47 protein-coding genes and 9 pseudogenes (1 of these 56 running past the window's edge) are annotated in these 57,671 nt (G+C 40.9%); 48 read left to right on the top strand and 8 right to left on the bottom strand.

Annotated elements, in window-relative coordinates; translation table 11 throughout:
- The 9 genes and pseudogenes from JCM10991_RS02410 to tsaD all read left to right on the top strand — a co-directional run.
- Positions 1 to 314: the 3' portion of a cyclic-di-AMP receptor gene (locus tag JCM10991_RS02410; RefSeq protein WP_023859093.1), read on the top strand. 16 nt of this gene lie to the left of the window's left edge; only the last 314 of its 330 coding nucleotides appear in the window; its start codon lies off the left edge, out of view; its stop codon occupies positions 312 to 314.
- A gap of 11 nt (positions 315 to 325) precedes the next feature.
- The gene (holB, locus tag JCM10991_RS02405; protein WP_023859094.1) at positions 326 to 1,318 is read left to right on the top strand and encodes a DNA polymerase III subunit delta'; all 993 of its coding nucleotides are present in this window, start codon (positions 326 to 328) and stop codon (positions 1,316 to 1,318) included.
- A gap of 11 nt (positions 1,319 to 1,329) precedes the next feature.
- On the top strand, positions 1,330 to 1,662 hold the full coding sequence (locus tag JCM10991_RS02400; protein ID WP_025020445.1) for a DNA replication initiation control protein YabA: 333 nt from the start codon (positions 1,330 to 1,332) through the stop codon (positions 1,660 to 1,662).
- Entirely contained in the window at positions 1,662 to 2,552 is an 891-nt protein-coding gene (gene rsmI, locus JCM10991_RS02395) for a 16S rRNA (cytidine(1402)-2'-O)-methyltransferase (protein WP_023859096.1), read from the top strand. Before JCM10991_RS02400 ends, rsmI begins: the two co-directional genes overlap by 1 nt.
- Positions 2,552 to 3,280, top strand: coding sequence for an acyl-[acyl-carrier-protein] thioesterase (locus JCM10991_RS02390; RefSeq protein ID WP_025020444.1), 729 nt, complete (start codon positions 2,552 to 2,554; stop codon positions 3,278 to 3,280). The genes rsmI and JCM10991_RS02390 overlap by 1 nt, the downstream gene beginning before the upstream one ends.
- A gap of 106 nt (positions 3,281 to 3,386) precedes the next feature.
- Positions 3,387 to 3,970, top strand: a pseudogene (gene tsaB / locus JCM10991_RS16365) (tRNA (adenosine(37)-N6)-threonylcarbamoyltransferase complex dimerization subunit type 1 TsaB).
- Positions 3,964 to 4,113, top strand: coding sequence for a hypothetical protein (locus JCM10991_RS15615; RefSeq protein ID WP_225349902.1), 150 nt, complete (start codon positions 3,964 to 3,966; stop codon positions 4,111 to 4,113). The pseudogene tsaB and the gene JCM10991_RS15615 overlap by 7 nt, the downstream one beginning before the upstream one ends.
- A 186-nt stretch (positions 4,114 to 4,299) precedes the next feature.
- Positions 4,300 to 4,662, top strand: a pseudogene (gene rimI, locus JCM10991_RS12260) (ribosomal protein S18-alanine N-acetyltransferase); the annotation flags it as partial.
- A gap of 1 nt (position 4,663) precedes the next feature.
- Positions 4,664 to 5,701 (top strand): tRNA (adenosine(37)-N6)-threonylcarbamoyltransferase complex transferase subunit TsaD, encoded by a 1,038-nt coding sequence (gene tsaD / locus JCM10991_RS02375; RefSeq protein ID WP_023859100.1) that lies wholly within the window; start codon positions 4,664 to 4,666, stop codon positions 5,699 to 5,701.
- Between the two features lie 58 nt (positions 5,702 to 5,759).
- On the opposite strand, the pseudogene JCM10991_RS12255 reads toward tsaD, so the two are convergent.
- Positions 5,760 to 7,708 (bottom strand): annotated as a pseudogene (locus JCM10991_RS12255) (ABC-F family ATP-binding cassette domain-containing protein).
- Positions 7,709 to 7,903: 195 nt separating this feature from the next.
- Here JCM10991_RS12255 and JCM10991_RS02365 point away from each other — a divergent pair.
- On the top strand, positions 7,904 to 8,545 hold the full coding sequence (locus JCM10991_RS02365; protein WP_023859102.1) for a redox-sensing transcriptional repressor Rex: 642 nt from the start codon (positions 7,904 to 7,906) through the stop codon (positions 8,543 to 8,545).
- Between the two features lie 32 nt (positions 8,546 to 8,577).
- On the opposite strand, the gene JCM10991_RS12250 is transcribed toward JCM10991_RS02365, so the two are convergent.
- The gene (locus tag JCM10991_RS12250; RefSeq protein ID WP_051527934.1) at positions 8,578 to 9,066 is read right to left on the bottom strand and encodes a CPBP family intramembrane glutamic endopeptidase; all 489 of its coding nucleotides are present in this window, start codon (positions 9,064 to 9,066) and stop codon (positions 8,578 to 8,580) included.
- A gap of 316 nt (positions 9,067 to 9,382) precedes the next feature.
- Here JCM10991_RS12250 and groES point away from each other — a divergent pair, with 316 nt between their 5' ends.
- The 4 genes and pseudogenes from groES to JCM10991_RS02340 all read left to right on the top strand — a co-directional run bounded on the left by groES (position 9,383) and on the right by JCM10991_RS02340 (position 14,513).
- Positions 9,383 to 9,667 (top strand): co-chaperone GroES, encoded by a 285-nt coding sequence (groES, locus tag JCM10991_RS02355; protein WP_025020443.1) that lies wholly within the window; start codon positions 9,383 to 9,385, stop codon positions 9,665 to 9,667.
- Between the two features lie 17 nt (positions 9,668 to 9,684).
- Positions 9,685 to 11,306: pseudogene (gene groL, locus JCM10991_RS12245) on the top strand (chaperonin GroEL).
- Between the two features lie 141 nt (positions 11,307 to 11,447).
- Entirely contained in the window at positions 11,448 to 13,283 is a 1,836-nt protein-coding gene (gene kimA / locus JCM10991_RS02345; protein WP_025020442.1) for a potassium transporter KimA, read from the top strand.
- Positions 13,284 to 13,400: 117 nt separating this feature from the next.
- On the top strand, positions 13,401 to 14,513 hold the full coding sequence (locus JCM10991_RS02340; protein ID WP_025020441.1) for a glycosyltransferase family 4 protein: 1,113 nt from the start codon (positions 13,401 to 13,403) through the stop codon (positions 14,511 to 14,513).
- Positions 14,514 to 14,540: 27 nt separating this feature from the next.
- Here JCM10991_RS02340 and JCM10991_RS02335 read toward each other — a convergent pair whose 3' ends face one another.
- On the bottom strand, positions 14,541 to 15,173 hold the full coding sequence (locus JCM10991_RS02335) for a YigZ family protein (protein WP_025020440.1): 633 nt from the start codon (positions 15,171 to 15,173) through the stop codon (positions 14,541 to 14,543).
- A 53-nt stretch (positions 15,174 to 15,226) separates the two neighbouring features.
- Here JCM10991_RS02335 and JCM10991_RS02330 point away from each other — a divergent pair, with 53 nt between their 5' ends.
- The 19 genes and pseudogenes from JCM10991_RS02330 to whiA all read left to right on the top strand — a co-directional run bounded on the left by JCM10991_RS02330 (position 15,227) and on the right by whiA (position 36,825).
- Positions 15,227 to 16,531 carry an ATP-dependent helicase ComFA gene (locus JCM10991_RS02330; RefSeq protein WP_025020439.1) on the top strand — a complete coding sequence of 435 codons (1,305 nt, stop codon included), beginning with the start codon at positions 15,227 to 15,229 and terminating at the stop codon, positions 16,529 to 16,531.
- Between the two features lie 139 nt (positions 16,532 to 16,670).
- Positions 16,671 to 17,201 (top strand): ComF family protein, encoded by a 531-nt coding sequence (locus JCM10991_RS02325; protein ID WP_023859110.1) that lies wholly within the window; start codon positions 16,671 to 16,673, stop codon positions 17,199 to 17,201.
- Positions 17,202 to 17,347: 146 nt separating this feature from the next.
- Entirely contained in the window at positions 17,348 to 17,902 is a 555-nt protein-coding gene (gene hpf / locus JCM10991_RS02320; protein WP_023859111.1) for a ribosome hibernation-promoting factor, HPF/YfiA family, read from the top strand.
- A 182-nt stretch (positions 17,903 to 18,084) separates the two neighbouring features.
- A complete protein-coding gene (secA, locus tag JCM10991_RS02315; RefSeq protein WP_023859112.1) occupies positions 18,085 to 20,448 on the top strand; it encodes a preprotein translocase subunit SecA in 2,364 nt (787 codons plus the stop codon).
- A gap of 55 nt (positions 20,449 to 20,503) precedes the next feature.
- A protein-coding gene (prfB, locus tag JCM10991_RS02310) for a peptide chain release factor 2 (protein WP_225349901.1) occupies positions 20,504 to 21,611 on the top strand; the annotation gives its coding sequence in 2 pieces (ribosomal slippage) (positions 20,504 to 20,575 and positions 20,577 to 21,611; 1,107 coding nt in all).
- Positions 21,612 to 21,727: 116 nt separating this feature from the next.
- The gene (locus JCM10991_RS02305; protein WP_051527933.1) at positions 21,728 to 22,837 is read left to right on the top strand and encodes a PDZ domain-containing protein; all 1,110 of its coding nucleotides are present in this window, start codon (positions 21,728 to 21,730) and stop codon (positions 22,835 to 22,837) included.
- An 84-nt stretch (positions 22,838 to 22,921) separates the two neighbouring features.
- Positions 22,922 to 23,260, top strand: a complete 339-nt coding sequence (locus tag JCM10991_RS14285; protein WP_023859115.1) for a PspC domain-containing protein — start codon at positions 22,922 to 22,924, stop codon at positions 23,258 to 23,260.
- A 9-nt stretch (positions 23,261 to 23,269) separates the two neighbouring features.
- Positions 23,270 to 23,620: a phage holin family protein gene (locus JCM10991_RS02295; protein WP_023859116.1), complete on the top strand. Its 351-nt coding sequence runs from the start codon at positions 23,270 to 23,272 to the stop codon at positions 23,618 to 23,620.
- Positions 23,621 to 23,632: 12 nt separating this feature from the next.
- Positions 23,633 to 24,571: an HPr(Ser) kinase/phosphatase gene (gene hprK, locus JCM10991_RS02290; protein WP_023859117.1), complete on the top strand. Its 939-nt coding sequence runs from the start codon at positions 23,633 to 23,635 to the stop codon at positions 24,569 to 24,571.
- Positions 24,572 to 24,581: 10 nt separating this feature from the next.
- Positions 24,582 to 25,403: a prolipoprotein diacylglyceryl transferase gene (gene lgt / locus JCM10991_RS02285; RefSeq protein ID WP_152524897.1), complete on the top strand. Its 822-nt coding sequence runs from the start codon at positions 24,582 to 24,584 to the stop codon at positions 25,401 to 25,403.
- Between the two features lie 63 nt (positions 25,404 to 25,466).
- A complete protein-coding gene (gene trxB, locus JCM10991_RS02280) occupies positions 25,467 to 26,393 on the top strand; it encodes a thioredoxin-disulfide reductase (protein ID WP_023859119.1) in 927 nt (308 codons plus the stop codon).
- A 178-nt stretch (positions 26,394 to 26,571) separates the two neighbouring features.
- Positions 26,572 to 28,298: pseudogene (locus JCM10991_RS12235) on the top strand (phospho-sugar mutase).
- Between the two features lie 194 nt (positions 28,299 to 28,492).
- Positions 28,493 to 30,364: pseudogene (uvrB, locus tag JCM10991_RS12230) on the top strand (excinuclease ABC subunit UvrB); the annotation flags it as partial.
- A gap of 30 nt (positions 30,365 to 30,394) precedes the next feature.
- Positions 30,395 to 30,492 (top strand): annotated as a pseudogene (locus JCM10991_RS16565) (UvrB/UvrC motif-containing protein); the annotation flags it as partial.
- A 12-nt stretch (positions 30,493 to 30,504) separates the two neighbouring features.
- Positions 30,505 to 33,329: pseudogene (gene uvrA, locus JCM10991_RS12225) on the top strand (excinuclease ABC subunit UvrA).
- 43 nt (positions 33,330 to 33,372) lie between these two features.
- Positions 33,373 to 33,846 carry an S-ribosylhomocysteine lyase gene (locus tag JCM10991_RS02260; RefSeq protein ID WP_023859123.1) on the top strand — a complete coding sequence of 158 codons (474 nt, stop codon included), beginning with the start codon at positions 33,373 to 33,375 and terminating at the stop codon, positions 33,844 to 33,846.
- A gap of 139 nt (positions 33,847 to 33,985) precedes the next feature.
- A complete protein-coding gene (gene rapZ / locus JCM10991_RS02255; protein WP_023859124.1) occupies positions 33,986 to 34,876 on the top strand; it encodes an RNase adapter RapZ in 891 nt (296 codons plus the stop codon).
- Positions 34,873 to 35,865, top strand: coding sequence for a gluconeogenesis morphogenetic factor MgfK (mgfK, locus tag JCM10991_RS02250; RefSeq protein ID WP_023859125.1), 993 nt, complete (start codon positions 34,873 to 34,875; stop codon positions 35,863 to 35,865). The genes rapZ and mgfK overlap by 4 nt, the downstream gene beginning before the upstream one ends.
- 18 nt (positions 35,866 to 35,883) lie before the next feature.
- Positions 35,884 to 36,825 carry a DNA-binding protein WhiA gene (gene whiA / locus JCM10991_RS02245; RefSeq protein ID WP_023859126.1) on the top strand — a complete coding sequence of 314 codons (942 nt, stop codon included), beginning with the start codon at positions 35,884 to 35,886 and terminating at the stop codon, positions 36,823 to 36,825.
- Positions 36,826 to 36,875: 50 nt separating this feature from the next.
- On the opposite strand, the gene JCM10991_RS02240 is transcribed toward whiA, so the two are convergent.
- Positions 36,876 to 37,469 (bottom strand): ATP-dependent Clp protease proteolytic subunit, encoded by a 594-nt coding sequence (locus tag JCM10991_RS02240; RefSeq protein WP_023859127.1) that lies wholly within the window; start codon positions 37,467 to 37,469, stop codon positions 36,876 to 36,878.
- A gap of 195 nt (positions 37,470 to 37,664) precedes the next feature.
- Between JCM10991_RS02240 and rpoN the strand changes: the two genes are divergently transcribed.
- The 10 genes and pseudogenes from rpoN to smpB all read left to right on the top strand — a co-directional run bounded on the left by rpoN (position 37,665) and on the right by smpB (position 49,849).
- Positions 37,665 to 38,951: an RNA polymerase factor sigma-54 gene (gene rpoN / locus JCM10991_RS02235; protein ID WP_025020434.1), complete on the top strand. Its 1,287-nt coding sequence runs from the start codon at positions 37,665 to 37,667 to the stop codon at positions 38,949 to 38,951.
- A 290-nt stretch (positions 38,952 to 39,241) separates the two neighbouring features.
- A complete protein-coding gene (locus JCM10991_RS02230) occupies positions 39,242 to 40,270 on the top strand; it encodes a sugar-binding transcriptional regulator (protein ID WP_023859129.1) in 1,029 nt (342 codons plus the stop codon).
- Positions 40,271 to 40,330: 60 nt separating this feature from the next.
- A complete protein-coding gene (gene gap / locus JCM10991_RS02225; RefSeq protein WP_023859130.1) occupies positions 40,331 to 41,347 on the top strand; it encodes a type I glyceraldehyde-3-phosphate dehydrogenase in 1,017 nt (338 codons plus the stop codon).
- 100 nt (positions 41,348 to 41,447) lie between these two features.
- Positions 41,448 to 42,649: pseudogene (locus JCM10991_RS12220) on the top strand (phosphoglycerate kinase).
- A 90-nt stretch (positions 42,650 to 42,739) separates the two neighbouring features.
- Entirely contained in the window at positions 42,740 to 43,495 is a 756-nt protein-coding gene (gene tpiA, locus JCM10991_RS02215; protein ID WP_025020433.1) for a triose-phosphate isomerase, read from the top strand.
- A gap of 85 nt (positions 43,496 to 43,580) precedes the next feature.
- Positions 43,581 to 44,906: a phosphopyruvate hydratase gene (eno, locus tag JCM10991_RS02210; RefSeq protein WP_023859133.1), complete on the top strand. Its 1,326-nt coding sequence runs from the start codon at positions 43,581 to 43,583 to the stop codon at positions 44,904 to 44,906.
- A gap of 63 nt (positions 44,907 to 44,969) precedes the next feature.
- Positions 44,970 to 46,541: a ClC family H(+)/Cl(-) exchange transporter gene (locus JCM10991_RS02205; RefSeq protein ID WP_025020432.1), complete on the top strand. Its 1,572-nt coding sequence runs from the start codon at positions 44,970 to 44,972 to the stop codon at positions 46,539 to 46,541.
- A gap of 79 nt (positions 46,542 to 46,620) precedes the next feature.
- On the top strand, positions 46,621 to 46,857 hold the full coding sequence (gene secG / locus JCM10991_RS02200) for a preprotein translocase subunit SecG (protein ID WP_025020431.1): 237 nt from the start codon (positions 46,621 to 46,623) through the stop codon (positions 46,855 to 46,857).
- Positions 46,858 to 46,955: 98 nt separating this feature from the next.
- Positions 46,956 to 49,361 carry a ribonuclease R gene (rnr, locus tag JCM10991_RS02195; RefSeq protein ID WP_025020430.1) on the top strand — a complete coding sequence of 802 codons (2,406 nt, stop codon included), beginning with the start codon at positions 46,956 to 46,958 and terminating at the stop codon, positions 49,359 to 49,361.
- A 14-nt stretch (positions 49,362 to 49,375) separates the two neighbouring features.
- Entirely contained in the window at positions 49,376 to 49,849 is a 474-nt protein-coding gene (smpB, locus tag JCM10991_RS02190; RefSeq protein WP_023859137.1) for an SsrA-binding protein SmpB, read from the top strand.
- 45 nt (positions 49,850 to 49,894) lie between these two features.
- On the opposite strand, the gene JCM10991_RS02185 is transcribed toward smpB, so the two are convergent.
- Both JCM10991_RS02185 and JCM10991_RS02180 read right to left on the bottom strand, forming a co-directional pair.
- On the bottom strand, positions 49,895 to 50,428 hold the full coding sequence (locus tag JCM10991_RS02185; RefSeq protein ID WP_025020429.1) for an LURP-one-related/scramblase family protein: 534 nt from the start codon (positions 50,426 to 50,428) through the stop codon (positions 49,895 to 49,897).
- A gap of 17 nt (positions 50,429 to 50,445) precedes the next feature.
- Positions 50,446 to 51,312, bottom strand: a complete 867-nt coding sequence (locus tag JCM10991_RS02180) for a Cof-type HAD-IIB family hydrolase (protein ID WP_025020428.1) — start codon at positions 51,310 to 51,312, stop codon at positions 50,446 to 50,448.
- Positions 51,313 to 51,434: 122 nt separating this feature from the next.
- Here JCM10991_RS02180 and JCM10991_RS02175 point away from each other — a divergent pair, with 122 nt between their 5' ends.
- The 4 genes from JCM10991_RS02175 to JCM10991_RS02160 all read left to right on the top strand — a co-directional run bounded on the left by JCM10991_RS02175 (position 51,435) and on the right by JCM10991_RS02160 (position 55,084).
- The gene (locus tag JCM10991_RS02175; protein ID WP_023859140.1) at positions 51,435 to 52,118 is read left to right on the top strand and encodes a uracil-DNA glycosylase; all 684 of its coding nucleotides are present in this window, start codon (positions 51,435 to 51,437) and stop codon (positions 52,116 to 52,118) included.
- A 13-nt stretch (positions 52,119 to 52,131) separates the two neighbouring features.
- Positions 52,132 to 53,121, top strand: a complete 990-nt coding sequence (gene pta / locus JCM10991_RS02170; protein WP_025020427.1) for a phosphate acetyltransferase — start codon at positions 52,132 to 52,134, stop codon at positions 53,119 to 53,121.
- 17 nt (positions 53,122 to 53,138) lie between these two features.
- The gene (gene tsaE, locus JCM10991_RS02165; protein ID WP_023859142.1) at positions 53,139 to 53,606 is read left to right on the top strand and encodes a tRNA (adenosine(37)-N6)-threonylcarbamoyltransferase complex ATPase subunit type 1 TsaE; all 468 of its coding nucleotides are present in this window, start codon (positions 53,139 to 53,141) and stop codon (positions 53,604 to 53,606) included.
- A gap of 98 nt (positions 53,607 to 53,704) precedes the next feature.
- Complete coding sequence (locus JCM10991_RS02160; protein ID WP_025020426.1) at positions 53,705 to 55,084, top strand: amino acid permease; 1,380 nt, start codon at positions 53,705 to 53,707, stop codon at positions 55,082 to 55,084.
- A 26-nt stretch (positions 55,085 to 55,110) separates the two neighbouring features.
- Here JCM10991_RS02160 and JCM10991_RS02155 read toward each other — a convergent pair whose 3' ends face one another.
- Entirely contained in the window at positions 55,111 to 55,650 is a 540-nt protein-coding gene (locus JCM10991_RS02155; protein WP_023859144.1) for a 3'-5' exonuclease, read from the bottom strand.
- A 98-nt stretch (positions 55,651 to 55,748) separates the two neighbouring features.
- On the opposite strand from JCM10991_RS02155, the gene murB reads away from it, so the two are divergent.
- Positions 55,749 to 56,654 carry a UDP-N-acetylmuramate dehydrogenase gene (gene murB / locus JCM10991_RS02150; protein ID WP_023859145.1) on the top strand — a complete coding sequence of 302 codons (906 nt, stop codon included), beginning with the start codon at positions 55,749 to 55,751 and terminating at the stop codon, positions 56,652 to 56,654.
- Positions 56,655 to 56,709: 55 nt separating this feature from the next.
- Here the strand turns inward: murB and JCM10991_RS02145 are convergent, their stop codons facing one another.
- On the bottom strand, positions 56,710 to 57,387 hold the full coding sequence (locus JCM10991_RS02145) for a DUF1361 domain-containing protein (protein WP_025020425.1): 678 nt from the start codon (positions 57,385 to 57,387) through the stop codon (positions 56,710 to 56,712).
- Between the last annotated feature and the right edge of the window lie 284 nt (positions 57,388 to 57,671).

Here is a 57,671-nt window from a genome sequence, read left to right as displayed (position 1 = left end):
CAATTGTGCAAGATAGTCTCAGTAATAAGTTGAGTACCGCTTTGATTGAAGCGGAGGTGAAGGCTACTAAGCTTTCAACGACGGGGACTTTTTTAAAAGCTGGTAATACGACTTTTTTGATTGGTAGTAGTCAAGCTAAAGTGCCAGCTGTTATTGAAATTATTAAGCAGGTTTGTCAAAAACATGAAGGCTACCGGGTGCCACCCATTAATTTAGATGCTCCTAGTCAAATTGATGATAAATCACCGCTTGAGGTTCAAGTTGGTGGGGCGACAGTTTTTGTGGTCCCAATCGAAGAATTTTACCATTTTTAAGGGGGAGGCAGATGGAAGCAATTACCCAACTCCAAGCAAATCTAACTCAGCATTTTGCCAAATTAGTCAAGCAAGACCACCTCGCGCATGCATATTTATTAACCGGTCCGAGTGGCACCGGTAAAAAAGAGCTGGCTGTGTGGATTTCGCAGGCAATTTATTGCCGACAAAAAGATGAACAAGGTTATCCTTGTCAAACTTGCATAGAGTGCCGCCGGATTAGTGAAAATAGCCACCCTGATGTGGTGCGGATTGCACCAGAAGGCCAATCAATTAAGGTTGACCAAATTCGTTTTTTAAAGAGTGAATTTTCTAAAAGTGGTTTGGAAAGTTTGCGGAAAATTTTTATCATTGAAGATGCGGAAAAAATGACCACAGGGGCGGCTAACAGTTTGCTGAAGTTTTTGGAAGAGCCTAGTGGTTTGGTCAATGCCTTTTTACTAAGTGAGAGTCCGCAGCTCATCTTGCCAACAATTATTTCGCGTTGTCAAACAGTGGAGTTAGCGGCCTTATCAACCAAGCAGATTGTCAAGGAATTGGTTGATGCTCAAGTTACGCCCGGTAAGGCGAGTCTTTTAGCCCACTTGTGTGGTGACTATGAACAAGCTTTGGCTTTAAGTCAAGACCAAAAATTTGAAAAATTGGTAGAAAACTTGTGGGAATGGTATAATCTAACCTTGAGAGGTGATTTGCGTGCCTTTGTTGATGTGCAAGTCAAATTGATGCCGTATCTGGAAAATAAGGCAGAACAAGAAAGACTTCTCCAGGTATTGGTACTTTTGATTCGGGATACCATGTTGACATATTATCAAAGACAAGATGAACTAGCTTTTAAGATGTATCTGCCTCAATTGCAAGATATCGCCGCTCATATTGGGGGACCACGGATTGTGAAGGCTTTAGAAATTAGCCTAAAATCCTGGCAAAAGTTAGCTGTTAACGTTAATTTTCAAAATATTTTAGAGGAACTAACACTCAATTTAAGTGAATGTTTTGGTAGATAAGGGGTGATTTCGTGGAAAAACGTGAAGTATATGAAAATTTTGAAGAATTAGAAGAAAAAACCATGGCCGTCACGCAAGCCTTAGCGACCATGAAAGAAGAATTTACAGAAATTCTCGAAAGAAATGCTGAACTGGAAATCGAAAATCAGCACCTTAGAGAAAGACTGCAAGACTTGGAAGAAAAAAACCAAGATGTTAAAGAAGGTCTTTCTAAATCGCGCCAAAATTTGGAAAAATTATATAAAGAAGGATTTCATGTCTGTAACGAAATGTATGGTTCACGACGTGTGAATGATGAACCTTGCATTTTTTGCCAAGATGTGATTTATGGGGAGCGTGCTTAATGTTTACTAAGACCAGTAGTTTTCAAACTACTCAAGCTGGAAAGTTATATCTCGTACCCACGCCAATTGGAAATTTGAGTGACATGACGCCGCGGGCGATAGAAACTTTACAGAAGGTGGATCTCATTGCCGCCGAAGATACGCGCAATACTGCCCGGTTGTTAGCTCACTTTGAGGTATCGACGCCACAAATTTCTTTTCATGAGCATAATACTCAAATGCGGATACCGAAGTTGCTGGAAAAATTGCAGGCCGGTCATAGTATTGCGCAGGTCAGTGATGCGGGAATGCCTTCGATTAGTGATCCAGGTAAGGAATTGGTGGCAGCCTGTGTACAAGCTCAAATTCCGGTGATACCTTTGCCAGGGCCGAATGCGGCTCTAACAGCTTTGATTGCTTCGGGATTAGCACCGCAACCATTTTTATTTTATGGCTTCCTGCCCCCTAAACCTAAAGACCAAGTTAAACAACTGGAAGAGTTAAATTATCAAAAATGTACTATGATTTTCTACGAAGCACCGCATCGCATCGGGCGAACCTTAGCTAGCATGGTACAAGTTTTCGGGGCGGAACGACAAGTGGTTTTATGTCGGGAGCTGACCAAAAAATATGAAGAATTTTTACGCGGAAGTTTAGGTGAAGTTCAAGAATGGGCTCAAAATGAAACTATTCGTGGTGAATTTGTGGTTTTAGTGGAAGGGAATGCGAACCCTCCACAAATTCAGGATTCAGGGCTTGATTTGACTTTACCATATGCAAATCAGGTGGAAGCTGTAATAGCGACGGGTATTTCTAGCAAGGAGGCTATTAAAGAAGTGGCCAAGCTTAATCAGGTAAAAAAACAAGTCGTTTATCGGGCTTATCACCATTTAGATGAGGAGGAGGACTAATGCCTAACGCATATAGTTTGGACCACACTGTCTTATTTTATGAAACGGAAATGACGGGGCAAATGGGAATTGGTCGTTTAGTCGATTTATTATTATTAGCTTCTGAAGGTCATAGCGATTCTTTAGGCGTTGGTAGTCAAGAAGTTCAGAAGCTAGGGCTAGGCTGGGTCATTACTCAGCATCAATTAAAGGTTAAGACCTTGCCCCAACGTGGTCAAAAGGTAACGGTCAAAACTCAGGCTCAAAACTATAATTCCTTTTTTTGCTATCGTGATTTTTGGTTATATGATGAAGCCGGTCAAGAGATGGCCTCTATGCACAGTGTCTTTGTGCTCATGGATCAAGAAAAACGTAAAATGACGCGGATTTTACCGGAAGTTGTAGCACCTTTTGAGGTGGAAAAGACTAAGAAAGTGGAACGTTTAGCCCAGCCTCAAGTACCGGCAAATCCAAGTAATCAAAAAAATTACCGGGTCCGTTTTATGGACATTGATGAAAATCGACATGTAAATAATGTTCATTATTTCGATTGGATGTTGGATAGTTTAGAGGCCGATTTCCTCTTAAATCATCAACTGATTGAAATGAATATTGTTTATAAAAACGAAGTCCACTATGGCCAAGAAGTTACCAGCATCGTGCAAATCGATGACTCAACGACGTATCATGAAATTAGGTGTGATGCAACAATTTCTTGCTTGGCTGAGTGTAAGTGGCAAACAAGGTAGTGAAAGACGGGTGTCCGTTTTTCACTTTTTTGCTTTTACATATATCCAAGTCAGGAAATATGTTAAGATATTCCATGGATGAAAAAGACAGAAAGGGAAAATTTCAATGAAAATTTTAGCAATCGAAACTTCTAATAAGCCATTGAGTGTTGCGGTTTTAGAAGATCAAAATTTATATGCTGAAACTAAAATTAATTATGGAATGGGCAAAGACCACAGTAAAAATCTTATGCCCTTAATTGATGCCACTTTACAAGAAGCACATTTAACTATCCAAGAGATTGATCGTTTGGTTGTTGCCAAAGGCCCGGCTCTTATACGGGTTTGCGTATTGGAGCGACCACAGCTAAGACCTTAGCTTATACTTTAGATAAAGAACTTAGCAGTGTATCTAGCTTGGAAGTTTTAGCCCAGGCCTATCCTCAAACTGACGCCATTTTAGTGCCGGTCTTTGATGCGCGACGTGATAATGTTTTTGCTGGTGCTTATACTTGGCAAGATGGCAAATTAGTTAATGTTTTGGCGGATGTCCACATTAGTATCACTGATTTACAGGCGGCCTTGCGAGCTTTCGACCAGGAAATAATTTTTATCGGTCAAGACGCCTTGAACTTGAAAGAAAAATTAAGTCAAGATTTTCCGGCTCACTTTGCTGAACAACAGTTTGCTACCCAAGTGCTTATGTGTTAGGCTTAGTGGGGCAAAAGCGAGATTTAGAAGCAATTGATACTTTTGTACCTGCCTACTTGCGGTTGACGCAAGCGGAAAGACAATGGTTAGACCAAAATCCGCAAAAGGACAATGATGATGATAGCTACGTTCAAAGAGTTTAAGCAAAAAATTATACGCAATATTTTTCAAAATCAAAATCAGTTGCAGTTTGCAAGTCGGCGCCTTACTTGGGCAGGCCATGAGTACCTCTTGTGTCGGGCGGTAATCCCTGATATTGCAGAAATGCTAGAAATTCAACGCCAAGTCTATGGCGGGCAAGTACCTTGGAATGAAGAAGTCTTTCGAAAAGAATTATCTCAAAAAAAGCCCATTTATATTTGGTTGTCCGTTACCACGATGAATTGGTGGCCTTTGCTGGAATTGACTTGGAACGTAACCCCAAACAAGCTCACATTACCAATATTGCTGTTTTACCGCAGTATCAGGGACGCAAAATCGGAACTATGTTAATGGAGTTGTTGTTAACCCAGGCGCAAGATGCGGGCTGTCATTTGGTGAGCCTTGAAGTTGCAACTAAAAATCAAGTCGCTCAACAGCTATATCGTACCCTGGGTTTTCGGGTAGTCAAAGTACAAACAAATTATTATTTACCAGAAGGTGAAGATGCCTATCTGATGGAAAAAGAATTAAGAAGACGAGGAACAAATTAATATGGGTAAGAAAAGAAATTTAATTTTGGCCTTCGAATCGAGTTGTGATGAAACTAGTGTGGCTGTAGTTGAAGATGGTAGCCAGGTTTTAGCTAATGTTGTCGCAACTCAAATTAAGAGTCACCAACGTTTTGGAGGGGTGGTACCAGAAGTTGCTAGTCGGCACCACATTGAACAAATTACCTACTGTGTTAAGGAGGCTTTAGCCACCGCCGAAGTTTCCTATGAAGACCTCACTGCTGTGGCGGTGACACAAGGTCCTGGTTTAGTAGGGGCTTTATTAATTGGGGTTGCGGCTGCCAAAGCGATTGCTTATGCGCATGATTTACCTTTAGTGCCGGTGAATCATATGGCTGGTCACATTTATGCGGCCCGGTTTGTGGCACCTTTGGAATTTCCAGCTATAGCACTTTTGGTTTCTGGAGGACATACCCAACTGGTTTACATGGAATCACGAAATAGTTTCCAAATCATCGGAGAAACTCGTGATGACGCTGCTGGTGAAGCTTACGATAAAGTTGGGCGTGTGATGAAGATGGCTTACCCGGCTGGTAAGGAAATCGACCAATTAGCCCAAACCGGGCAAGATACTTTTAATTTTCCACGAGCTATGGTAAATGAAGATAATTACGACTTCTCCTTTTCTGGTTTGAAGTCTGCCTTTATTAATACAGTTCACCATGCAAATCAAATTGGCGAAGAATTAAATCAAGCGGATTTAGCTACTAGCTTCCAAAATAGTGTAGTTGATGTCTTAACTCAAAAGACCATGAAGGCCTTAGCTAACTTTCCTGTGAAACAATTAATTTTAGCTGGTGGTGTGGCGGCTAACTCTGGTTTACGACAAAGTTTAGACGAACACTTAAAGTCTTTTCCAGATGTGAAATTAGTTAAAGCCCCTCTTAAGTACTGTGGAGATAATGCTGCCATGATTGGGGCTGCTGGTTATGTGGCTTATGAAGAAGGCGTTCGAGCTGGTTTAGACTTAAATGCCAACCCTGGCCTTGAATTTGACTGGTACCCAGATATGGAAATGTAGATAAATAGCGCTAGCTCGCAAGATACGGAGCTAGCGCTATTTATGTTGTAATCAGTGATTACCCTTCTAAAAATTCTTCTAATTCAAGACTAGCAGTTTCCCAGGCTTCCTCGGCTTGGGCTAGTTTAGTAGTCAGTTCGTCTAATTGTTTTTGTAAATCTGTTAACTTACCTAAATCTGTGGCTACTTCTGGCTGGGCCATTTCGATTTCTAAGTTTGATTTTTGTGAGTCAAGTTTTTCAACTTCTTTTTCGAAACTATCAACGGCCCGTTGTAATTTGCGTTCTTGCTTTTGGCGTTCCTTGGATTGTTGATAGTTAACTTTCCCTGTAGAAACTTGCTTTTCGGTAATCGAGTAGCTTGTGTCTTCTTTAGCTTGCTTGAGGAGTTCGGCTTCTTCTTTCTTTTCCAAGTAGTAATCATAGTCACCTAAGAAAAGCTGACTGCCTTCAGGAGTGATTTCTAGGACACTGGTTGCGACCTTGTTGATAAAGTAACGGTCATGGGAAACAAAGAGGACGGTACCGTCAAATTCCAGAAGGGCTTGCTCTAGCACCTCCTTGGAGTCGATATCTAAGTGGTTAGTTGGTTCGTCCAAAAGTAAGAAGTTATCATGACGAAAGGCAAGCTTCGTTAAGAGTAAACGGGCCTTCTCACCTCCGGAAAGGGAGGCCACAGATTTTAAGACATCATTTCCAGAAAAGAGGAAAGAACCGAGGATAGAACGAATATCATATTCAGGCGTGGTGGGATGCTCGTCCCAAAGTTCGTTTAAGACCGTTTTTTGGGGATTGAGATTTTTTTGTTCTTGGTCATAGTAGCCAACCTCAACCCCCGTTCCAAAACTTGAACTACCTTTAATGAAAGGAATTTGTCCAAGAATGGACTTCAATAAGGTAGATTTCCCAATCCCATTAGGTCCCACTACGGCAATGATATTGTTTTTACGAACTTCAAAGTCGATGGGTTCAGAGATGATATTGCCATCATAACCAATGGCAGCATCAGTGACGGTTAGGACTAAGTTCCCACTGTTTTTTTTAGTGGAGAAGGTGAAATGTGGTCCTTTTTCTAAACCTTCAGGTCGATCTAAGCGATCCATTTTTTCCAATTGTTTCCGTCGACTTTGGGCTCGTTTGGTTGTTGAAGCTCGGACCAAGTTACGGTTGACAAAATCTTCCAACTTATTGATTTCAACTTGTTGCTTTTCGTATTGCTTCCATTCTTGTTGGAGACGTTGGGCTTTTTCATCAATATATTGACTGTAATTGCGTGGTAGTGGTGGCATTTATTATGGCTAATTTCGTAAACTTCGTTGACAATTTTATCTAGGAAGTAACGGTCGTGGGAGACAATTAAAAGGGCACCGGCATAACTTTGGAGGTAACTTTCTAACCAGGTCAAAGTATCAATATCTAAGTGATTGGTTGGTTCGTCCAAAATTAATAAGTCACGCTTTTCTAACAATAACTTAGCCAAGGCGAGGCGGGTTCTTTGCCCTCCGGAAAGGGAAGATATCAAGCGGTCATGGTCGGCTTCTTCAAAGTGGAAACCGTGGAGAACAGACTTAATTTCATTGACATAACCATAACCGTTTTGTTCCTTAAAATCGTGTTGTAATTGGTCATATTGCTTTAAAATCCGCGCGTATTCAGGGCTTTGATGGTCAGCATCAGGATTGGCCATGGCGCTTTCTAATTGGTGGATTTGTTTTTCCATGTCTTGAAGATAGTCAAACACAGCTAACATTTCATCCATAATCGTCCGGTCAGAGGAAATGTCGGCATTTTGCGCTAGGTAACCGATGGTTAAATCTTTTTTTCTGGCGATGTTGCCGGCACTAGGCTCACTTTCACCGATAATCATTTTAATTAGCGTTGATTTTCCGGCGCCGTTTCTTCCGACTAAGGCAATCCGGGAATTATCTTGAATTTCGAGATTAATATTTTCAAACAAGACGTCTGCGCCAAAATGGCGAGCAACTTGTTGCGCTTGCAGTAAAATCATTTTTATATTCCTACACTTTTTGTAAATTTAGTCCTCTTAATTTTAGCATAAACGAGGGATTTTTTAAAAAGTTAAGTTTGTGAAAAATATAGTATTTTGTTCTTATATTGTCCAAAACATTAGATGATTATGCTTTATTTTCAGGACTCAGATGTGGTAGAATAGAAATAAAAACTATGTGAAAGGAAGAATGAAATGGCTACTGAAAATATTCCTAATGCGACAGCCAAGCGGTTACCAATTTACTATCGATACCTCAATATCTTAGCTGATTCCGGTAAGACCCGGATTTCCTCAACTGAATTGGCTGAAGCAGTAAAAGTCGACTCGGCGACAATTCGCCGTGATTTTTCTTACTTTGGTGCTTTAGGTAAGCGTGGTTATGGTTATGATATTGCTTCTTTGGTTGAATTTTTCAAAAAGGTTTTAAACCAAGACCGGCTAACTAATGTAGCTTTGATTGGGGTCGGTAACTTGGGACATGCGCTTTTGAACTTCAACTTCCATGGTGGAAGCAATGTTCGTATTAGTGCAGCTTTCGATATTAATGAAGAGATTGCTGGTACGATTCAAAGTGGGGTACCTATTTATCCGATGTCAGATATGAAAGAGCAACTTAATGCACAGCAGATTGAGATTGCAATTTTGACGGTGCCTGCACCAGTTGCTCAGAAAGTGACTGATGAATTGACGGAAACCGGGATTAAAGGGATTTTGAACTTTACACCCTTACGGATCAATGTGCCGGAACATATGCGGGTACAAAATGTTGATTTAACGAATGAATTACAAACTTTAATTTACTTCTTAGACCGTTTTGGGACTGAGGATGAATAAAAAAGACCAAGAATGAGCCTTCTTGGTCTTTTTTAGTAGTATGCCATAATTAAAATAGCAGCATTCATTAGAATATGACTTAACATGGAGCTAGTGAGTCGGTGAGTTTTGGCATAAACCCCACATAAAAGTAAGCCCATCCCGGCATAAGTTAGGTAGTGTCCGTCGCCATGAGCTAAGGCAAAGAGCAAGCTCGAAAGCAGGGCTGCCCCGAGAGGAGAAATATGTTGACTGAGATTACCAAAGATTACTTTGCGAAAGACAAATTCTTCCAAAATAGGGAGCGCTAAAACAACAGTTAGCGTAAAGTAAGGATATTTGCCGATTATAGTTAACAAGAGGCTGGTATTGGCGGAAGTAAGCTTTTGTCCTAAAAGGAGGTATTCGAGGTTTAAACCCAAAATTTGAACTAAGAATAAGCCTAGAGCTCCACCCAAACTCCAGAGTAAACTTTGAGGACCACTGATATGGGCTTGGTCATAGGGATTATGAAAAGTAAATTTTTTTTGAATCCCAAACATGGCTGCGCAAGCCAGTAAAGCAAGTAAAGTACCCCAAAGGTAAGGTTGTGCCTTTAAGGCAAAAGATTAAGGCAAAGAGTATTGAGTATTTGGAAGAGGCAATAGGTTATTAAAATGGCGAAACTATTTCGTGAATTAGTCATAAATGGATTCTCTTTCTATTGTTTTCTAGGGCTTAGTATAGCACATTTTAGCACTCGATGAAATAAAGTGCTAAATAAGGCTTGCATTTTTTAAGGAAAGCGTTTATAGTAATACTTGTAATCATTAGCACTCAAGTGCAAAGAGTGCTAAAAAAGATATGGAGGGATTCTACGTGCTAAAACCATTAGGAGATCGTGTCATTTTACAAGTTCAAGAACAAGAAGAACAAAAGGTTGGAGGAATTATTTTAGCCTCTAACGCTAAAGAAAAACCTCAAACGGCCAAAGTGGTGGCAGTAGGTTCAGGTCGCGTCTTGGAAAACGGCCAAACAGTTGCTTTAAGTGTTAAAGAAGGTGACTTAGTCTTATTTGACAAGTATGCTGGTACAGAAGTGAAGTACAATCAAGAAACATACTTAGTGGTACGTGAAAACGACTTAATCGCAATTGTAGATTAATTATTTGATGAGGTGAAATGAAAATGGCAAAAGAAATTAAATTCTCAGAAGATGCAAGAAAAAAGATGCTTCAAGGGGTTGACAAGTTAGCTAACACTGTTAAGTCAACGATTGGACCTAAGGGGCGTAATGTGGTTTTGGAACAAAGTTTTGGGGCACCAACCATTACTAATGATGGTGTAACAATTGCTAAAGCTATTGAATTAGAAGATCACTTTGAAAATATGGGGGCTAAGTTAGTCGCCGAAGTTGCTTCAAAGACCAACGATATTGCAGGGGACGGGACCACTACGGCGACTGTTTTAACCCAAGCTATCGTAAATGAAGGTATGAAGAACGTAACGGCTGGCGCTAACCCTGTGGGCATTCGTTCTGGGATTGAAATGGCTACCAAAGCAGCAGTTGCTAAGTTGCACGAAATGTCACACACAGTTTCATCTAAGAGTGACATCGCTCAAGTTGCGTCAATTTCTTCTGCAAGTCAAGAAGTTGGGGAATTAATTGCTGACGCGATGGAAAAGGTCGGTAACGATGGGGTTATCACCATTGAAGAATCTAAGGGTATTGACACATCATTAGACGTAGTTGAAGGGATGCAGTTTGACCGCGGTTACCTCTCACAATACATGGTAACAGATACTGACAAGATGGAAGCTGACTTGGATAACCCATACATCTTATTAACAGATAAGAAGTTATCTAACATTCAAGAAATTGCTCCATTATTAAATGACATTATCCAACAAGGTCGCAGTCTCTTGATTGTGGCAGATGACGTGGATGGTGAAGCTTTACCTACTTTGGTCTTGAACAAGATCCGTGGTAACTTCAATGTGGTAGCTGTGAAGGCCCCAGGTTTTGGTGACCGTCGTAAAGCTATGTTAGAAGATATTGCAATTTCAACTGGTGCAACGGTCATTACTGATGAATTAGGCTTGCAATTGAAGGATACCAGTGTGGCTCAATTAGGTTCAGCTCACAAAGTTATTGTAACCAAGGATAGCACTACGATTACGGAAGGTGCTGGTGACCGTCAAGCCATTGCGGAACGTATTGACCAAATTCGTGCCCAAATTGCAGAAACAACTTCTGATTTTGACAAAGAAAAGATGCAAGAACGTTTGGCGAAGTTAGCCGGTGGGGTAGCCGTAATCCGTGTGGGTGCTGCAACGGAAACTGAATTAAAGGAACGGAAATACCGTATCGAAGATGCCTTGAACGCTACTCGCGCTGCGGTTGAAGAAGGTTTTGTTCCTGGTGGTGGTACTGCCTTGGTAAACGTTATTGATGCGGTGGCAGAATTAAAGCTGAAGGTGATGTCCAAACGGGGATTAACATTGTTAAGCGCGCGTTGGAAGAACCAGTACGCCAAATTGCTGAAAATGCCGGGTTAGAAGGTTCCGTCATTGTTGAAAAATTAAAGGAACAAGAACCAGGTATTGGTTACAATGCCGCTAATAATGAATGGGTTGACATGGTAAAAGCCGGAATTGTAGACCCTACTAAGGTGACACGTTCAGCCTTACAAAACGCTGCCTCTGTTTCAGCTTTACTATTAACTACAGAAGCCGTTGTTGCAGACAAACCAAGTGAAAATGACGCTCCAGCCAATCCTGCAGCCATGGGTGGCATGATGTAAGAAAGGAAAGTTCTCATCGAGATGTTGATGGGAGCTTTTTTAATTTTCATCAAAAATTAGTTGCAAAGTTAAGCGCTTTGTCCTAAAATTGGTAAACATGGATGAAAACAAAATAAATTTCCATATAAAAAGGAGTCTATTATGTGGCGTTATATGAAACGGCTACTGATTGGTGCCCCGCTGAAGACAGCCGAAGAAGGGGGCCAAGCTCTAACCAAATTTAAAGCCTTAGCGCTTTTATCTTCAGATGCTTTATCTTCAGTCGCTTATGGGATTGAAGAAATTGTCGCAGTTTTGTTTGCTCTATCCGCAGCTGCGACATGGTACACCTTACCAGCCGTGGGAATTGTCTTAATTTTATTATTTGCAATTACCATGTCTTACCGGCAAATTATTCATGCCTATCCTTCCGGAGGTGGGGGCTATGTTGTCGCTACCCAAAATTGGGGGAAAACTGCGGGGCTAGTTGCAGGAGGATCGTTACTGGTTGATTATATGTTGACAGTGGCGGTTTCTGTGACTTCAGGGACACAAGCTATTACTTCGGCCATCCCTGCCCTGTATAAATACAGTGTACCAATTTCGATTATTATTATTTTATTTATTATGACCTTGAACTTACGGGGGTTACGGGAATCAGCTTCCTTCTTAACCGTACCAGTTTATTTTTTTGTCATCATGATATTAGCTCTAATCGGAGTTGGATTCTTTAATATTGCGACCGGTAATATTGAATATCATGCCCATGCTGCGGTTGGTTCTAGTGTCAAAGGAATGACGGTACTTTTATTCTTAAAGGCCTTTTCAGCCGGATCGTCATCTTTAACAGGGGTGGAAGCCATCTCCAATGCGGTGCCTAACTTCCGCTCTCCAAGAAGAAAAAATGCAGCGGCTACGCTAACAATTATGGCAATTATCTTAGGTTTCTTCTTGGCGTCCGTGACGGTGATGTTTTACTATGCAGGGATTGAACCTAGTGCTGAAAATACTATGTTATCCCAATTAGGAGAAGCAGTCTTTGGCAAAGGAATTTTCTATTACATGTTACAATTAGCGACCGCTATGATTTTAGCAGTAGCGGCAAATACCGGTTTTTCAGCCTTTCCGGTCTTAGCCTATAACATGGCTAAAGATAAGTTCATGCCACACTTATTTATGGAAAAAGGGGACCGGTTAGGCTACTCTAACGGGATTATTGCCTTAGCGATGGGGGCCATTGTCTTAATCTTAATTTTCAATGGCCAAACTAGTCTCCTAGTTCCGCTGTATGCGGTCGGGGTGTTTGTGCCCTTTACATTGTCACAATCAGGGATGATTATCCACTGGTTCAGAGAAAGAGGGAAAAATTGGGTTCTCAATGCCTGTTTCAACTTCTTAGGAGCAGCTATTTCCCTAGCCTTAGTGGTTTTCTTGTTTTGGTTACACTTCGACAACGTTTGGCCATATCTCATCATCATGGCGGTCTTGATGTTTGCATTCTATAAAATCAATGATCACTACATTAAGATTGCGGAACAATTGCGTTTAAACGCCCAAGTCAAGGCGGATTCACATCGCTATGATGGTTCGACTGTGATTGTGTTGGTTTCATCTGTAACTCACGTGACGACCGGGGCGATTGACTATGCGCGTTCTATTGGTGATTACGTTATCGCTATGCACGTATCTTTTGATACTAATCCGCAAAAGGAACACGAAACGGCTAAAGAGTTCAAAGAAGCCTTTCCAGATATTCGCTTCGTGGACTTACACTCCTCCTACCGTTCCGTTGTTCAACCTGTCTTGCGTTTTACAGATATTATTGCTAAAAATGCGGAAAAACGGAATGCGTCTGTAACGGTAGTTGTACCACAATTTATTCCGAAAAAATCATGGCAAAATATCTTGCATAACCAAACTGCGTTACAATTACGTCGAGCACTAAGTCCTCACGAAAATGTGATTATTTCGACTTATAACTATCATTTGAAAAAATAATGTGCTACTCTTCGCAAATTTTTGCGAAGAGTTTTTTTGAATTTTAAGGTTAAATTTTAAGAAATGTGGTAAGATGAAAGAGAATGTAATTATAAATATGAATAAGGATGGCTGTGTATGTATAGTATCTTTGGTGCCTTTTTAGTAACATTGGTCCTATCTGCTGTGCTAACCCCATTTATTAGAAGAATAGCTCTGAAAATCGGTGCCGTGGACAAGCCTAATGCCCGGCGAGTTAATAAGGTCGCCATGCCTACGATGGGTGGTTTGGCTATCTTTTTAGCTTTTAACTTAACAAACTTTTTCCTACTGAAAAGCCAATACCCGCAAAAACAAATGTGGCTACTTTTTTTAGCCGAACTTGTGGTGATTTTTACGGGAGTCGTCGATGATTTGATTGAATTAAAGCCAGCCCAAAAGATGCTGGGAATTTTCTTAGCCGCGCTTGTTGTTTATTTTGCCGCGGGGGTGCGGATGACGACGCTGACCCTTCCTTTCGTAGGGACGGTTAATCTAGGTTTACTTTCTTTTCCGGTGACGATTTTATGGATTTTGGCTATTACCAATGCTGTTAATTTGATTGATGGTTTAGATGGGTTAGCGACAGGAGTTTCAATTATCGCATTATTTACCAGTGCTTTAACTGGGTATTTTTTCCTTAATGTTACTAACGTATATATTTCAATCATGATTTTTAATTTAATTGCTGCCTTAGCAGGATTCTTACCTTATAACTTTAACCCCGCTAAAATTTATTTAGGTGATACTGGTTCCCTATTTATTGGGTTTATGATGGCTATTTTTTCCCTCTCCGGTTTAAAAAATGCTACCTTTATTACCTTGATAATTCCCGTTGTTATCATGGGGGTTCCGATTACGGATACAGTTTATGCCATCTTACGGCGGAAATTAAATAACCGACCTATTTCCCAAGCAGATAAACATCACCTGCATCATCGCTTGATTCAAATGGGATTGTCACACCGGCAAACAGTGTTAGTAATTTATGGTATTGCTTTAATCTTCTCGCTGATTGCTTTCTTGTATCCATTTTCCAGTTTACTTGGGTCGTTTTTATTAACTCTGGCAACTTTAGTAGGTTTGGAAATCTTTGTGGAATTAATTGGGTTGGTCGGTGATGATCGCCAACCACTTTTGAATTTGATTAAGCGCTTAGCTTTAGGATTCAAATCAGATAAAAATAAGAAAAATACGTCCAATAAAAAATAAGGCTGTTCCGTTTGGAACAGTCTTATTTTAGTTAACGGGAACTTCAACATAGTTTTCGTCACCAATTTCATAGTTGACTTTAGCATTGAAGATATCGATGATTTGAGCACAAAAGTTTTCGACTTGTGGCGAATCGATTCCAACGATAAAGTCGACTTCGACGCCGTAGTCTGTTTGCAGTAGGTTGATGTCATGTTCTTCCAGGTAATTTTGCATCTTACCTTGCAAAGGATAGGGGGTTTTTAAAGTAATAGCAGTTTGGACTGTCTTTTTTACTATCCCAATTTCTTTGATGGCATCGGCAGTAGTGCCACTATAAGCGCGAATTAAACCACCAGCGCCTAGTTTAATCCCCCCGAAGTAGCGGGTGACGACAGCGGTCACGTTATGAAGTTCGTTGTTTTTGAGGACTTCCAAAATCGGTACTCCAGCGGTTCCAGAAGGTTCACCATTATCACTAGCTCGTTGGATTTCGTCATGCATGCCTAGAGTATAGGCATAGCAGTTATGCGTGGCTTTGCGGTGCTCAGTATTAATTTTTTCAATAAAAGCTAAGGCCTCAGTTTCGTTTTCAGTTCGAGCTATGTGGCAAATGAATTCTGATTTCTTAATGATGGCGGTGTAACTGGCATTTTCTTTGATTGTTAAAAAAGATTCCATAAATTTAAGCTAATTCCTTTCTGTTTTGCGTATTTAATATATGAGGTGATTTTATGTTAAAGCAATTATGGGGCCGTCAAATACCAGTAGTAAATCCGGAAATTTATGGCAATCAAGTTATGCAACGCCCCGCTATTTATCGCCATAGGCAGCATTATTATTGTAATCGTTGTGGGCAACGGATTTCTAAGCAAGATTGCCTGCCCCAGCAAAACTATTATTGTCGTCATTGTCTAAGTTTAGGCCGTGTTTCGACGCTAGATACCCTTATTAGTATACCGGAGCCGAATCGATTTCCCAAATTAAATCATAATCCACTTTTATGGTCAGGGCAACTATCACCGCTCCAAAAACAATGTTCTCGGGAATTATTAACTGTTGTAAAAAATGGTGGTCATCATCTTCTTTGGGCTGTCACCGGGGCCGGAAAAACTGAAATGTTATTTGAAACGTTAGCCTATTCGCTTCAAAAACAAATGCGCATTGGCTTGGCTTCACCACGAGTAGATGTGTGTACAGAATTATACCCGCGTATAAAAGAAGCATTTACAGTTAAGCCTCTTTTATTACATGGAAAAAGTGAGATGAGTTATAGTTACTGTCAGCTAACTATTTGTACAACTCACCAGCTATTACGTTTTTATCAGGCTTTTGATCTCCTGATTATTGATGAGGTAGACTCCTTTCCTTTTGCTCAAGATGCAGGTTTAGCCTATGCAGCCCAAAATGCTTGTAAAGCTAAAGGGTCCTTGGTTTATTTGACCGCAACACCAGGTAAGGAGCTTCAAAAGCAAGTTGCTCGGCGAAATTTAAGTGTATCTTATTTACCCTTACGCTTTCATGGTTACCTTTTACCAGAAATTCAAGTAATCAAAACCAGACGTCGAGAACTCTTGCCTGCTAAAGCACTAGATTATTTGAAGAAGTGGTTTCAAGCTGGAACGCCATTCTTAATTTTTGTTCCGAAAATTGTTGATTTAGCGCCTGTCTTAAAAAAGGTTAAACAAACGTTGCCCAATTTGGCCGTAGCCAGTGTTCATGCAGCCGATGAACAACGCTTAGAAAAGGTTATAGCCTTAAGAAGCGGCAAACTGCAAGCTCTGGTGACGACAACCATTTTAGAACGGGGAGTAACCTTTAAAAATTTGGACTTGATGGTGTTAGCTGCAGAGCAGACCTTCTCAAGTGCGGCTCTGGTACAAATTGCGGGCCGGGTTGGGCGTAGTGCTCAAAAGCCAGGCGGTGAGGTGCTTTTCTTTTGCCAACGAAAAAATGCGGCTATCAGGGAAGCACAAAGGCAAATTAAGTTTATGAATCGAAAGGGGGCGCAGCTGGGTGGGAAAATGTATTCTGTGTGAAAAAAATTGTCCGGAACATTTTTCGTTGGCGTGGCTTTTATCCTGGCAAGCTCTTAAACAAGAACGTCTTTGTCGTAAATGTCATGAGAAATTTCTACCTTTATTAAATGAAACGATTTGTCCAGGATGTGGGCGCATAATGACTAAGGCAGAATTATGTCCAGATTGCCACACTTGGCAAAAAAGTCAAGGCGGTTTATTGAAAAATCGTGCCTTGTATACTTACCGTACTTCTGCGATGAAAGATTACATCGAGCGCTACAAATTTCAAGGGGATTATCATTTGCGTTTGGCTTTTAAGGATGAGTTTCAACACTATATTAAGCAACATTATCCGTTGAAAAAATGGGACCTCTGGGTTATTCCCGTTGATGAAGAAACCATGGCGACACGTGGTTTTAATCAGGTGGAAGGCTGGTTAGAAGGACTGAATTACCATTGTGACTTGCAGATGAAACAAAGGCAAGGACGGATTAAACAAGCGCGTAAAACCCGCCAGGAACGTCTTCGAAGTAAGCAACCATTTCTTTATCGAGGACCACGAGTAGAAAATCGAAATATTTTGTTGGTGGATGATATCTATACAACCGGAAGAACCTTATATTATGCCCGCCAAATCGCACTTTTGCAGGGAGCTAAACATGTGAGAAGTATAACTTTATGTCGTTGAAACTTTAAAAAATACAAAAAAGGATAAAAAAATTCGAATATAGATTGAAAAATAAAACGCTTTCTATTATAATAAAGATGTAGATAAGTTAGAGAAAAAACTCTAACTCCCCTAGAAATAAGCCAGGGGCGAAAGGAGAGATTACCATGTTAAAATTTAACGTTCGTGGTGAAAACATTGAAGTTACTGAAGCAATCCGTGACTACGTAGAAAAGAGACTTTCTAAATTAGAAAAATTCTTTAATTACGCCGGTGATTCGATTGCTCACGTAAACTTGAAGGTGTACTCCGACAAGAAGTACAAAGTAGAAGTAACAATTCCATTGCCATACCTGGTATTACGGGCGGAAGAAACTTCTCCTGACATGTACGGTAGTATCGACTTGGTAACTGACAAGTTGGAACGTCAAATTCGCAAGTACAAGACAAAGATTAACCGTAAGTCACGCGAAAAAGGTGTGAAGGAATTCCAAATGCCGGAAATCCCTGAAAAGCCAGCTGAAGACGAAAAGAAGTTTGAAGTTGTGCGGACGAAACGCGTATCTTTGAAACCAATGGACAGCGAAGAAGCGATTTTACAAATGGACATGTTAGGTCATGACTTCTTCATCTACGAAGATGCTGAAACTGAAGGCATCAATATTGTTTATCGTCGTCAAGATGGCCGCTATGGCTTGATTGAAGCAGGCGATGAAGATTAAAATCTGAATAATGCGAAGGCACCATCTTCTACGGAAGGAGGTGCCTTTTTAGGCGCCGGAGTCTTTTCTTTAGGTGAGAATAATGTTAGAATATTTAATGGTATACTGAAAAAGCTATACGATTATAGATGAAATTACTAAGATGAAAAAAGTATCATAAATAAAGAAAGGAAAATTGCTCTATGGCTAACCTTTTAAAAACCTGGGTTGAAAGTGATAAGCGTGAATTAAAGCGCTTAGGTAAAATTGCTGATAAAGTTGAATCGTATGCAGCAGAATATGAAAAATTGAGTGACGCAGAATTACAGGCTAAAACGCCTGAATTCAAGCAACGCTACCAAAACGGAGAAACGTTAGACCAGTTGCTACCAGAAGCCTTTGCAGTTGCACGTGAAGGGGCAAAGCGGGTCTTAGGTCTTTATCCTTACCGGGTACAAATTATCGGGGGGATTGTGCTTCATGGTGGTAATATCGCGGAAATGCGAACTGGAGAAGGGAAGACTTTGACAGCCACAATGCCTGTTTATCTTAATGCCTTATCCGGTGATGGGGTTCACGTTGTGACGGTTAACGAATACCTCTCCGGGCGGGATGCCGCCGAAATGGGTGAATTATATAACTGGCTTGGTCTCTCTGTTGGTTTGAACATTTCCGAAAAGTCACCGGAAGAAAAGCGGGAAGCTTACAATGCAGATATTACTTATTCTACTAACAGTGAACTAGGTTTTGACTACTTACGTGATAACATGGTAGTTTACCGTGAAGATATGGTCCAACGGCCTTTGAACTTTGTGATTGTCGATGAGGTGGACTCTATCTTGATTGATGAAGCGCGAACACCGTTGATTATTTCCGGGCAGGCTACTGGGACAACGACACTTTACACGCGGACTGATCGCTTTGCTAAGACTTTAACTGCTGAAGATGATTTCAAAATTGACTTGGAATCCAAGACTGTGGCTTTAACGGAAGATGGGATTCAAAAAGCTGAAAAATACTTTGGCTTAGAAAATCTTTACGATCCAGATAACACAGCGTTAAACCACCACTTGGATAATGCCTTGCGAGCTAACTTTATTATGTTACGCGACAAGGACTACGTGGTTCGGGAAGGCGAAGTTATGATCGTTGACCAATTTACTGGACGGATTATGGATGGACGGCGTTTCTCAGATGGTTTACACCAAGCCATTGAAGCTAAGGAACAAGTCGAAATTCAAGAAGAAACTAAGACGATGGCCAATATTACTTACCAAAACTTCTTCAGAATGTACAAGAAGTTGTCGGGAATGACGGGAACTGGTAAGACGGAAAAAGAAGAATTCCGTGAAATTTATAACATGGAAGTTGTTACGATTCCAACAAATAAGCCAATTGCCAGAGATGATAAACCTGATTTGCTTTACCCAACCTTGAAGAGTAAATTTGCTGCTGTAGTTGAAGAAATTAAAATTCGCCATGAAGCAGGTCAACCAGTTTTGGTCGGTACGGTGGCCGTGGAAACTTCTGAATACTTGAGTCATTTATTGGATCAAGAAAATATTCCGCATGCGGTCTTGAACGCCAAGAATCACGCTAAGGAAGCAGAAATCGTTATGAATGCTGGTCAACGCGGGGCAGTAACAATTGCCACTAACATGGCCGGACGGGGGACTGACATCAAGTTGGGACCTGGGGTACGTGAAATTGGTGGTTTGGCCGTGATTGGGACGGAACGTCACGAATCGCGTCGGATTGATAACCAGTTACGGGGACGTTCTGGTCGGCAAGGTGACCCTGGGGTTTCTCAATTCTATCTTTCTTTGGAAGATGATCTGATGTTGCGTTTCGGTTCTGAAAGAATCAAGGCTTTCTTAGAAAGAATGAAAGTCGCTGATGATGATGCCGTCATTCAATCTCGGATGATTACTAAGCAAGTAGAATCGGCCCAAAAGCGGGTTGAAGGTAATAACTACGATACTCGTAAGCAAGTCTTACAATATGACGATGTAATGCGGGCACAACGGGAAGTCATCTATGCACAACGTCAACAAGTTATTATGGAAGATAAATCCCTAGAATGGGTTATCATGCCTATGATTCAACGGACGGTGGAACACCAAGTAGAAATGCACACCCAAGGGGATAAGAGTGAATGGAACTTGCAAGCTATTGTTGACTTTGCTGGTTCAGCGATGGTTCATGAGGATTCAATTTCCGTTAGTGACTTTGCTGGTAAGAAACCAGCTGAAATGGTTGATTACCTAATGCAAAGAGCGAAGGAAAACTACGAAGCTAAGCGCAAGCAGCTCTTTGAACAAGCCCAGATGCTTGAGTTCGAAAAGGTAGTAATTTTACGGGTGGTTGATGCGCGGTGGACAGACCATATTGATGAAATGGATCAGTTACGTCAAGCCATCGGTTTGCGTGGTTACGGGCAATTAAATCCGTTGGTGGAGTATCAATCTGATGGTTTCACCATGTTTGAACAAATGATTGGTGATATTGAATATGACGTTACCCGTCTCTTCTTGAAGGCGGAGATTCGTCAAGATATCAAGCGCTAAAAACACGATAGCCTTTGCTTGCGGGCAAAGGCTATTTTCTAAATGAGGTCATAAAATGGAATACAGTGATTACAAACGTGAGGTCGCACGGATGAACGACCAAATCCTTGACTTTAGGGGGTCTCTTTGACTTAGATGAGCTTGAACAGAGCATTGCAGTTAATGAAGGTAAAATGCTAGAGCCTACTTTTTGGGATAACCAAGAAGAAGCACAAAAGATTATTAATGAAAATAATCAATTAAAAGCGCAATTCGATACTTTTCATGAATTGGAAGACGCGGTCGAAGAATTAGATGTCTTATTGGAAATGCTTAAAGAAGAGCCTGAAGAACCAAGTCTTTTAGCAGAATTAGCACAAGCTTTTCCTGAAGTTGAAGAGAAATTAGAAAAATACCATCTACAAATGTTATTAAGTGGTCCTTATGATAAGAATAATGCTATTTTAGAAATTCACCCTGGAGCTGGGGGGACAGAATCACAAGATTGGGGTTCAATGCTTTTGCGGATGTACACTCGTTGGGCCGATCAACATGATTTTAAAGTTGAAGTTCTTGATTACCAAGACGGTGATGAAGCAGGAATTAAAAGTGTCACTCTAATGATTTCAGGTCTCAATGCTTTTGGTTATCTTCAAAGTGAAAGAGGCGTTCACCGTTTAGTACGGATTTCCCCATTTGATTCAGCTGGTCGGCGTCATACGTCATTTGCTTCGGTTAATGTGATGCCTGAGTTGGATGATTCGGTGGAAGTCGAATTACGTCCTGAAGATATTAAGATGGAAGTTTTCCGGGCCAGTGGTGCTGGGGGACAACACATCAACAAAACGTCTTCAGCAGTACGTTTGATTCACATTCCTACTGGGATTGTGGTATCTAGTCAAGCTCAGCGTTCCCAATTTCAAAACCGAGCCACGGCTGAAAGCATGTTGAAAGCAAAGTTATATCAGATGGAAATGGAAGCCAAAGAAAAGGAAAAAGCGCAAATCCAAGGAGAACAAATGGATATTGGTTGGGGTTCGCAAATTCGTTCTTATGTTTTCCACCCTTACACTATGGTTAAAGACCACCGGACCAATTACGAAACCGGTAATGGTCAAGCCGTGATGGATGGCGATTTAGATCCTTTCATCAACAGCTACTTACAATGGAAAATTAATGGCTAAAATAGATTAAGAAAATCCCATTTTTTGTGGGATTTTTTTGTTTTTTCGGTTTAATAATTGCTATAATGGGGATGTTAAGGATTACAAAAAAGAGAAAATGAGGGATTTATGTGATAATGGTATTAAAAGCTTTGCTGACTTACCTAGTTCAGCCGGCCTTGTGGGTGGCAATCGCAACTGTGATTTATCTATACTTTCGCCGGCTTAAACTGGAACGCAAACAGTTTCGTATTGCGATTGAAAAAGATTTTTATGAAGGACGGACCTTTTTAAAAACCGGCTTACTTCTAGGGGGAATCGGCACGTTATTAACCTTTATTTTAGGCCTGACCTTGACGACAAAAATGGTCTATGCCTATGAAGCAGTGACTATTGTGAGTCTTTTATTAGGTAGTGGGGCTTTTAGTTTCTATGCCATTTTACTGACTGGTGGAGTGGCTTTGTACCTTAACCCAGGCCAGTCCGGAAGTATAATGGCCAGTGCCTTTTTAGTCCTAGCTATTTTATATCTTTTGGGAAGACTATTTTTAGCTTCGAGTAAGCAAGTAGCACACTTCTTTCCTTTGGTTAAAAATGGTCAGCGTGGTCGTCGCGTGGCTACTTACCGCTGGCGAGAAATGGCGGTGGCACCAATCTTGGTCTTGATACCAGGAAATGAAATTCAGGGGATTTTTGCGTGGTGGCCGGTGATTAATCTAGGCCAAAGTAGTTACAGTTTGTTTTTCTTACCACTCTTGGTTACAGCGGGGATGCAAATCTTAAAACAAGATAGCAAGGAAGCGTTAATCTTTTATCAAAAACAAACAGAAGTATTGTTACTCTTGACGGTTGTTGTAGCGATTATGGCTTTGATTTGGCCGGTCAGTGCCCCCTATGGTTTAGGCTTTATGGGCTTAGTAAGTATTATTAGTTGGCTACTTGAACGGCGTAAAGATCATCAAGCTAATAATTGGTATGTCGAGACGACTGAAGGAGTGCGAGTCTTAGCTGTACGTAAGGATACCCCGGCGGCCAAGATGGGTCTGCAGGCAGGGGATATTATTTTAGAGTGTAACAAAGTGCCAGTTTCTAATGAAAAGAATTTATATGCGGCTTTACAGGAAAATTCAGCTTATTGTCGCTTGCGGGTAAAGACATATGCAGGTGATTTAAGAGCAGTGGGGAGTGCCATTTATGCTGACTCACCACATGAAATTGGTTTGGTGCTTTTTCAAGATGAATTTTAATGAAAAATTTCTAAAGATGAGCAAGTTATTAGGTAGAATAGCTGTTTTCTCGGTAAACTCAAGGTAATACGAAGGAGTGATAGGATGACTAAAAAATTATATCGTTCTCGGAAACGTTTGTTAGCAGGAGTTTTAGGTGGAATTGCCGATTATTTTAAGTGGCCAGCAAAATATGTCCGGTTGGCTTTCGTAATAATTTGCCTTGGTGCAAGTTTTTTTCCTGGAGGAATCTTACTACCAGTTGGCTTATATGCTCTTTTGGCTTGGTTAGTGCCACTAAATCCCCATCAAGATAATATTTCATGGGTAGATATTATCGAAAGTTTGTATTCTTTTCAAAAAGATAAACCTAAAAATGAAAAAACAAGTACTAAGCAGCAGAAACGTACAATTATTACCGATGCCCGTGAAAGAGATTTATAAGAGGTTAAGATGAGTTTTATTCAAAGAACATTAATTAATGCCGTAATTTTTATTGCAGTAAATGGCTTATTTCCTAATTTATTCCATGTGGAGAATCTGTGGTATGCTTTTATAGCAGCACTTGTTATGGGAGTGTTGAATGCAATTGTCAAGCCAATTTTAGTGATAATTGCTTTACCAATCACTTTCATGACTTTAGGGATTTTCTATTTAGTGATTAATGGATTCATCCTACAATTAACAGCTACCATTGTAGGAAATGGTTTTGCTTTCCAAAATTTTGGCGCAGCCTTTATTGTGGCTTTAATTGTGAGTGGGGTTAATCTAATTATCACAGATTATATGACTAATCGAGGTTAAGGAGTGTTTTTTATGGCAAATTTTGTGACAGTTGAACAACTGGCAAAAGAAAATGATTTAATGATTTATTCAGGGGCCAAATATCTCAAGGAAAGAAAAATTACAACTAGTGATATTTCTCGACCGGGTTTAGAATTATCTGGCTATTTCGACTACTATCCGCAAGAACGGATTCAACTGTTGGGAATGACAGAAATTTCTTATGCCCACAAGATGCCAGCAGAAGAGAGAAAAAAAGTGATGGAAAGACTTTGCGGTCCAGAAACACCATGCTTTTTGATTTCACGTTATCTTTCGGTACCTGAAGAAATGGAAGAGGCAGCACGTAAATACAATATCCCGATTTTACGTTCGAAGTTACCTACCACGCGTTTGTCAGCCAAATTGACGGATTTCTTAGAAGCTTGTTTGGCAGAAAGAAAATCCTTGCATGGGGTTTTGGTTGATATTTACGGCTTAGGAGTTCTAATTACCGGTGAATCTGGAGTTGGTAAATCAGAAACTGCCTTGGACTTAATTAAACGAGGCCACCGTTTAATTGCCGATGATCGGGTAGAAGTTTATCAAAAAGATGAACAAACCATTGTTGGTTCAGCACCACAAATCCTCAGTCATCTTCTCGAAATTCGTGGGGTGGGGATTATTGATATTATGAATCTCTTTGGAGCCGGCGCTGTGCGTCAATCAGCTGGGATTGATGTCATCGTTCATTTAGAAAATTGGAGCAAGGACAAGCAATTTGACCGTCTTGGAAGCGGGGAAGAATATGTCCAAATCTTTGATGTTAACTTGCCAAAGATTACCATTCCTGTTAAAGTTGGGCGGAACATGGCCATTATTATTGAAGCAGCGGCCATGAACTATCGGGCTAAGACTATGGGGTATGATGCTACCCAAGCCTTTGAAAGAAACTTAAACCAATTAATTCAAGAAAATTCGGCTAACAATTAGAGGTGATGGTGTGATTAAAAATATAGCCACCTTAAACCCCATTTTTGTAAGTTTTGGTCCCTTTACCGTACGTTGGTATGGTTTGATTATTGCTTGTGCAGTGGTGATAGCGGTCATTTTATCGGTACGTGAAGGTAAGAGACGTGGTTTGGCAGAAGATGATTTTTACGACTTCTTACTCTGGGCTTTACCTAGTGCGATTATTGCAGCCCGTCTTTATTATGTGATTTTCCAGTGGTCTTATTATGCGAGTCATCCTGGTGAGATTATTCGTATCTGGGATGGAGGCATTGCTATCTATGGTGGATTATTAGGGGCCTTATTAGTTCTTGTAATCTTTACTAAGCGTAAGCAAATCTCCCCCTGGTTATTCCTAGATGTCATTGCACCAACGGTAATCTTAGCGCAAGGGATTGGTCGCTGGGGAAACTTCATGAATCAAGAAGCGCACGGGCGTGCAACGACTTTGACCTTTTTACAAGGCTTGCACTTACCATCCTTTATTATTAATCAAATGCGGATTGATGGTGTTTATTACCAGCCAACTTTCCTTTACGAATCTGTGTGGGATGTGCTAGGATTTTTATTGTTGTTTAGTCTGCGACATAAGTTACCTTTTAAACAAGGGGAAATTTTCCTAAGTTATGTAATATGGTATGGTTGTGGTCGTTTCGTGATTGAAGGGATGCGAACGGATAGTCTTATGCTAGGACCTTTACGTGTCTCACAGTGGTTATCGGTAATTTTCATTATTATTGCTCTAGGCATTTGGGCATACCGTCGCTACTATAATCCCTTAAATCCTGCCTATCTAGCAGCTAAAAACAAATAAGTTGCTTACTAACAAAAAGTAAGTTATAATAAAGAAAATTAAAATGAGAGAAGGAATGGAGTAATGGCAAAGCAATATGATGTAATTGTGATTGGAGCAGGTCCCGGGGGGATGACGGCTGCATTGTATGCGTCCCGTGCTAATTTGAAGGTCTTGATGTTGGATCGTGGGATTTACGGGGGTCAAATGAATAATACGGCTGAAGTTGAAAATTACCCAGGATTTGAATCTATTATGGGACCAGACTTAGCTGAAAAAATGTATACTTCTTCAACGCGTTTTGGAGCTGAATATGCCTACGGTAGTGTTGAATCTGTGACAGTTGACGGCCCAAATAAAATTGTTAAGACTGATAGTGAAGAATTTTCTGCCCCTGTTGTAATCATTGCGACAGGTTCTGAACACCGTAAACTAGGTGTGCCTGGTGAAGAAGAATACGGTGGTCGCGGGGTATCTTACTGTGCAGTCTGCGATGGGGCCTTTTTTAAAAATAAGCAATTAGTCGTAATTGGTGGGGGAGACTCCGCGATTGAAGAAGGAACTTATTTAACACAACATGCAAGTAATGTTAATGTCATCCACCGTCGTGATCAATTGCGGGCACAAAAGGTCATTCAAGACCGGGCTTTTGCCAACGACAAGATGTCTTTCACTTGGGATAGTGTTGTCACGGAAATCTTAGGTGATGGTCAAAAAGTGACAGGTGTTAAGGTAAAAAACGTCAAGACTGAAGAAGAACGTGAAGTTGCCACAGATGGAGTTTTTATCTACGTGGGAATCATTCCAATGACCGCTCCATTTAAGGACTTGGGCATTACTGATGAACAAGGTTGGATTGAAACTAACGATAAGATGGAAACTAAGATTCCTGGAGTTTACGCCTTAGGTGATGTACGTAAGAAAGACTTACGGCAAATTACAACGGCTGTTGGTGACGGTGGAATTGCCGGTCAACAAGCCTTTAACTACATTGAAAGTTTGAATGATTAAAAATCAGTATGAAACGACTTCTTTTGGGAGTCGTTTTTTATTCGAATAAAATCAAAGTTTTTAGCTGTAAGCGATTTTAAATTTTGACAGTCATTAGTTAGGAGATGTGATATAATAAAATTTGAGATAGATTTTGTAAGAAAAAAGTGTGTAAGACACATTACAAGGAGAGATTGCTATGAGTTGGAAAGAAAATTATCAAGTATGGCAAGACAACAAAGATTTGGATGCAGAATTACGTACAGAACTAGATGCTTTGGCTGGTAACGACCAAGCTCTAGAAGATGCGTTTTATGCCCCCCTTGAATTTGGAACCGCGGGGATGCGAGGGGTGTTAGGAGTTGGTTTAAACCGGATGAACATCTATACTGTCCGGCAAGCAACTGCTGGTTTAGCTTCCTTCATGCACACCTTAGACAAAGAAGTGCGTGACCGTGGGGTAGCCATTAGTTACGATTCTCGTCACCACTCTCAAGACTTTGCATTTGAAGCAGCTCGCGTCTTAGGAGCAGCAGGGATTCCTACATATGTTTTTGAAAGTTTACGTCCAACCCCTGAATTATCATTTGCCGTTCGCCACCTACACACTTATGCTGGGATTATGATTACTGCTAGTCACAACCCTAAGCAATACAATGGTTACAAGATTTACGGTGAAGACGGGGCCCAAATGCCACCCAAAGAATCTGATTTGATTACCAAATACATTCGTCAAATCGAAGATGTTTTTGCCATTGAAGTAGCTGATAAAGATGCCTTAATTGCTGATGGAACTTTAAAAGTTATTGGTGGCGAAGTTGACCAAGCTTACTTGGATGAATTAAAGGCGGTGACAATCAATCGTGAATTGGTGGATGAAGAAGGTAAAACTATGAAGTTAGTCTTTACCCCATTACACGGGGCTGGGGCAATGTTAGGTGAAAAAGCCTTACGTCAAGCCGGTTTTGAAGACTTTACTTTGGTACCTGAACAAGCTCAACCAGACCCAGACTTCTCCACGGTTAAATTACCTAATCCTGAAGATCCTGATGCTTTTGATTTGGCTATTAAGTTAGGTAAAAAAGAAGGGGCCGACCTCTTAGTCGGGGTAGACCCTGATGCTGACCGTTTAGGAGCGGCTGTTCGTCAACCAGATGGTGAATACAAACTCTTAACGGGTAACCAAATTGCCGCCATCATGTTAAACTACATTTTAACGGCTCACAAGCAAGCTGGCTCTTTACCAGCAAACGCTGCTGCTGTAAAATCTATTGTTTCTAGTGAATTCGCAACGAAGGTGGCTGAAAGTTACGGCGTTGAAATGATTAATGTTTTAACTGGTTTTAAGTTTATTGCCGAACAAATCAAGCACTTTGAAGATACCAACGCCCACACCTTTATGATGGGATTTGAAGAAAGTTATGGTTACTTGGTACGTCCATTTGTACGTGATAAGGACTCCATCCAATCTTTGGTTATGTTAGCTGAAGTCGCAGCTTTCTACAAGAAACAAGGTAAGAACCTTTACGATGGTTTACAAGAACTCTTCCAAAAATATGGTTACTTCTCTGAAAAGACTATTTCGCACACATTTGATGGGATTTCAGGCGCTGACCAAATTAAAGCTTGATGACGAAATTTAGAAATGAAGCCCCAGATAGCTTTGGTGGGCAAAAAGTCGCAGTTTTAGAAGACTTTGAATTAAGTACGAAAACTTTCGCTGATGGTCACAGCGAAGAAATGACCTTGCCAAAATCAAATGTGTTGAAGTACATCTTAGAAGATGGCTCTTGGATTGCGGTACGTCCTTCTGGGACTGAACCAAAGATTAAATTCTACATTGGGACGCAAGCTGATAGTCAAGAAGCTTCCTTGGCTAAGCGTGATAACTTTGAAGCCGACATCAATGCTTTTGTAAATGCTTAATTAAAGATTGAAAACAGTTACTTACGGGTAGCTGTTTTTATTTTGCTATTAGTTATGTGTCTGGGTTACAGTATGTTGCTTAATGCTAGAAGGCTTGCGGGTGATAATAGGCAAAATGTGTGAGAAAAAAGGTTGATTGTGGTATGATAAGCGAAGATTAAATGAGCTAAGTGCTAACGAGAGGAGGCCGTGTTGTGATTGAACGACAAGCCAAACGAGAATTTGATTTACAAGCTCCTTATCAACCCACTGGAGATCAACCAGTGGCGATAGCGGAACTAAGCGCTGGAATTAAAGCTGGTAAAAAGGCGCAAATTTTATTAGGTGCTACGGGGACTGGGAAGACTTTTACAATTTCTAATGTTATTAAGAACGTCAATAAGCCGACCTTGGTTTTGGCGCATAATAAGACCTTGGCGGGCCAGCTGTATTCTGAGTTTAAAGAATTTTTTCCCAATAATGCAGTGGAATACTTTGTTTCCTACTATGACTACTATCAACCTGAAGCTTATGTACCTTCCAGTGATACTTATATTGAAAAGGATTCTAGTATCAATGATGAAATTGATAAGTTACGTCACTCAGCGACTTCTTCACTACTAGAACGCAATGATGTGATTGTAGTGGCTTCAGTTTCTTCCATCTTTGGTTTAGGGGATCCACATGAATATCAAGAACACACCTTATCCTTGCGTGTTGGTCAAGAAATTGATTTGAGTAAACTTTTAGCTCAATTGGTTGAAATTCAATATGATCGTAATGATATTGATTTTCAGCGGGGGCGTTTTCGCGTACGTGGTGATGTGGTAGAAATTTTCCCAGCTGCCCGAGACGATAAGGCGTTGCGAGTCGAATTTTTTGGTGACGAAATTGATCGGATTCGTGAAGTTGACCCTTTAACAGGTGAAGTTTATGGCGATCGGGACCATGTAGCGATTTTTCCGGCGACGCACTTTATGACAAATGATGAACGTTTGGAAACCGCTATCACTGGGATTGAGTCTGAATTAGTTGCACGAGTGGCTGAATTAGAAAAAGATGGAAAACTCTTGGAAGCTCAACGTCTAAAGCAAAGAACAACCTATGATATTGAAATGTTAAAGGAAATGGGTTACTGCTCGGGCATTGAAAACTACTCTCGCCATATGGATGGTCGCAAAGCTGGGCAACCACCTTATACCTTGTTAGATTTCTTTCCTGATGACTTTTTAATTGTGGTGGATGAATCACATGTGACTATGCCTCAAGTTCGGGGAATGTACAATGGGGATCGTTCACGTAAACAAATGTTAGTTGATTATGGTTTTCGGCTACCTTCTGCTTTGGATAACCGGCCATTACAATTAGCGGAATTTGAACAACATGTTAACCAAATTATCTATATGTCAGCAACTCCTGGTCCTTATGAAATGGAACAGACTAAGACGGTGGTGCAACAAATTATTCGGCCAACAGGGCTTTTGGATCCAGAAATTGAAGTACGGCCAATTATGGGACAGATGGATGACTTAGTTGGCGAAATCAATGCGCGGGTTGAAAAAGATGAGCGGGTCTTTGTGACTACTTTGACCAAGAAGATGGCTGAAGACTTAACTGATTACTTTAAAGAGCTTGGCATTAAGGTTAAGTATCTGCACTCAGACATCAAAACCTTAGAACGAACAGAAATCATTCGTGATTTACGTCTGGGTAAGTTCGATGTCTTGGTTGGAATTAACCTTTTGCGGGAAGGAATTGACGTTCCAGAAGTATCTTTGATTGCGATTTTAGATGCCGATAAGGAAGGTTTCTTACGCAATGAGCGTTCTTTGATTCAAACGATTGGACGTGCTGCTCGAAATGAGAATGGTCATGTAATTATGTATGCCGATACGATAACTGATTCAATGCAAGCAGCTATTGATGAAACCAAACGGCGGCGAAGCATTCAAGAGGCTTACAATGAAGAACATGGTATTATACCAAAGACTGTTAAGAAGGAAATCAGGGCCAATATTACAGTTACCAACAAAGAAAGTGGTAAGCGTGAGGAATTGACCACGGATGTTGATTTGAGTAACTTGACGCAAGCTGAACAGGCGGACTTGATTAAGAACCTTCAAACCCAAATGCAGCTGCCGCCAAAGAATTGGACTTCGAAGAAGCTGCCCGTTTGCGGGATACGATTATGGAATTACAGATGCAATTAGATTAAGAAGGTAAAAGCGTGGCACAAGATAAAATTAAAGTACGTGGGGCACGTGCCCACAATTTAAAAAATATTGATGTAGATATTCCTAAAGATAAACTAGTGGTTGTAACGGGGTTATCAGGATCTGGTAAGAGTTCTCTAGCTTTTGATACGCTCTATGCCGAAGGACAAAGACGCTATGTGGAAAGCTTGTCGGCTTATGCACGGCAATTTTTGGGGCAAATGGATAAACCAGATGTGGACTCGATTGATGGTCTTTCGCCAGCAATTTCAATTGACCAAAAGACAACTTCTAAAAATCCCCGTTCAACAGTGGGGACTGTGACGGAGATTAATGACTATTTACGACTTCTATGGGCAAGAGTTGGAACTCCAATTTGTCCCAATGATGGCAGTGAAATTACAAGTCAATCACCAGAACAAATGGTTAACCGAGTGTTAGAATTACCGGAAAGAACGAAATTAATGATTATGGCACCAGTTGTTCGTGGTAAAAAAGGTCAACATAAAAAAATACTCGAGAAAATAGCGCAACAAGGTTTTGTCCGTTTGCAAATTGATGGTCAAAACTATGAAGTCGGAGATGTCATTGAGCTGGACAAAAATCAAAAACACGATATTAATGTTGTGGTAGACCGGATTGTCATTAAGGATGGGATTCGCTCTCGTCTCTTTGACTCTTTTGAAGCAGCCTTACGTCTTAGTGATGGTTACGCGTCCGTGCAAATTATTGATGGTGAATTATTGCAGTTTTCCGAAAACTTTGCTTGTCCTTATTGTGGTTTCACAATTGGCGAACTAGAACCTAGACTCTTTTCTTTTAATGCACCTTTTGGGGCTTGCCCTGATTGTGATGGCTTAGGGACGAAATTAGAAGTTGATCTCGATGCTGTGGTTCCGGACCCAAGTAAGACTTTGCGGGAAGGTGCTATGGCACCATGGAATCCAATTTCTTCTAAGTACTATCCCGCCTTTTTAGAACAGGCATGTCAGGCCTTTGGTATTGACTTAGACACACCATTTGAAGACCTGCCTCAAAAAGATCAAGACACAGTTCTTTATGGTGCGGGTAGTAAGACTTTCCACTTTCATTTCAATGGTGACTTTGGTTTACGGGATATGGATACCGAATTTGAAGGGGTTATCAATAATGTTAACCGCCGTTATCACGATACTAATAGTGACTTTACTCGTGAAGTGATGAGCCAATATATGCAAAGTTTGACCTGTCAAACCTGTCATGGCTACCGTTTAAACGACCAAGCTTTAGCAGTTAAAATCGACGGCCAACATATCGGGGAAGTTTCCGACTACGCTATCGGTGATAGTTTAGACTTTTTTGAAGGTCTGACATTTTCTGCTCAAAAGCAAGCCATTGCAGAACCAATATTAAAGGAGATTGATTCCCGTTTAACTTTCTTGAAAAACGTTGGCTTGGAATATTTGACGTTAAGTCGTGCTAGTCGCACCCTTTCTGGGGGGGAAGCTCAACGGATTCGCTTGGCAACTCAAATTGGTTCGAATTTATCTGGGGTAATGTATGTCTTAGATGAACCATCAATTGGTTTGCATCAAAGGGATAACGACCGTTTACTAGACTCTTTAAAGAAGATGCGCGATTTAGGTAACACTTTGATTGTAGTCGAACACGACGAAGATACCATGCGGGCTGCGGATTACTTGATTGATATTGGTCCAGGAGCTGGTCAAGCGGGGGGACAAATTATGGCTGCTGGAACACCTAAACAGGTGGCGCGTTCCCGTAAGTCTTTGACGGGGCAGTATTTATCGGGTAAGAAGTCAATTTCAGTTCCAACTGAAAGAAGAACCGGTAATGGCCAGTTCTTACATCTAAAAGGGGCGCAAGAAAACAACCTCAAGAATCTAAATGTTGATTTTCCATTAGGCAAGTTTATTGCAGTTACTGGGGTTTCTGGTTCTGGGAAATCCACCATGGTTAATATGATTCTGGAAAAAATTTTGGCCAGTCGTTTAAATCACGCCAACGAAAAACCAGGTAAGTTCAAGTCTTTTAGTGGGGAAGAAAATTTGGAAAAGGTCATTAACATTGACCAAAGTCCCATTGGTCGGACGCCACGTTCCAACCCAGCAACGTATACCGGTGTTTTTGATGATATTCGCGGGCTCTTTGCGCAAACTAATCAAGCTAAATTGCGGGGGTACAATAAAGGGCGATTTTCTTTTAATGTTAAGGGGGACGCTGTGAAGCTTGCAAAGGGGACGGGATTATCAAGATTGAGATGAACTTCTTACCAGATGTTTATGTGCCATGTGAAGTTTGCCATGGCACGCGTTATAATTCCGAAACTTTGGAAGTTGAATATAAGGGCAAGAATATTGCACAAATTTTAGAAATGACGGTTGAAGAAGCGCTTGATTTCTTTGGGGCCATCCCCAAGATTGCTCACAAACTGCAAACTATCAAAGATGTTGGGTTGGGTTATGTGGCGCTAGGACAATCAGCTACGACTTTATCTGGAGGGGAAGCTCAAAGAATGAAGTTGGCATCCGAATTACGTCGGAAGTCTAATGGGAAGACCTTCTATATTCTGGATGAACCAACAACCGGTTTACACACCGATGATATCAAGCGTCTCTTAGAAGTTCTTCAGCGCTTGGTTGACAAGGGTAATACGGTTTTAGTGATTGAACACAACTTAGATGTAATTAAGACAGCGGATTACTTAATTGACCTTGGACCTGAAGGAGGTCAAGGGGGCGGAACAATTGTTGCGACCGGAACTCCAGAGGAGGTTGCCACAGTACCGGAAAGTTACACTGGTCAATACCTCAAACCTCTCTTGGAAAAAGAAGATTAAAGTGGTAGAGTTAAGTTATTGAATTGAAAAGAGGTAAGATTTTATGGCAGAAGTTGAAAGTTTTACATTAGATCATACTGCAGTGAAGGCACCATACGTACGCTTGATTACCGTGGAAAATGGACCTAAGGGCGACGAAATTTCAAATTTCGATTTACGTTTAGTGCAACCAAATGAAAATGCAATCCCAACGGCTGGTTTACACACGATTGAACATATGTTAGCGGGCTACCTTCGTGACCACTTGGATGGAGTTATTGACTGCTCACCATTTGGTTGCCGGACAGGTTTCCACTTAATTACTTGGGGCAAACACGATACCGTTGAAGTCGCTAAAGCCTTAAAGGTTTCTTTACAAGAAATTGTGGATGCGACTTGGGAAGATGTGCAGGGTACAGATATTAAGTCTTGTGGCAACTATCGTGACCACTCCTTGTTCTCTGCTCAAGAATGGTGCAAGAAGATTTTAGCGGAAGGTATTTCCTCTGATCCATTCGACCGTAAAGTTGTTGATTAATGGTAAAAAGCAGGCCTTAGGGTCTGCTTTTTTTAATGTTTTTTGACTGCGTTTGAGGTGAAAGACTTTTCATGACACGCCCGGTATGTTATGCTAAGAAAAGATATGTCAATGCCTACGGGCAGAAAGGGTGACGAAAATGGCAGACCAAAATAAATTTGAAGTCGTCGTCGTAACAGGAATGAGTGGCGCGGGGAAAACCGTTGCTACCCAATCGTTTGAAGATTTAGGTTACTTTTGTATTGATAATTTACCCCCAGCTTTACTGCCTAAGTTCCTGGAATTAGTGCGTGAATCAGGAAAAATTAAGAAGGTTGCGGTGGTTGTTGACCTCCGTTCGCGGGCTTTTTTTGACCAGGCCAGCGAAATGGTTTCTCAGTTAGAAGAAAGTGACGCTATCAGTGCGCGCGTCTTATTCTTGGATGCTTCTGACGAAGAATTAGTTGCTCGTTATAAGGAAACGCGCCGTTCCCACCCTTTATCCATGGATGGTCGGGTTTTAGATGGGATTAAATTAGAAAGAGAATTATTAGCTCCTTTGCGGAGCCAATCACAATTAGTGATTGACACTAGTAAGTTATCACCGCGACAATTAAGAGAGGAAATCTCTCATAATTTTGCTTCTAGTCAAGTAAAAACTTTCCATGTGGAAGTGATGTCTTTTGGATTTAAGTACGGTTTACCGATTGACGCTGATATTGTTATGGATGTTCGTTTCTTGCCGAACCCCTACTATGTACCGGAATATCGGGATAAAACGGGGCTCGACCAGGGCGTCAATAATTATGTAATGGATTCACCGACGACGGAAGAATTCTATCAAAGATTTATGCAACTTTTGATGACTGTTATGCCTGGCTATCAAAAAGAGGGAAAGTCGAGTGTGACAATTGCCATTGGTTGTACCGGAGGACAACACCGGTCAGTAGCCTTGGCGCAAAGAATTGGAGAGGCCTTACAAGCTGATTATCCCGTTAAAATTTCACATCGTGATATGAATAAGCGTAAAGAGACGGTAAACCGTTCATGATTAGGAGAAAAAGTCATCGCGCCAAAATTGTTGTGATTGGTGGGGGAACTGGTTTACCTGTTGTTTTACGGGAGTTGCACAAACAGAAAGCTGAGGTCACGGCGGTCGTAACCGTTGCAGATGATGGTGGCTCTTCTGGGGTTATTCGCGACTATATTAATGTGGTGCCCCCAGGAGATATTCGTAATGTTTTGGTAGCCTTATCTGATTTACCAGAAAAGTTTAAAAAGATTTTTCAGTATCGCTTTGATTCCACTGATCAATTCTTTTCGGGACATGCAATTGGGAACTTGATTATTGCCGCTTTAGCCGAAATGGATCAAGATGGGATTTTTAATGCTGTGCAAGAATTAGCCGAAATGATGCAAGTTGATGGCCATGTCTATCCGGCGGCTAACCAGGCTTTAACACTACATGCACATTTCAGTGATGGTACCGAAATGGCGGGTGAGTCAGAAATTTCTCAAGCTAACAAGACGATTGAAAAAGTTTGGGTAACAACTGAGGATGGCACCAAGCCCCGAGCACGTCAAGAGGTAATTGATGCTATTATGGAAGCCGATCAAATTGTGATGGGACCGGGTAGTTTGTTTACCAGTATTTTGCCAAATTTGATGATTGAAAATGTAGGCCAAGCCGTTTGCCAAACGAAGGCTGAAGTAATTTATATCTGCAATATCATGACCCAAAAAGGTGAAACGGAGCGCTTCAGTGATGCTCAACATGTGGAAGTTTTAAATCGCCATTTAGGCCAAAACTTTATTGATACGGTGCTCGTTAATACCCAACCGGTACCTAATGATTATTTAGACCGTCAAAAATATGACGAATACTTATATCAAGTTAAATATGATTTCAAAGCGCTCAGAGCTCAGGGTTGCAAGGTGATTTCAGATGACTTTTTACTTTTACGCGACCAAGGGGTCTTTCATGATGGTCAAAAAGTTGTGACGGAATTAATGCGATTGGCGGGACAAAAGCGCTTCTAATAACGAAAGGAGACTTTTATGTCTTATGCAAGTGAAGTGAAAAAAGAGCTGACCACGCTAGAAGTTCACTTTGGCAATGCCAAGGCGGAGTTAATGGCCTTGATTCGGATGAATGGATCTTTAAGCATTGTTAACCACCACTTTGTTTTGAATGTTCAAACTGAAAATGCGGCGATTGCGCGGCGAATTTATCAACTCTTGAAACAATTTTATTCGGTTGAAAGTGAGTTGTTAGTACGGCGCAAGATGAAGCTGAAGAAGAATAATTTTTATATTGTACGCTTGAAGACAGGTTCGGATTATGTGCTCAAAGATTTGGATATTTTAGATATGTTCCAAATTAAGGAGACAGTTCCGATGGAGTTCTTGGATGACGATGCCAAGGTGCGGTCATATTTACGGGGAGCATTCCTAGCTGCTGGTTCAGTGAATAATCCAGAAACTAGTCGCTACCACTTGGAAATCTATTCCTTGTATGAAGACCATAATGACACCATTTGTCAAATGATGAATAATTATGGTCTCAACGCGCGTAAAGCCGCCCGGCGTAGTGGTTACATTACGTATTTGAAGGAAGCAGAAAAAATTGCTGATTTCTTATCTTTGATTGGCGCTACGAATGCCATGTTGAAGCTGGAAGATGTGCGGATTGTGCGGGATATGCGTAACTCAGTTAATCGGATTGTAAATTGTGAAACGGCCAATATGAATAAAATCGCTGATGCGGCCAAGCGTCAAATTGATAATATTGTTTATATTGACGAAAATATTGGGCTCGAAAAGCTTCCAGAAAAACTCCAAGCCGTGGCCAAGGCGCGGATTAGTCACCCAGAAGTTTCGCTTAAAGAGTTGGGAAACTTTGTCGAAGGGGGTCCAATTTCTAAGTCAGGGGTCAACCACCGTTTACGTAAACTAAATGAATATGCGCAAAAATTACGTGAGGATCAAGAAATTGCCTAAAAAAGGCTGTGGATTTTTGTCCACAGCCTTTTTGGTACATAAATTAGAGGTTAGCTTAATTTCTTTTTATTTTCCATGATGCCATCAATTAAGCCGTATTCAACGGCTTCTTGAGCAGTCATGAAGTTATCACGTTCAGTATCTTGGTTAACCTTTTCGATTGGTTGTCCAGAACCAGCAGCCAACATTTCGTTGATTAATTTGCGAGTCTTTAAAATGTGTTCTGCCGCGATTTGAATTTCGGTTGATTGACCTTGGGCACCACCTAATGGTTGGTGAATCATAATTTCTGAGTGTGGTAAAGCAAAGCGTTTGCCCTTAGCCCCAGAAGTAGCGAAGATGGAAGCCATAGAAGCGGCCATTCCCATCACGATGGTTTGCACATCAGCAGAAACAAAGTTCATAGTATCTACAATGGCTAAACCTGCGGAAACAGAACCACCGGGTGAGTTAATGTACATGTAGATGTCTTTTTCAGGATCTTGGGCATCTAAGAAAAGTAACTGGGCGATGACAGCGTTGGCCATATCGTCATTGACTTCACCAGAAACCATAATAATGCGATCTTTTAATAAACGTGAGTAAATATCATAAGCGCGTTCGCCTTGCGCTGATTGTTCGATAACTGTAGGAACTAAGTTCATGAGTAATCCTCCTAAAATCAAATTGGTTAAGGTTATTTTAGCACTCTTAACTTTGTACTGCTAGTTTAACCTCTTGGTCAAATAAAGTCAAACATAACGCTTGACAAAAGTAAAAAATCTAAAACGCTTTAAATTCATGTCGTGTCCTATGGTAAAATAATATAGTAAGAAACCCAAAAGAAAAGAGGTTAGTTTATGCAGTATGAAAATCGTTTAAATCAAAAGCAAACGCAAATCCAAAAGTTAGTCCTCAGTCAAAATATGCAACGTTCCTTACATGTTTTACGGATTAGTAATGAAGAACTCCGTAACTATGTTAAAGAGGAGGCGTTAGCTAATCCACTAATGACGGTGAGCTACCGCCAAAAAAGTCAGGGCTTCGATGAACCTGTCCGTCAAGAGGTTTACCAGGATCGGGGAAGTCAAAGTTTATATGAATATCTTTTAGAACAAATTAATTTAACTATGCGGGCTACGCCTTTGCGACAAAAAGTTTTATATTTAGCTGATAACTTAGATGACAATGGTTACTTACAACTCGACTTTGCTCAATTATCTCAAGAAGACGAACTAGCCTGGCTTGATGCTTTGACCTTACTCCAGGAGTTAGATCCACCTGGAATCGGGGCGCGTGATTTACAAGAATGCTTATTGCTACAAATTAATCGTGATGAACAGGCCCATTTTCTAGCGGCGGAGGTTTTAAAAGCGGATTTTGCAGCCTTTGTCCAAAAAGATTGGACATATTTAGCGAGCCAGTATGCGTGTCGAGTTAGTGACTTGGAAGATCTATTAGCCTATGTACAAACTTTAACTCCAGCCCCAGGAGCAGCCTATAAACAAGAAGAAATCGAATATACTTATCCAGATATGATTGTCAAGTCCGAGGCCGGGAAGTTAGCCTTGCAGCTTACTCGTTATGCCCAACCAGAAATTATACTGAATGAACGTTATCTAGCAGACTTGGTGGGTAAAGATGACCAGGAGGTAGCCGCCTATCTGCAAACTCAAAAGGAAAAGTTGCAAGAATTAGCTCAAGCTATTGCCATGCGTGGGCAAACCTTAAAGCGTATTGGTCAGGAAATTATTAGCTATCAGCAAGATTTCTTTTTAAAAGCCGAACATCCCTTAAAACCGTGGTTATTACGCGATTTAGCACAAAAACTCCAATTGCACGAATCGACCATTAGCCGAGCGGTTAATGGCAAGTACTTACAAACCGATTTTGGGAGCTTTGAATTACGTTCCTTCTTTACCCAGGCGACGGTTTATCATAATGTTAATGGTCAAGATGTACAAGTTGACAAGGTAAAGGCCGAAATTTTACGCTTGATTGAAAATGAGGATAAGCGCAAGCCATTGTCTGATCAAAAGATTGTTCTGGCTTTAGATGCACAGGGGGTGAAGATATCTCGTCGTACGGTGGCCAAATATCGGGAAGCGGCTGGGATTGCTGGGTCAAGTAAACGAAAAGAAAGTTAAGTTTTTCTTGTTAATCAAGCTTTAAAAAGAATGGAAATTCGGTTATTGTAAATATCGGATGTGTTATCACATATATAATTCGGGATTTGGTGAAAGTAGAAATCACCCTAGAAAACTAAGGCTTTACAGTTGCAAAAAACTCAATCCATGCTATAATAGAATTGTAATTGAGAGGTGTAAGAACGGTTTAAAATTAAATTAGATTCGTTGTTGCGCTTTGTTTTTTTTACTTACTGGGTCGCCGAATGACACGGTTGGACGTTGGGCGTCCCGGAGAAAGAGGCCATAACATGCACCAGGAATTAGAATGGATCGAGTTAATCGCCCCAGACATGGTCGAAATTATGAGCCGTCGGTTTACAATTTTACGCAACATCGCTTGGGCCCAACCAGTAGGGCGGCGTTTATTAGCGCAGACGCTCGATACTAGCGAACGTGTTTTGCGGACGGAAACCGATTTTTTAAAAAAGCAAGAGCTTATTGCTATCACCAAGTCCGGGATGATTATCACCTCCAAGGGACAAGCTACAATTCAAGGTCTGGCACACCTGATGGACCATTTGCTTGGTCTACAGCAAATGGAAGCAAGACTAGCTACTAAACTAGATATTGCTAGGTGTCTGATTGTTGCTGGGGATAGCGATTCACAACCTCAAGTAGTGAATGATATGGGTAATATCGTGAGTGCTACATTACAAACGCTCCTGCCAGAAGGAGAGAACATTATTGCTGTAATGGGGGGGACAACTATGGCAGCTATTGCCAAAAGGTTGAATCCAGCTATTAGTGTTAATCGGGAACTAACTTTTGTCCCAGCGCGGGGCGGAATTGGTGAACGGATTGACATTCAAGCCAATAATGTTTCTGCTCAAATGGCTGAAAACGCTGGTGGTCATCACCGTGTGTTGTATGTGCCAGAGCAGGTAAGCGAGAGTACCTATCAGTCTTTGTTAAAGGAACCGGCGGTACAAGCGGTAGTTTCCTTAATTAAGCAAAGTAATGCCGTCATCCATTCGATTGGTGGAGCCATGTCAATGGCTGAACGGCGAGAGATGGCACCAGAAGTTGTAAAAATGCTCCAGGATAAGCGAGCAGTGAGTGAGGCTTTTGGTTATTTCTTCGATGAAGATGGGCAGATTGTTTATAAGATCCCTAGGATTGGTTTGCAATTGGAAGATCTCGCAGATATGGACTGTGTGCTTGCTGTTGCCGGTGGTGCCTCTAAGGCCAAGGCGATTGCTGCATATATGAAACATGCTCCCCGTCAAACTTATCTGGTGACGGATCAAGGGGCCGCACAACAGATTTTAAACGAGTAATGTTAGTCGCATTGCTTTTTAAAATAAATTTTTTCATTTCCTAAAGGAGGAAATTCTACAATGACTACAAAAGTAGGTATTAATGGTTTTGGCCGTATCGGTCGTTTAGCTTTCCGTCGTATTGCTGAAACTTCAGAAAACTTAGAAGTTGTTGCTATCAACGACTTAACTTCACCAGCTATGTTGGCTCACTTATTGAAGTACGACACAGCTCACGGCCAATTTGATGCAGAAATTTCTGCAACTGAAAACGCATTGGTTGTTAACGGTAAGGAAATCCCTGTTTATGCTGAAGCAGATGCAAACAACATTCCTTGGGTTAAGAACGACGGTGTTGACTTGGTTCTTGAATCAACTGGTTTCTACACATCAGCTGAAAAAGCACAAGCTCACGTAAACGCCGGTGCAAAGAAAGTTTTAATCTCTGCTCCTGCAGGTAAGATGAAGACTATCGTTTACGGTGTTAACGATGACACATTGACAGCCGACGACCAAATCGTTTCTGCTGCTTCATGTACTACTAACTGTTTAGCACCTTTAGCTAAGGCCGTTAACGATGCTTTCGGTATCAAGGCTGGTACTATGACAACTATCCACGCTTACACAGCAACTCAAAAGTTACAAGATGGTCCTGACCGTGGTGGTAACGTACGTAACGCACGTGCTGCTGCTCAAAACACTATCCCTCACTCAACTGGTGCTGCTAAGGCTATCGGTTTGGTTGTTCCAGAACTTAACGGTAAGTTAGATGGTCACGCACAACGTGTTCCTGTTATTACTGGTTCATTAACTGAATTAGTTGCAACTCTTAACAAAGAAGTTACAGCTGAAGAAGTTAACGCAGCTGTTAAGGCTGTTACTGAAGGTAACGAATCATTTGGTTACAACGCTGATGGTGTTGTTTCTTCAGATATTATCGGTACATCATTTGGTTCAGTATTTGACCCAACACAAACACAAGTTGTTGGTGAAGGTGAAGGCCAAGTTGTTAAGACTGTTGCATGGTACGACAACGAATCAGGTTTCACTGCTCAAATGATCCGTACTTTAGAAAAATTTGCTAGCTTCTTAGCTTAATTTTAAGTTAATACTAGTAATATTTTGGCGGGGGGAGGCAACTCCTCCCGCTTTTCTTTTGATTTTATAATCACACAAATTTATTGGAGGTTTGCTACTAATGGCTAAACTTACTGTTTCAGATTTAAACGTTCAAGACAAAAAAGTTTTAATCCGTGTTGACTTCAACGTACCTGTTAAAGATGGTGTTGTTGGTGACGATAACCGTATCGTGGCTGCATTACCAACTATTAAGTACGTAATCGACAACGGTGGTAAGGCAATTTTATTCTCGCACTTAGGTCGGGTTAAGACTGAAGAAGATAAGGCTGCTTTATCAATGCGTCCAGTTGCTGCTAAGCTTGCTGACTTATTAGGTAAGCCTGTAACTTTCGTACCTGTTACGCGTGGTGCTCAATTAGAAGAAGCTATTGCTAACATGAACGATGGTGACGTATTGTTATTCGAAAATACTCGTTTCGAAGACTTAGATGGTAAGAAGGAATCTGGTAACGACCAAGAATTGGGCCAATACTGGGCTTCATTAGGTGACATGTTTGTGAACGATGCTTTCGGTACTGCTCACCGTGCTCACGCATCTAACGTTGGTATTTCCGAAGCTATGAAGCTGAAGGTAAGCCTGCTGCTGCTGGTTTCTTATTAGAAAAAGAAATCAAGTTCTTAGGTGAAGCTGTTGATGCTCCAGAACGTCCATTCGTGGCTGTTTTAGGTGGTTCAAAGGTTTCAAGTAAGATTGGTGTTATCAACCACTTATTATCAAAAGCTGACAAGGTTATCATTGGTGGTGGAATGACTTACACATTCTACGCTGCTAAGGGTATCGAAGTTGGTAACTCTTTAGTTGAAGAAGACAAAATTGAATTAGCTAAGGAATTAATGGAAAAAGCTGGCGACAAGTTAGTTTTACCTATCGATAACGTGGTAGCTGACAAGTTTGCTAACGACGCAGAATTTAAGACAGTTGAAGGCGACATTCCTGCAGGCTACATGGCCCTTGATGTTGGTGAAAAGTCAATTGAATTATTCAAGCAAAACTTGGCTGATGCTAAGACAGTTGTTTGGAATGGACCTATGGGTGTGTTCGAAATGTCTAACTTCGCTAAGGGTACTTTAGAACTTGGTAAGTTCATCGGTTCTTTAGAAGATGCTACAACTATTGTTGGTGGTGGGGACTCAGTTGCTGCTGCTAAGCAATTAGGTATCGCCGACAAGTTCAGCCACGTATCTACTGGTGGTGGTTCATCACTTGAATACCTTGAAGGTAAGACTTTACCAGCCGTTGCTGCGGTGTCTGATAAATAATCTGTTACCCCAAAATAGTCTCTGAGAGACTCCCGGGGGAGGTGTTGGCCTCCCCATCAAGAATTTTTCATTTTGAAAGGATGAATATTAGTGCGTACACCAATTATCGCAGGTAACTGGAAAATGAACATGAACCCAGTTCAAACTGCAGAATTTGTTAAGGCCGTTAAAGACCAATTACCAGCAGCTACTGATGTAGAATCAGTTATTGCTGCTCCAGCTGTTGACTTGCCAGCTTTATTAGAAGCTGCCAAAGGTTCAGACTTGAAAGTTGCTGCCGAAAACTGCTACTTCGAAAATGAAGGTGCCTTCACTGGTGAAACTTCACCTAAGGTATTGAAAGAAATGGGCGTTGACTACGTGGTTATTGGTCACTCAGAACGTCGTGACTACTTCCACGAAACTGACGAAGATATCAACAAGAAAGCTCACGCTATCTTCAACAACGGTTTGACACCAATCGTATGTTGTGGTGAATCTTTGGAAACTCGTGAAGCTGGCAAAGCTGAAGAATGGGTTGAAAACCAAGTTACTGCAGCTTTGAAAGACTTATCAGCTGATCAAGTAGCCAGCTTAGTAATCGCCTACGAACCAATTTGGGCTATTGGTACTGGTAAGACAGCTACTGCTGACCAAGCACAAGAAATCTGTGCTGTAGTACGTCAAACAGTTGCTAAGTTATACGACCAAACAACTGCTGACAAAGTTCGCGTTCAATACGGTGGTTCTGTAAAGCCTGAAAACGTGAAGGAATTAATGGCTAAAGAAGACATCGACGGTGGTTTAGTTGGTGGTGCTTCATTAGTTCCAGAATCATACCTTGCCTTGGTTAACTACCAAAAATAGGCTTGAAAAAAGCACAATAAACCTTTAGAATACAAAGTAAGAGAATAATTTCTCAAAGTCAATTATCTCAAAGGAGAGTTAAATAATGTCTGCAATTACAGAAATTTACGCACGCGAAGTTTTAGACTCACGTGGTAACCCAACAGTTGAAGCTGAAGTTTACACTGAAGCAGGTGCATTCGGTCGCGGAATCGTTCCTTCCGGTGCTTCTACTGGTGAACACGAAGCCGTTGAATTACGTGATGGTGACAAGTCTCGTTACCAAGGTAAGGGTGTTTTAAAGGCCGTTGCCAACGTTAACAACGTTATCGCTAAGGAAATTGTTGGTTTTGAAGTAACTGATCAAGTTGCTATCGACAAGGCCATGATTGCTTTAGATGGTACTCCAAACAAAGGTAAGTTAGGTGCTAACGCAATCTTAGCTGTTTCTATCGCCGTTGCTCGTGCAGCTGCTGACGAATTAGAAATGCCTTTATACAACTACTTAGGTGGTTTCAACGCGCACGTCTTACCAACACCAATGATGAACGTTATCAACGGTGGTGCACACTCAGACAACAAGGTTGACTTCCAAGAATTCATGATTATGCCTGTAGGTGCTAAGACTGTTGCCGAAGCAATCCGGATGGGTTCAGAAACTTTCCACAACTTGAAGAGTTTATTAGGTAAAGCTGGTAAGGTTACTTCTGTTGGTGACGAAGGTGGTTTCGCACCTGACTTCGCAAACAACGAAGAACCATTACAATACTTGGTACAAGCTATTGAAGCAGCTGGTTACAAGCCAGGTAAGGACATTGCGATTGCTGTTGACGTTGCTTCTTCAGAATTATGGGATGACAACACAAAGACTTACACTTTACGTTGGTCAACTAAGGAAGAATTCACTACTGAACAATTCATCGATTACCTTGAAGGCTTAACTAACAAGTACCCTATCATCTCAATCGAAGACCCTATCGATGAAAACAACTGGGATGACTGGAAGACTGTTACTGACCGCTTAGGTAAGAAGGTTCAATTAGTTGGTGATGACTTCTTCGTTACAAACACTCAATTCCTTGCTAAGGGTATCAAGATGGGTGCAGCTAACTCAATCTTAATCAAGGTTAACCAAATCGGTACATTGACTGAATCAATGGAAGCTATCGAAATGGCTAAGGAAGCTGGTTACACAGCTGTTGTTTCACACCGTTCAGGTGAAACTGAAGACACAACTATTGCTGACTTAGTTGTTGCTACAAATGCAGGCCAAATCAAGACTGGTTCTATGAGCCGGACTGACCGTCTTGCTAAGTACAACCAATTGATGCGTATTGAAGATCAATTGACTGAAAATGTTGCAGAATACAAGGGTATCCAATCATTCTACAACATCAGCGAAGACGCACGCGAAGCAATCGAAAACAAATAAGATTCGCTTAAAGCGTTAGAAGGGACCGGAAGGATGTAAATCTTTCCGGTTTCTTTTTGTTTGATGGAGGAATTACTTGTGGAAAAAAATAGAAATTTTGATTTCAGTCGTCTGCATTTCATTGGCAAGGGAGTTGCAGTTGGAGTTTTAGCAGGGATTATTGTGGCCGCTTTTCGAAAGGCTATTGAAGAATTAGCGCAAATCGCGGTGTACTTTTATAGCTTAATTAAAACTAACCCTTGGTGGTTATTAGTGTGGTTACCAATTATTACCTTGATTTGTTTGCTTGAAGCGCGCTTAATCCACGATGAGCCTAATATTAAAGGATCAGGAATTCCGCAAGTAGAAGGTCAATTAAGTGGTTTTTTAGAACAAAAATGGTGGTCAGTCTTATGGCGCAAATGGTTTGGCGGGGTTTTGGCCATTGCGCCTGGACTTTTTCTGGGACGGGAAGGTCCTTCCATTCAATTAGGAGCCATGGTCGGGCAAGGTTTTGCCGAAAAAACTAATCATCACGGTGTTGGCCGGCGATTGTTAATTGCAGGAGGATCTGCAGCAGGTCTCTCCGCCGCCTTTAATGCGCCGATTGCGGGGACGCTTTTTGTCATCGAAGAAGTGTACCATAATTTTTCTCCTTTAGTTTGGATGACCGCATTGTCAGCAGCTTTAGCGGCGAATGCAGTTTCGATGAGTATTTTCGGTTTGACACCGGTCTTGCACATGCAGCATCAATATGCCTTGCCTATTCGCTATTATCCGTACTTATTATTATTGGGACTGTTATTAGGAGCTTTGGGGTATTTATATCAATATTTAACTCTCAATGTGGGAAAGGTTTACGCTAAGTACCGCTTTTGGCCAGCCATTTTGGATAGTATTGTACCGCTTCTATTAGTTCTTCCCATCGGACTCTACTGGCCACAAACTTTAGGCGGTGGGAATGGGTTAATTGTCTCTTTTGGCCAACAAGTACCTGGTTTAGGTATTTTATTAGGGATGTTTGTCTTACGCTTGCTATTTTCGACGCTATCATATGGCTCTGGTTTACCCGGCGGAATTTTCTTACCGATTCTCACCTTGGGGGCGATTATCGGTGCCTTATATGGTCAACTTTTAGTGGTCTTAGGTTTGTTGCCTACATATTTAGTCGCAAACTTTGTGGTGTATGCTATGGCAGGGTATTTTGCTTGTATCAGTAAAGCCCCATTTACGGCAATTTTACTAATTACCGAAATGGTGGGTTCTTTATCTCACCTGATGCCTTTGGCCGTTGTCGCAATTATTGCCTATCTTTTAGTTGATGTTTGTGGGGGACGGCCAATTTATGAAGCCATGTTGGCGCGCTTGAAGTCGGTTAAGCATGCTGAAGTTGAGATGGCCGAGCGTTATGAAGATCGGCTGGAGGTACCGGTTTTTTCAGGCTCTTATTTACAAGATAAACAAGTTCGTGAAATTTCTTGGCCTAAGTATTGTCTCTTGGTGGAAATTCGACGGGGGGAAAATCTTTTGATTCCCCACGGTGATACTTTGATACGTAGTGGTGATACCTTGATTTTTCTAACTAGCCATGATAAGCGCGGTCTTTTGAATGACAAAATCCAACAGTATAACCGGGAAAATTTCGCTCAAGGGTAAGTAAGACTGGAATTTATCGCTAAAATATGATAGATTAGAGTAGATATTAAATTACCAAAGTGGGCGAGGAGGTCTTGTTTTGTACAATATTTTGTTAACATTATTGATTGTCGATTCTATTTTAATGATTATCGCTGTCTTGATGCAGCCGGCAAAAAATGATAATGCTTCTAGTGCTTTATCTGGGGGAGCGGCCGATTTATTTAGCAAGCAAAAGCCCCGTGGATTTGAAGCATTTATGCAAAGAGTAACAGTTGTTTTAGGTGTAATTATGTTTGGCTTGGCGCTTGCACTTGCCTACATTTCATCACATTAAGGCTCATAAAGCACAAGAAAGCCTCCTGACTCCAGGGGGCTTTTTAAAAAGCTAGGTAAAATGATCGAAATTAGACAGATACAAGAGGAAAAAATAGCATGCAAAATGATGAATTAAAAGCGGCGATTCTCGCCCATTTAGGCGAGCAACCAGACCAAGAATTTACGGTAAATCAGTTAGTTGATTTACTTGATATGCAAAAAAGTGGCCAATTCAAATTTGTGGTTAAGGCTTTAGCGGAATTGGAACATGACCACCAAATCAATCTGAACCAAAGTGGGGCCTTTACTTTGGCCCGTCGCAAGGAAGCTCAAGTGTTTACGGGGATTTTCCACGGAAATGACCGCGGTTTTGGTTTTGTAACCATTGATCCAGAACAACCAGATTTCTTTATTAATCCGACCCAAACCATGGCCGCTTTAAATGGTGACGAGGTGGAAGTGGAAATGTTATCGGCTGGTGATCCCGAAAATGGTAAGGGACCAGAAGGTAAAATTGTGGCCATTACCCAACACAATTTGACCCAAGTCGTAGGGGCTTTTGAAGTTCCGGAAGACGAAAAGTTGCCTGCGGGGATTATTGGAATTATCAAATTAAAAGACAAGAAGCTAGCTAACTACCGCTTCTTAATCGAAGACACAGGTTTACATCCCGTCCCCGGTGAAGTGATTTTAGCGGATATTACTGCTTATCCAGATTCTCACTTACCTGGTATCCTTAAAGGGGTTGCTACCAAGGTAATCGGGAATGTTAATGACCCAGGAATCGATATTTTGGAAATTGTTTACCAACACAATTTACCAACTGAATTTCCGCAAGAAGTGCAAGATCAAATTGCCCAAATTCCCGATTATGTAACGGAAGCAGAAAAAGTGGGGCGTCGGGACTTAACTGATCAAAAATTAGTTACGATTGACAGTATCGAATCAAAAGACTTGGATGATGCGGTAACGGTATGGAAACTTGAAAATGGCAATTACCACTTAGGGGTCCACATTGCTGATGTTTCTCACTATGTTCGTCCGGGAACACCTTTGGATGATGAAGCTTACGACCGGGGAACTTCCGTGTACTTGACTGACCGTGTGATTCCAATGTTGCCACCTAAGCTATCTAACGGAATTTGTTCTTTAAATCCGAAGGTGGAACGGTTAGCCATGTCTTGTGAAATGGAAATTACATCGGAAGGTGAAGTAGTAAATCACGAAATTTTCCCATCTGTGATTAAGACCACGGAGAGAATGACTTACATTGACATCAACAAGATTTTGGAATCTGATGATGAAAAGACCAAGGAACGTTATGCGGAACTGGTGCCAATGTTTAAGGAGATGGCTGAATTACACAAAATTTTAGTCAAAATGCGTAAACGTCGCGGTTCGATTGATTTTGAATTTCCTGAAGCCAAGATTATCGTTGATGAAGAAGGTCATCCAACGGATATTCAAATCCGGGAACGGGGAACTTCTGAAAGAATGGTGGAATCCTTCATGTTGGCTGCGAATGAAACAGTTGCAACTCATTACAATCAAGCACACTTACCGTTTGTTTATCGGATTCACGAAGACCCTAAGGAAGACAAAATCAAGGCCTTTTACGAAATGTTGGAAGGATTAGGTGTACAAGTTACGGGGCGTTCTGATAAAATTACCCCTAAGATGTTGCAAACTGTTTTGAAAAAGGTAGCAGGTAGTCCTGAAGAAGCCATGGTTTCAACCATGATGTTACGTTCCATGCAACAAGCTAAATACGCCCCAACACCAGTTGGACACTTCTCTTTGGCGGCAGGGGATTACACCCACTTCACCTCACCAATCAGACGTTACCCAGACTTGATGGTCCACCGTTTAATTCGAACTTACGCTACTGACCGTAGTCAAGATACGCAAGATCGCATCGAAAGTCAATTACCTGAAATGACCACTCATGCTTCTGAAATGGAAAGACGAGCCATTGATACGGAACGTGACACTGATGCCATGAAGAAGGCTGAATACATGGCTGACCATGTTGGGGAAGAGTTTGACGCCGTGGTAAGTTCCGTAACAAAGTTTGGGATGTTCATTGCCCTAGAAAATACGGTTGAAGGTTTAATTCATATTAGTGAATTGAAAGATGATTTCTACTACTTTGTGGAAAAACAATTAGCCTTAGTGGGGCAACGTTCCAAGCGGACCTTTAGAATTGGGCAAGCAATTAGGGTTAAGTTAGACAGTGTCAATGTGGAACAAAAAGAAATTAACTTCAAGCTTTTAAATCCGAAAGATGCGCCAACGTCTAACTTGCTTGATGGAATTGAATTACCACCAAGACAAAGAAGAAATGACCGCAACCATGACCGTCGTGGTGATAAGCGTCAACGTAATGGTCGTAACCGCTCTGGTAAAGGTAATAATCGTCGTTATAATGACCGCCACAGTGACCACCGTCTAAATGACCGTAACCGTAATAATCGTGGTAATAAACCACGTTTTAGCCGTAACCGGAATAACACTAAAAAGTAAGGTGGGGTGTTAATATGGCACAAAAGAAAATCAAAGGAAAAGACCGCCCATTAGCCCAAAATAAAAAAGCAAGTCATGATTATTTTATTTTAGAAACGGTGGAAGCTGGTTTGGTTCTAACTGGAACTGAAATTAAATCGGTGCGGGCTAGTCGCGTTAACTTAAAAGATGGTTTTGCCCAAATAAAAAATGGTCAAGCCTGGTTAATGAATGTGCATATTTCCGAATATACTCAAGGGAATCGCTTTAATCATGATCCTCTTCGAAATCGGAAATTACTTTTACACAAGAAACAAATTGCTAGCTTAGGGCAAGAAGTCTCAAAACAAGGGGTAACTTTAGTTCCTTTGAAAATGTATCTTAAAAATGGTTTTGCCAAGGTTTTAATTGGAGTCGCCAAAGGGAAACACGTTTATGACAAGCGTGAATCAATCAAAAAACGCGACCAAGATCGCGAAATTCGGCGGACTTTGAAAAATTATGGTTAAAATAAAAGGAACCGGGATAAGTTTTGTCCCAGGTTCCTTTTTATTTTAGGAAAAGTTTCCGAGTTGGTGATATTTATGATTAAATCGAATTTGTTTTTTCTTATGGGGGGTTTTAGCCCAAAAGTCCAAAATTGCGGCTAAGCAAAGACAAATTGGTTCATCATTTTGATCAGTCACCGTCATGGCTAAATCAGCTTGATTTTGAGTGGAAAACTCTTTTAAAGTCATAATTAACTTGCGTCCATGGTAGACTCGATAATTAAAGTGAAGTGAGTTACCTAAGACCACCCAATTTAGCCCAGAAACGAAGAGGATTTCAGGTCCCATGCGGTAGTAACGACGTAAAGAGCCCACCATTTCCTGGTTGGCATCATAGAGTTCAAAGCGGGGTAGGACCCCTAAAGAGCGTTGCCGAATTTGGGCGAGACGTTGATCAGAGACGTTGTAAACTTCCATAACGGCTGGCATCATCCCCCACCGTCCAGAAAGAATATAGGTAATCTTGCCGTTACGATCTTTAATCGTATTAACGCCCCGGGCCGAAAGGTAGGTTCGGCGTGAGTAGAGTGTTCTTGCCAAAGTGGCTCACCTTCAATCTATTTTTCTGCGAGCACATCTAAAATCGCTAAACCAACTCCATTTTCTACATTGGTTTTGGCCAGGCGTTTAGCAACGCGCTTAACCTCTGGGCTTCCGTTTTCCATAGCATAAGAGATACCAGCTACCTCTAACATGGAAAGGTCGTTATTATTATCACCAATGGCCATAACATTATCCATCGGGACATTTAGGCGATCGGCATAAGCTTGGAGAGCCATTCCTTTTTGAGCATTCACATGATTGATTTCAATATTAGAATCAGAAGAAGCCGTAATTTTTAAAATGGGATTTTTTTCTAATTCGGTGCGTAAGGGATCCAGAATCTTTTTACCTTCTTGACTAAAAGCCACAATTTTGTAAATTTGCACGTGAGGATCATCAACCAAATCGTAGTAGTTATCGATATATTTGATATTCATGAGCTCCATACGTGCAGAGGCCAAAGTAACGGCTAGTTTAAAAGGTGTATCAGGTGTAACGCGGGTGAGAAGTTCTGCAAAATTAGCAATTCTTTGTGCTTTATTATCAGAGTAAACCCCATTAGAAGCCACGACTTCAAAATAAAGACCGGCCCGCTTTAGACGATGAATTAATTGCTGGGCTGTTTGATCTGAGAGGGCAGCTGTGGAAAGAATCTTACCTTCTTCATCGTACACCACAGCTCCGTTAATGGAAATTAAGGGGCAAGAAATACCTGCGTCTTGTAAGAGAGGGTAGATTTCGTTGCGGGCGCGTCCGGTAGAAACAATAAATTTCACACCTTGAGCTTGGGCCCTTTTGACGGCCTCTGCGTTAACTTTTGAAATTGTCATTTGGTCGTTTAAAAAAGTTCCATCCATATCAGAAGCAATAATTTGAATCATAATAGGCCTTCTTTCTAATTTAGTTTATAATGTAATTGTAGCACGATAAAGAAAAGTTGGAAACTTTTGTTAAATCGCTTACATGAGAAAGATAATATGATAGAATGACTATGAGGTGCTTTATGAAAACAATTATCCACAATGATTGGCAAGAAGTTTTACAGGCTGAATTTGCGAGTGAATCTTATCGAAAGTTACATAATTTTTTGAAAGAAGAATATCGTACCCAAAAAATTCATCCTGATATGTACCATATTTTTACAGCTTTTGAGTTGACGCCCTTCCAAGATGTTAAGGTGGTCATCTTGGGACAGGACCCTTACCACGGTCCAAATCAGGCTCATGGTTTGAGTTTTTCAGTTTTACCAGGTCAGGCAATTCCGCCGTCACTGCAAAACATCTATAAGGAGCTAGCTAGTGATTTAGGAGTTATGCCGGTCAATCATGGCTATTTGGTAGACTGGGCGAAACAAGGCGTGCTGATGCTTAATACGGTGTTAACTGTTCGAGAGGGTCAAGCCTTTTCTCACCAAGGTCGGGGTTGGGAAAAACTTACTGATGCAGCCATTTCGGCCTTGTCAAATCGGAAACAACCTGTTATCTTTGTTCTTTGGGGGAAGGCTGCTCAAGACAAGATTAAGCTAATTGATACCAAGCGTAATATTATTATCAAATCAGCACATCCTAGTCCTTTATCAGCTTATCGTGGATTTTTTGGTTCTAAGCCCTTTTCTAAGGTAAATGCGGCCTTGGAAGCCATGGGACAAGCACCAATCAACTGGCAATTGCCAGCACATGTTAAATAAAGGAGTTACAGTTATGGATTTATTTGAAAGTTTAAAAGCTAAAATTAGTGGAAAAAATATCAGTTTAGTATTTCCTGAAGGTAGCGATGTACGAGTAGTAGAAGCTGCGATTCGCTTAGCGCAAGATGATTTAGTGAAGCCGGTGGTTTTAGGGGCTCAAGATGTCGTTAGCGCTACGGCGAAAGAGGCCGGCTTTGAGTTACCAGCTGACTTAGAAGTTTTAGACCCTAAGACTTATCCTCAAGCTGACTTTGATGAGATGGTTGCGGCTTTTGTAGAACGCCGTAAGGGTAAGAACACGGAAGAACAAGCGCGTCAAATGTTACAAGACGAAAACTATTTTGGGACCATGTTAGTTTACATGAAAAAAGTTGATGGCCTAGTTTCTGGCGCTATTCACCCAACTGGTGATACAGTGCGTCCAGCCTTACAATTGGTGAAGACCAAACCTGGTGTGAGTCGGACCAGTGGAGCCTTCTTAATGACGCGTAACAATGATACTGAACGTTACTTATTTGCTGATTGTGCGATTAATATCAATCCTGATGCCCAAGCTTTAGCAGAAATAGCGGTAGAAAGTGCCAAAACAGCGCGTCTCTTTGATATCGACCCTAAGGTGGCTATGTTGAGTTTTTCAACTAAGGGTTCTGCTAAATCAGATGAAGTAACTAAAGTGCAAGAAGCTACTAAGATTGCACAAGAGTTAGCGCCGGATGAAGCAATTGAAGGTGAATTACAGTTTGATGCATCCTTTGTTGCTGAAGTTGCTGCACAAAAAGCACCAGGTTCCAAAGTAGCAGGTCAGGCTAATGTCTTTGTTTTCCCTGAATTACAATCTGGAAATATTGGTTACAAGATGGCCCAACGCTTTGGTAATTTCAAAGCTGTTGGTCCTATCTTACAAGGGTTAAATGCGCCAATCTCAGACTTATCGCGGGGCTGCAGTGCTCAAGAAGTTTACGATGTTTCTCTGATTACAGCGGCGCAAGCATTACAAGATTAATAGGTGGATAAAATTACATGGAGTTTATTGTAAATAATAGTCAAGAAACGCAAAACATTGCGCAAAAATTAGCGGACTTAGTTCAAGCCGGTGATATCATTCTATTGACGGGTGATTTAGGTGCAGGTAAAACGACCTTTACTAAGGGATTAGCCAAAGGTTTAGGAATTAAGGCCAACATCAAAAGTCCAACATTTACCCTGATTCGTGAATATCATCAAGGACGCTTACCCCTTTATCATATGGATGTTTATCGCTTAGAAGAAGTGGGGGGCGATGAGCTTGGCTTAGAAGAATATTTTAATGGTGATGGCGTCAGCGTTGTTGAGTGGGCAAAGTTTGTGGCTGATGAAATACCTGTTGATAATTTGGAAGTAATTTTTACGAAGGATTCAGAAAATCCGGATTACCGTAAGTTAAGTTTCTTAGGTCATGGTTCACGTTCCCAAGCGCTCGCCCAAGCCCTTAGTCAAAGCTTGGCTTAAGAATAAACTCATAAAAGTCTCATTTTTTAAGGAATGAGGCTTTTTTAGGTACGTTCCGTGTTATAATAATCCCATTCTAGTAGAAAGTGGGGTGGCTTATGGCAAGTACTACAGAAAATAAGCGCCATTTAGAAAGAAAGATGGAGGCCCGCCACATTCAAATGATTTCTCTGGGCGGTGTAATAGGGACCGGATTATTCTTATCTTCGGGTTACACTATTCATCAGGCTGGACCGGTTGGTACGATTTTAGCCTATGGTTTTGGTGCCATCTTAGTTTATGCGGTCATGTTATGTTTAGGAGAACTATCCGTGGCTATGCCCTATACCGGTTCTTTTCATGTTTATGCTAAGGATTTGATTAATCCGTCTGCAGGTTTTGTGGTGGCTATTTTATATTGGTTAACCTGGACGATTGCCTTAGGCTCGGAGTTTACCGCCGCAGGAATAATCATGCAAAATTGGTTTCCCGAAATTCCCGTGTGGATTTTTTCTTTAATTTTTATTGTTCTAATTTTGCTCTCAAATATCTTTACCGTCCGTATTTTTGCAGAAAGTGAATTTTGGTTGGCAGCCATTAAGGTTTTAGCGATTGTCGCTTTTATCTTCTTAGGAAGCTTAACGATTATTGGTTTAATTCCTTTTAAAGGCTTGGATTATGCACCAGGATTAAATAACTTAGTCAAAGATGGATGGTTTCCAACTGGTTTTGGTGGTGTCTTTACCACGATGCTGACCGTGAACTTTGCCTTTTCTGGGACGGAATTAATCGGAATTACGGCTGGTGAAGCCAAAGATCCTGAAAAAACTTTACCTAAGGCAATTCACACCACCCTTTGGCGGTTGGTAATCTTCTTTATCGGTTCTATCACTGTTATGGCAGCGTTAATCCCTTATAAGCAAGCGGGGGTAACCCAAAGTCCCTTTGTCCACGTTTTTTCCATGATGGGACTTCCTTATGCGGCTGATATCATGAATTTTGTAGTTTTAACGGCAATTATTTCGGCAGCTAATTCCGGATTGTATGCTTCCACGCGGATGCTGTGGTCTTTAGCCAATGAAGGTACCATTCCCAAAATTTTCGCCAAAACCAATCACAAAGGAACTCCTATGGTAGCGGTGGGAGCTTCCATGCTAGGCGGGATTTTATCGCTGTTATCTAGTATTTATGCAGCTGATACAGTTTATCTAGTTTTAGTTTCAATTTCAGGTTTAGCTGTGGTGATTGTCTGGATGGCGATTGCTTATTGTCAGATCTTATTTAGGCAACGTTTTTTAACCCAAGGAAGGTCAGTGTCAGATTTGAAATTTAAGACGCCACTTTATCCCTTTGTATCTTGGTTTGCTTTTATTGCCAGTCTCCTATCTTGTTTGTTGCTTTGGTTTGATCCTTCACAAAGAGTGGCTTTGTATTGGACGGTTCCGTTTGTTTTCATTGCGTATGTCGGACATTTAGTTTATGAGAAAATAAAAAAATAAGTCTAACTTTTTGACGGAAGTTAGGCTTATTTTGGGTAAACTTTGACAAAACTTTCTAATTGATTTAATCCGAATTCTTTTTCTTGATGGAGAAGGATTTTAGCACAAGCTAGCGCATCATCATTGGCGTTGTGGTGATGATCTAAACGAATATTTAATTCTTGACACAGGGTATCTAATTTGTGGTTGGGGAAGTTTTGGTAGAAGTGTTTGCTAGTTTTAACAGTATCTAAAATGTTGAAACGGGGCACTTCGAGCCCTTCTTTGAGTAAGCAATGTTTTAAGACGCTACAGTCAAAAGGCGCATTGTGGGCGACTAAGAGGTTTTGATTATAGAAAATACCGGCGATGTGAGGCCATAATTGTCCAAAAGTCGGTGCTTGGGCTACATCTTGTGCGGTGATACCGTGGATTTGGGTGTTACGCCAGTGAAATTCACTTTCAGGATTGATCAAAGAATAAAACGAATCAGTGATTTGATTATCTTCGACGACAGTTAAGGCTAAAGAACAAGCGCTATTCCGTTTAGCATTAGCGGTTTCAAAATCAAAAGCAATGAAATTCATAAATTTTCCTCCAAAGATTATTCTGGGAGGTATTTTAACATATCTAGACGGAAAAATGTTAAAATTAGGTCAGAATAAATTTTGAGAGGTCGTCAAAGATGAGTAATATTGGTCGAATTTTAAGTGAAAAGTTTCCGAATAGTCAGGTCTTAAGTAACCACCCCCTCGCGGACTTTACCCACACGAAAACAGGTGGGCCCGCAGATGCCATTATCTTTCCTAAATCTGTGGCGGAATTACAAGCGATTTTGGCTTTTAGTCAAACCCAACAATTACCACTAACAGTGTTAGGAAATGCTAGTAACTTAATTGTTAAAGATGGCGGAATTGAAGGCTTAGTAATTTTCCTAACAGAGTTAACGGAGATTACCTGCCAAAATAATATCATTTCAGCGCAAGCGGGAGCGACAATTATCCATACTAGTGAATTTGCCCAAGCTCATGGTCTGTCAGGTTTAGAATTTGCCAGTGGGATTCCAGGAAGTGTCGGTGGCGCAGTCTTTATGAATGCCGGGGCTTACGGTGGTGAAAGTAAAGATGTGATTGAATCTGTTTTAGCAGTCAGTCGTGATGGGCAACTTAAAGAATACCAAAAAGCAGATTTAGATTTTGGTTATCGCCACAGCATATTCCAAGAAAATCAAGAAATTGTCGTGCAGGCTAATTTCCGCCTAACACCTAATGATAAGCAAATTATCCAAGCCAAAATGGACGATTTAAACTATCAAAGAGCATCCAAACAACCTTTAGAATATCCATCTTGTGGAAGTGTCTTTAAACGTCCTGTGGGACATTTTACAGGTAAATTAGTGCACGATGCAGGATTGCAAGGTTATCAAGTTGGTGGGGCACAAGTTTCCAAAAAGCATGCGGGTTTTATTGTTAATGTAGATCATGCTAAAGGAAGTGATTACCAAAAGGTGATTACTCACGTACAAGATGTTGTCAAAGAAAAATTTAACGTGCAACTAGAAACTGAAGTACGAATTATTGGGCGTGACTAAAGAAGACATCCTTCGTTAGGGGGATGTCTTCTTTAAATATGAAACGGTAAATATCTTATTTTTGGCAATCTGTTTCGTACTTGTTTAGGCCATGGCGGTATAAGGTCATGGCGACCCAAATAATGAATTGAATGATGAACATAAAAATGACAAAGATCAGCATCCGTGGGGTCCACATGGATAAAATTTCATCGGTAACCCATTTGGGATTGATAAAGAGATAAGCAGTGTGAAGTCGTAAAAAACGACCAATATAAATTCCGATTGATGAAATAACGAGTAAAATGACAACGATTAAAAAGTGCCAAAGAGGTTGTTTTTTACCCCAGCGTTTTTGTAAGGTGTCTGTCACGTAATCAATTGACCAATTACCCAAAAGGCTGCAGGCCAAAGCACTGGCAACTAAATTAATAAAAGCTAGCCACATGTGCAAATTCATGGTCATCAAGCCGGTTTGTGGGTCATAAGGATTAAAGCGTGCCAAGTGGAATAAATCGGTAAGCACATAAGGTGCATTAGGATAAAATAAGAGCCATACAATAAAGAGTAAAGCATACAAAGCTTTGGGCTGCTTTTCATTCATGTGAAAGGCGACTTCCAAAGGTATATAGGCTAAAAAGGTATTTAAGAGTAAAAAACTATAAAATGAATTGTGTTTGACCACGGTCAGATAAATGTAAAGCATGTATATGTAAAAAAGTATGCGGATGAGCCACTTGTTTTTGCGTGCCATGTGAAGTCCTCCTCAATAATTACTGATAAGTCTATTTTAGCAAAAAATATTTTTAAAGAAAAAAGGTAAGTCCTTTGAAAACGAATTCATTTGTGAATTTTATAAATCCTTAAGACTTCAGGTAATTTAATGAAAAAGGAGCGTAAATCCCCCTACTTTAGTGGGGGGATATAAGCTCCACTCGATAGCTCGTAAGAGCTATTTTGTTTTTTTCTAAATATTCTTTAGCCAATTTAGATAATATCTCTGAAACAGATGAATGTTCCTTGACTGCTTGTATTTTA

This window comes from Ligilactobacillus equi DSM 15833 = JCM 10991, assembly GCF_000615765.1.
In the GTDB taxonomy this organism is placed as follows: domain Bacteria; phylum Bacillota; class Bacilli; order Lactobacillales; family Lactobacillaceae; genus Ligilactobacillus; species Ligilactobacillus equi.
This window is presented reverse-complemented; position numbering and strand designations above follow the sequence as displayed.

Bases quoted from the DNA above. Each gene is read 5' to 3' on its own strand.
- holB (WP_023859094.1), top strand. From the start codon at position 326: ATGGAAGCAATTACCCAACTCCAAGCAAATCTAACTCAGCATTTTGCC.
- rsmI (WP_023859096.1), top strand. From the start codon at position 1,662: ATGTTTACTAAGACCAGTAGTTTTCAAACTACTCAAGCTGGAAAGTTA.
- JCM10991_RS02390 (WP_025020444.1), top strand. From the start codon at position 2,552: ATGCCTAACGCATATAGTTTGGACCACACTGTCTTATTTTATGAAACG.
- tsaD (WP_023859100.1), top strand. From the start codon at position 4,664: ATGGGTAAGAAAAGAAATTTAATTTTGGCCTTCGAATCGAGTTGTGAT.
- JCM10991_RS02365 (WP_023859102.1), top strand. From the start codon at position 7,904: ATGGCTACTGAAAATATTCCTAATGCGACAGCCAAGCGGTTACCAATT.
- JCM10991_RS12250 (WP_051527934.1), bottom strand. From the start codon at position 9,066: ATGTTTGGGATTCAAAAAAAATTTACTTTTCATAATCCCTATGACCAA.
- kimA (WP_025020442.1), top strand. From the start codon at position 11,448: ATGTGGCGTTATATGAAACGGCTACTGATTGGTGCCCCGCTGAAGACA.
- JCM10991_RS02340 (WP_025020441.1), top strand. From the start codon at position 13,401: ATGTATAGTATCTTTGGTGCCTTTTTAGTAACATTGGTCCTATCTGCT.
- JCM10991_RS02335 (WP_025020440.1), bottom strand. From the start codon at position 15,173: ATGGAATCTTTTTTAACAATCAAAGAAAATGCCAGTTACACCGCCATC.
- JCM10991_RS02330 (WP_025020439.1), top strand. From the start codon at position 15,227: ATGTTAAAGCAATTATGGGGCCGTCAAATACCAGTAGTAAATCCGGAA.
- JCM10991_RS02325 (WP_023859110.1), top strand. From the start codon at position 16,671: ATGACTAAGGCAGAATTATGTCCAGATTGCCACACTTGGCAAAAAAGT.
- hpf (WP_023859111.1), top strand. From the start codon at position 17,348: ATGTTAAAATTTAACGTTCGTGGTGAAAACATTGAAGTTACTGAAGCA.
- secA (WP_023859112.1), top strand. From the start codon at position 18,085: ATGGCTAACCTTTTAAAAACCTGGGTTGAAAGTGATAAGCGTGAATTA.
- JCM10991_RS02305 (WP_051527933.1), top strand. From the start codon at position 21,728: ATGGTATTAAAAGCTTTGCTGACTTACCTAGTTCAGCCGGCCTTGTGG.
- JCM10991_RS14285 (WP_023859115.1), top strand. From the start codon at position 22,922: ATGACTAAAAAATTATATCGTTCTCGGAAACGTTTGTTAGCAGGAGTT.
- JCM10991_RS02295 (WP_023859116.1), top strand. From the start codon at position 23,270: ATGAGTTTTATTCAAAGAACATTAATTAATGCCGTAATTTTTATTGCA.
- hprK (WP_023859117.1), top strand. From the start codon at position 23,633: ATGGCAAATTTTGTGACAGTTGAACAACTGGCAAAAGAAAATGATTTA.
- trxB (WP_023859119.1), top strand. From the start codon at position 25,467: ATGGCAAAGCAATATGATGTAATTGTGATTGGAGCAGGTCCCGGGGGG.
- JCM10991_RS02260 (WP_023859123.1), top strand. From the start codon at position 33,373: ATGGCAGAAGTTGAAAGTTTTACATTAGATCATACTGCAGTGAAGGCA.
- rapZ (WP_023859124.1), top strand. From the start codon at position 33,986: ATGGCAGACCAAAATAAATTTGAAGTCGTCGTCGTAACAGGAATGAGT.
- mgfK (WP_023859125.1), top strand. From the start codon at position 34,873: ATGATTAGGAGAAAAAGTCATCGCGCCAAAATTGTTGTGATTGGTGGG.
- whiA (WP_023859126.1), top strand. From the start codon at position 35,884: ATGTCTTATGCAAGTGAAGTGAAAAAAGAGCTGACCACGCTAGAAGTT.
- JCM10991_RS02240 (WP_023859127.1), bottom strand. From the start codon at position 37,469: ATGAACTTAGTTCCTACAGTTATCGAACAATCAGCGCAAGGCGAACGC.
- rpoN (WP_025020434.1), top strand. From the start codon at position 37,665: ATGCAGTATGAAAATCGTTTAAATCAAAAGCAAACGCAAATCCAAAAG.
- JCM10991_RS02230 (WP_023859129.1), top strand. From the start codon at position 39,242: ATGCACCAGGAATTAGAATGGATCGAGTTAATCGCCCCAGACATGGTC.
- gap (WP_023859130.1), top strand. From the start codon at position 40,331: ATGACTACAAAAGTAGGTATTAATGGTTTTGGCCGTATCGGTCGTTTA.
- eno (WP_023859133.1), top strand. From the start codon at position 43,581: ATGTCTGCAATTACAGAAATTTACGCACGCGAAGTTTTAGACTCACGT.
- JCM10991_RS02205 (WP_025020432.1), top strand. From the start codon at position 44,970: ATGGAGGAATTACTTGTGGAAAAAAATAGAAATTTTGATTTCAGTCGT.
- rnr (WP_025020430.1), top strand. From the start codon at position 46,956: ATGCAAAATGATGAATTAAAAGCGGCGATTCTCGCCCATTTAGGCGAG.
- smpB (WP_023859137.1), top strand. From the start codon at position 49,376: ATGGCACAAAAGAAAATCAAAGGAAAAGACCGCCCATTAGCCCAAAAT.
- JCM10991_RS02180 (WP_025020428.1), bottom strand. From the start codon at position 51,312: ATGATTCAAATTATTGCTTCTGATATGGATGGAACTTTTTTAAACGAC.
- JCM10991_RS02175 (WP_023859140.1), top strand. From the start codon at position 51,435: ATGAAAACAATTATCCACAATGATTGGCAAGAAGTTTTACAGGCTGAA.
- pta (WP_025020427.1), top strand. From the start codon at position 52,132: ATGGATTTATTTGAAAGTTTAAAAGCTAAAATTAGTGGAAAAAATATC.
- tsaE (WP_023859142.1), top strand. From the start codon at position 53,139: ATGGAGTTTATTGTAAATAATAGTCAAGAAACGCAAAACATTGCGCAA.
- JCM10991_RS02160 (WP_025020426.1), top strand. From the start codon at position 53,705: ATGGCAAGTACTACAGAAAATAAGCGCCATTTAGAAAGAAAGATGGAG.
- JCM10991_RS02155 (WP_023859144.1), bottom strand. From the start codon at position 55,650: ATGAATTTCATTGCTTTTGATTTTGAAACCGCTAATGCTAAACGGAAT.
- murB (WP_023859145.1), top strand. From the start codon at position 55,749: ATGAGTAATATTGGTCGAATTTTAAGTGAAAAGTTTCCGAATAGTCAG.
- JCM10991_RS02145 (WP_025020425.1), bottom strand. From the start codon at position 57,387: ATGGCACGCAAAAACAAGTGGCTCATCCGCATACTTTTTTACATATAC.